General features: G+C 66.3%; 38 protein-coding genes, 2 pseudogenes and 2 riboswitches (1 of these 42 running past the window's edge). Of the genes and pseudogenes, 14 read left to right on the forward strand and 26 right to left on the reverse strand.

The annotated features are described in order from the left end of the window. Window positions 1-515: the beginning of an ABC transporter ATP-binding protein gene (locus tag AC5RUO_RS17370; RefSeq protein WP_494104159.1), read on the reverse strand. The gene continues 1,399 nt to the left of window position 1, outside the view; only the first 515 of its 1,914 coding nucleotides appear in the window; it begins with the start codon at window positions 513-515; its stop codon lies beyond the left edge, outside the window. 30 nt (window positions 516-545) lie between these two features. Beyond that, complete coding sequence (gene abc-f / locus AC5RUO_RS17375; RefSeq protein WP_494011694.1) at window positions 546-2,213, reverse strand: ribosomal protection-like ABC-F family protein; 1,668 nt, start codon at window positions 2,211-2,213, stop codon at window positions 546-548. A gap of 236 nt (window positions 2,214-2,449) precedes the next feature. Between abc-f and AC5RUO_RS17380 the strand changes: the two genes are divergently transcribed. Then, on the forward strand, window positions 2,450-3,187 hold the full coding sequence (locus AC5RUO_RS17380; RefSeq protein ID WP_494104160.1) for a hypothetical protein: 738 nt from the start codon (window positions 2,450-2,452) through the stop codon (window positions 3,185-3,187). Next, on the forward strand, window positions 3,184-3,921 hold the full coding sequence (locus tag AC5RUO_RS17385; RefSeq protein ID WP_494104161.1) for a hypothetical protein: 738 nt from the start codon (window positions 3,184-3,186) through the stop codon (window positions 3,919-3,921). Before AC5RUO_RS17380 ends, AC5RUO_RS17385 begins: the two co-directional genes overlap by 4 nt. A 192-nt stretch (window positions 3,922-4,113) precedes the next feature. Here AC5RUO_RS17385 and AC5RUO_RS17390 read toward each other — a convergent pair whose 3' ends face one another. The 10 genes from AC5RUO_RS17390 to AC5RUO_RS17435 all read right to left on the reverse strand — a co-directional run bounded on the left by AC5RUO_RS17390 (window position 4,114) and on the right by AC5RUO_RS17435 (window position 15,333). Next, window positions 4,114-7,146, reverse strand: coding sequence for an alpha-mannosidase (locus AC5RUO_RS17390; RefSeq protein WP_494011697.1), 3,033 nt, complete (start codon window positions 7,144-7,146; stop codon window positions 4,114-4,116). A gap of 118 nt (window positions 7,147-7,264) precedes the next feature. Beyond that, window positions 7,265-8,143, reverse strand: coding sequence for a formate dehydrogenase accessory sulfurtransferase FdhD (gene fdhD / locus AC5RUO_RS17395; RefSeq protein ID WP_494011698.1), 879 nt, complete (start codon window positions 8,141-8,143; stop codon window positions 7,265-7,267). A 114-nt stretch (window positions 8,144-8,257) separates the two neighbouring features. Further along, a complete protein-coding gene (locus tag AC5RUO_RS17400) occupies window positions 8,258-9,637 on the reverse strand; it encodes a molybdopterin molybdotransferase MoeA (RefSeq protein WP_494104162.1) in 1,380 nt (459 codons plus the stop codon). Beyond that, window positions 9,634-9,927, reverse strand: coding sequence for a DUF6457 domain-containing protein (locus AC5RUO_RS17405; protein ID WP_165976987.1), 294 nt, complete (start codon window positions 9,925-9,927; stop codon window positions 9,634-9,636). The genes AC5RUO_RS17400 and AC5RUO_RS17405 overlap by 4 nt, the downstream gene beginning before the upstream one ends. Before the next feature lie 15 nt (window positions 9,928-9,942). Further along, on the reverse strand, window positions 9,943-10,617 hold the full coding sequence (mobA, locus tag AC5RUO_RS17410; protein WP_494104163.1) for a molybdenum cofactor guanylyltransferase: 675 nt from the start codon (window positions 10,615-10,617) through the stop codon (window positions 9,943-9,945). 52 nt (window positions 10,618-10,669) lie between these two features. Continuing rightward, window positions 10,670-11,170, reverse strand: coding sequence for an HNH endonuclease (locus AC5RUO_RS17415; RefSeq protein WP_133352094.1), 501 nt, complete (start codon window positions 11,168-11,170; stop codon window positions 10,670-10,672). 290 nt (window positions 11,171-11,460) lie between these two features. Next, entirely contained in the window at window positions 11,461-12,234 is a 774-nt protein-coding gene (locus AC5RUO_RS17420; protein ID WP_494104164.1) for an NlpC/P60 family protein, read from the reverse strand. A gap of 160 nt (window positions 12,235-12,394) precedes the next feature. Next, window positions 12,395-13,078, reverse strand: coding sequence for a C40 family peptidase (locus AC5RUO_RS17425; RefSeq protein ID WP_494011729.1), 684 nt, complete (start codon window positions 13,076-13,078; stop codon window positions 12,395-12,397). 70 nt (window positions 13,079-13,148) lie between these two features. Beyond that, a riboswitch (cyclic di-AMP (ydaO/yuaA leader) is annotated at window positions 13,149-13,327 on the reverse strand. A gap of 128 nt (window positions 13,328-13,455) precedes the next feature. Continuing rightward, window positions 13,456-14,277, reverse strand: coding sequence for a M23 family metallopeptidase (locus AC5RUO_RS17430; RefSeq protein ID WP_494104178.1), 822 nt, complete (start codon window positions 14,275-14,277; stop codon window positions 13,456-13,458). 10 nt (window positions 14,278-14,287) lie between these two features. Next, a riboswitch (cyclic di-AMP (ydaO/yuaA leader) is annotated at window positions 14,288-14,507 on the reverse strand. 130 nt (window positions 14,508-14,637) lie between these two features. Continuing rightward, window positions 14,638-15,333 carry an iron-dependent transcriptional repressor DtxR gene (locus tag AC5RUO_RS17435; RefSeq protein ID WP_494052813.1) on the reverse strand — a complete coding sequence of 232 codons (696 nt, stop codon included), beginning with the start codon at window positions 15,331-15,333 and terminating at the stop codon, window positions 14,638-14,640. A 282-nt stretch (window positions 15,334-15,615) separates the two neighbouring features. Here AC5RUO_RS17435 and serC point away from each other — a divergent pair, with 282 nt between their 5' ends. Continuing rightward, window positions 15,616-16,746, forward strand: a complete 1,131-nt coding sequence (serC, locus tag AC5RUO_RS17440) for a phosphoserine transaminase (RefSeq protein ID WP_494011704.1) — start codon at window positions 15,616-15,618, stop codon at window positions 16,744-16,746. An 82-nt stretch (window positions 16,747-16,828) separates the two neighbouring features. Here serC and AC5RUO_RS17445 read toward each other — a convergent pair whose 3' ends face one another. Both AC5RUO_RS17445 and AC5RUO_RS17450 read right to left on the reverse strand, forming a co-directional pair. Beyond that, window positions 16,829-17,443 carry a DUF3027 domain-containing protein gene (locus AC5RUO_RS17445; RefSeq protein ID WP_494104165.1) on the reverse strand — a complete coding sequence of 205 codons (615 nt, stop codon included), beginning with the start codon at window positions 17,441-17,443 and terminating at the stop codon, window positions 16,829-16,831. A 6-nt stretch (window positions 17,444-17,449) separates the two neighbouring features. Further along, complete coding sequence (locus tag AC5RUO_RS17450; RefSeq protein ID WP_493976444.1) at window positions 17,450-17,833, reverse strand: cold-shock protein; 384 nt, start codon at window positions 17,831-17,833, stop codon at window positions 17,450-17,452. A 202-nt stretch (window positions 17,834-18,035) separates the two neighbouring features. On the opposite strand from AC5RUO_RS17450, the gene AC5RUO_RS17455 reads away from it, so the two are divergent. The 7 genes from AC5RUO_RS17455 (at window position 18,036) to AC5RUO_RS17485 (ending at window position 25,603) form a co-directional block, all read left to right on the forward strand. After that, window positions 18,036-18,269 (forward strand): hypothetical protein, encoded by a 234-nt coding sequence (locus tag AC5RUO_RS17455; RefSeq protein WP_494011706.1) that lies wholly within the window; start codon window positions 18,036-18,038, stop codon window positions 18,267-18,269. A gap of 11 nt (window positions 18,270-18,280) precedes the next feature. Next, a complete protein-coding gene (locus AC5RUO_RS17460) occupies window positions 18,281-20,764 on the forward strand; it encodes a helicase-associated domain-containing protein (protein ID WP_494104166.1) in 2,484 nt (827 codons plus the stop codon). A gap of 13 nt (window positions 20,765-20,777) precedes the next feature. Next, window positions 20,778-22,424, forward strand: coding sequence for a DNA repair helicase XPB (locus AC5RUO_RS17465; RefSeq protein WP_494011708.1), 1,647 nt, complete (start codon window positions 20,778-20,780; stop codon window positions 22,422-22,424). Window positions 22,425-22,467: 43 nt separating this feature from the next. After that, window positions 22,468-22,968, forward strand: a complete 501-nt coding sequence (locus AC5RUO_RS17470; protein ID WP_494104167.1) for a DUF427 domain-containing protein — start codon at window positions 22,468-22,470, stop codon at window positions 22,966-22,968. 55 nt (window positions 22,969-23,023) lie between these two features. Continuing rightward, the gene (locus AC5RUO_RS17475) at window positions 23,024-23,734 is read left to right on the forward strand and encodes a response regulator transcription factor (protein WP_009358145.1); all 711 of its coding nucleotides are present in this window, start codon (window positions 23,024-23,026) and stop codon (window positions 23,732-23,734) included. A 2-nt stretch (window positions 23,735-23,736) separates the two neighbouring features. Next, window positions 23,737-25,209 (forward strand): sensor histidine kinase, encoded by a 1,473-nt coding sequence (locus AC5RUO_RS17480; RefSeq protein WP_494104168.1) that lies wholly within the window; start codon window positions 23,737-23,739, stop codon window positions 25,207-25,209. Between the two features lie 106 nt (window positions 25,210-25,315). Beyond that, a complete protein-coding gene (locus AC5RUO_RS17485; protein WP_494011711.1) occupies window positions 25,316-25,603 on the forward strand; it encodes a WXG100 family type VII secretion target in 288 nt (95 codons plus the stop codon). Window positions 25,604-25,614: 11 nt separating this feature from the next. On the opposite strand, the gene AC5RUO_RS17490 is transcribed toward AC5RUO_RS17485, so the two are convergent. Next, entirely contained in the window at window positions 25,615-26,643 is a 1,029-nt protein-coding gene (locus AC5RUO_RS17490; protein ID WP_494011712.1) for an RNase H family protein, read from the reverse strand. Between the two features lie 215 nt (window positions 26,644-26,858). Between AC5RUO_RS17490 and AC5RUO_RS17495 the strand changes: the two genes are divergently transcribed. Beyond that, window positions 26,859-28,169, forward strand: a complete 1,311-nt coding sequence (locus tag AC5RUO_RS17495; protein ID WP_494104169.1) for an ABC transporter substrate-binding protein — start codon at window positions 26,859-26,861, stop codon at window positions 28,167-28,169. Window positions 28,170-28,268: 99 nt separating this feature from the next. On the opposite strand, the gene groL is transcribed toward AC5RUO_RS17495, so the two are convergent. The 5 genes from groL to AC5RUO_RS17520 all read right to left on the reverse strand — a co-directional run bounded on the left by groL (window position 28,269) and on the right by AC5RUO_RS17520 (window position 32,866). After that, a complete protein-coding gene (gene groL / locus AC5RUO_RS17500; RefSeq protein WP_138134342.1) occupies window positions 28,269-29,897 on the reverse strand; it encodes a chaperonin GroEL in 1,629 nt (542 codons plus the stop codon). Between the two features lie 298 nt (window positions 29,898-30,195). Further along, window positions 30,196-31,464 (reverse strand): ABC transporter substrate-binding protein, encoded by a 1,269-nt coding sequence (locus AC5RUO_RS17505; protein WP_494104170.1) that lies wholly within the window; start codon window positions 31,462-31,464, stop codon window positions 30,196-30,198. Then, complete coding sequence (locus AC5RUO_RS17510; RefSeq protein WP_494011715.1) at window positions 31,461-31,667, reverse strand: cold-shock protein; 207 nt, start codon at window positions 31,665-31,667, stop codon at window positions 31,461-31,463. The genes AC5RUO_RS17505 and AC5RUO_RS17510 overlap by 4 nt, the downstream gene beginning before the upstream one ends. 170 nt (window positions 31,668-31,837) lie before the next feature. After that, window positions 31,838-32,482 carry a LytR C-terminal domain-containing protein gene (locus tag AC5RUO_RS17515; protein ID WP_494104171.1) on the reverse strand — a complete coding sequence of 215 codons (645 nt, stop codon included), beginning with the start codon at window positions 32,480-32,482 and terminating at the stop codon, window positions 31,838-31,840. 42 nt (window positions 32,483-32,524) lie between these two features. Further along, a complete protein-coding gene (locus tag AC5RUO_RS17520; RefSeq protein WP_494011717.1) occupies window positions 32,525-32,866 on the reverse strand; it encodes a DUF3263 domain-containing protein in 342 nt (113 codons plus the stop codon). A 138-nt stretch (window positions 32,867-33,004) separates the two neighbouring features. Here AC5RUO_RS17520 and AC5RUO_RS17525 point away from each other — a divergent pair, with 138 nt between their 5' ends. Both AC5RUO_RS17525 and AC5RUO_RS17530 read left to right on the forward strand, forming a co-directional pair. Beyond that, window positions 33,005-33,775, forward strand: coding sequence for a uracil-DNA glycosylase (locus tag AC5RUO_RS17525; RefSeq protein ID WP_494104172.1), 771 nt, complete (start codon window positions 33,005-33,007; stop codon window positions 33,773-33,775). A 14-nt stretch (window positions 33,776-33,789) separates the two neighbouring features. Beyond that, a complete protein-coding gene (locus tag AC5RUO_RS17530; RefSeq protein ID WP_494011719.1) occupies window positions 33,790-34,629 on the forward strand; it encodes a siderophore-interacting protein in 840 nt (279 codons plus the stop codon). Window positions 34,630-34,667: 38 nt separating this feature from the next. Here AC5RUO_RS17530 and AC5RUO_RS17535 read toward each other — a convergent pair whose 3' ends face one another. The 3 genes from AC5RUO_RS17535 to AC5RUO_RS17545 form a co-directional block, all read right to left on the reverse strand. Next, window positions 34,668-36,275, reverse strand: a complete 1,608-nt coding sequence (locus tag AC5RUO_RS17535) for a threonine/serine exporter family protein (protein ID WP_494011720.1) — start codon at window positions 36,273-36,275, stop codon at window positions 34,668-34,670. A 51-nt stretch (window positions 36,276-36,326) separates the two neighbouring features. Continuing rightward, entirely contained in the window at window positions 36,327-37,643 is a 1,317-nt protein-coding gene (locus AC5RUO_RS17540; RefSeq protein WP_494011721.1) for a peptidoglycan bridge formation glycyltransferase FemA/FemB family protein, read from the reverse strand. A gap of 105 nt (window positions 37,644-37,748) precedes the next feature. Next, a complete protein-coding gene (locus AC5RUO_RS17545; RefSeq protein ID WP_494104173.1) occupies window positions 37,749-38,882 on the reverse strand; it encodes a lipid II:glycine glycyltransferase FemX in 1,134 nt (377 codons plus the stop codon). Between the two features lie 24 nt (window positions 38,883-38,906). Between AC5RUO_RS17545 and AC5RUO_RS17550 the strand changes: the two are divergent. Continuing rightward, window positions 38,907-39,146: pseudogene (locus tag AC5RUO_RS17550) on the forward strand (TspO/MBR family protein); the annotation flags it as partial. Between the two features lie 43 nt (window positions 39,147-39,189). On the opposite strand, the gene AC5RUO_RS17555 reads toward AC5RUO_RS17550, so the two are convergent. From AC5RUO_RS17555 to AC5RUO_RS17565, 3 genes and pseudogenes are all read right to left on the reverse strand, one after another. Continuing rightward, the gene (locus tag AC5RUO_RS17555; RefSeq protein ID WP_494104174.1) at window positions 39,190-40,650 is read right to left on the reverse strand and encodes an L-serine ammonia-lyase; all 1,461 of its coding nucleotides are present in this window, start codon (window positions 40,648-40,650) and stop codon (window positions 39,190-39,192) included. A gap of 146 nt (window positions 40,651-40,796) precedes the next feature. Then, entirely contained in the window at window positions 40,797-41,945 is a 1,149-nt protein-coding gene (gene gcvT, locus AC5RUO_RS17560; protein ID WP_494104175.1) for a glycine cleavage system aminomethyltransferase GcvT, read from the reverse strand. A gap of 10 nt (window positions 41,946-41,955) precedes the next feature. Next, window positions 41,956-42,713 (reverse strand): annotated as a pseudogene (locus tag AC5RUO_RS17565) (glycine dehydrogenase (aminomethyl-transferring)); the annotation flags it as partial.

Raw genomic sequence — 42,713 nt, forward strand, 5'->3', positions numbered from 1 at the left:
GTCAGGACCAGGGCCACCACGTTGCTGACCACGCCGGACAGGGTCCCGGCGAATGCCGACTGTGCTCCGATGACGTCATTGTTCAGGCGGCTGACCAGGGCGCCGGTCCGGGTGCGGGTGAAGAAGGCGATCGGCATTTTCTGCACATGGTCAAAGACGCGTGTGCGCAGGTCGAGGATCACGCCTTCGCCGATGGTGGACGACAGCCAGCGGTTGACCAGCCCCAGGCCCGCCTCGGCAACGGCGACGACGGCGATCAGCAGGGCCAGCCGGATGACCTCGCCCTCGCTGGCGCGCGCCACGATGGCGTCCACCACTTGGCCGGCCAGGACCGGGGTTGCCACGGCAAGGAAGGCCATCGCAACGGACATGGCAACGAAGGCCAGCAGTTTGCCGCGGTGCGGCCGGGCAAAAGCCAGGACCCGCTTGAGGGTTTCCTTGGAGAACGGCTTGGATCCGCTCTTGGCCCTGACGAGGTTGTAAAGGGAACCCCGGGCAACCTGTTCCATGCTCATCGATACTGCTCCGCGGTCAAAAGTTGTTCCCTAACTGTCGGTCCTCATGCTGCTTGAGATGTGCTGCTCGGTGACCGTGCCGTTGTCCAGTTCCCAACGTACATCCAGCCGCACGTTCTCGAGCAGCCTGCGGTCGTGGGTCACCAGGAGGAGGGCGCCGTCGTAGCTGTCCAGGGCCTCTTCGAGCTGCTCGATGGCGGGCAGGTCGAGGTGGTTGGTGGGTTCATCCAGGACCAGCAGGTTCACGCCGCGCGCCTGGAGCAGGGCCAGCGCGGCCCGGGTGCGTTCCCCGGGCGAGAGGGAATCAACGGGCCGCCCGGTGTGGTCGGCCTTCAGGCCGAACTTGGCCAGCAGGGTGCGGACCTCCGCCGGGGTCATGTCGCCAAGGACTTCCCCGACGGCGTCAGCGAGGGCCAGGTGCCCCTGCAGCAGCCCGCGTGCCTGGTCAATCTCGCCAATGGCAACGGAGGCGCCCATGGACGCGCTGCCTGCGTCGGGCTCAACGGCGCCGAGGAGGAGACGGAGCAGCGTGGACTTGCCTGCACCGTTGGGACCGGTGATGCCGATCCGCTCCCCCGCGTTCAGCTGCAGGTTGACCGGTCCCAAGGTAAACCCGCCCAGGCGGACCTCGGCCTCGCGGAGGGTGGCCACCACAGAACTTGACCGCGGGGCCTGGCCGATGGAGAACTGCAGCTGCCATTCCTTCCGCGGTTCCTCCACCGCATCCAGCCGCGCGATCCGGGATTCCATCTGCCGGACCTTCTGCGCCTGCTTTTCCGAGGACTCCGTGCTGGCCGCGCGGCGGATCTTGTCGTTGTCCGGGCTCTTCCGCATGGCGTTGCGGACGCCCTGGGAGCTCCACTCCCGCTGCGTCCGGGCACGGGACACCAGGTCCGCCTTCGTGGCGGCGAACTCCTCGTACTTCTCCCGGGCCTGGCGGCGCGCGACTGCACGTTCCTCCAGGTAGGCGTCATACCCGCCGTCGTACACGGAGACGGCGTTCTGTGCCTGGTCCAGCTCCACCACGGTGGTGACGCAGCGGGCCAGGAACTCGCGGTCGTGGCTGACCAGGACCACGCCGCCGCGCAGCCCCTTCACGAAGTCCTCCAGCCGTGCGAGCCCGGCCAGGTCCAGGTCGTTGGTGGGCTCGTCCAGGAGCACCACGTCGAACCGGCTCAGCAGCAGGGCAGCCAGCGCAACCCGGGCGGCCTGGCCGCCGGAAAGGCCGGTCATGGGGGCGTCTGCGCCCGCTTCCAGGCCAAGATCGGCAAGGACGGCCGGGATGCGGTCGTCTAGGTCGGCGGCGCCGGAGGCCATCCACCGGTCGAAAGCCCGGGCGTACGCATCGTCGGCGCCCGGTGCGCCGCTGCCTAATGCCTCTGCCGTGGATTCCATTTCGGCGGTGGCCTGCGCGCAGCCCGTACGGCGGGCGATGTAGCCGGCCACGGTCTCTCCCGGCACCCGCTCGTGCTCCTGGGGAAGCCAGCCCACAAACGCGTCCGCCGGAGCCAGGCTTACGGCCCCGGCCTGCGGCTGGTCCGCGCCGGCGAGGATCCGCAGCAGTGTTGTCTTGCCTGCCCCGTTGGCTCCAACCACTCCCACAACATCGCCGGGCGCGACGGTCAGGGAAAGTCCTGCGAAGAGCTGGCGGTGGTCATGCCCGCCCGCGATGTCCTTGGCAACGAGGGTTGCAGTCATTGGTCCATCCTTTCACCGGTACAGCCCGGTTTCCTGCCGGACCAGGCCGGCGCCGCCTGCGGAATACCTGGGATGCCGGACGCAGGGCATGAAAGAACCCGCTGGTCCGGACTTGGGGGGTGTACGGACCAACGGGCTCGACCATCAAGCATAGTCGAAACAGCATCGGCGGTAAAATCGGCCGGGTTCGCGGCACGCTAAAATTGATTCACCGTCCGTTCTGCAGAGAGCAGCCCATGACCCTTCCTGCCAAGGCGTTCCAGCGCTGGCTGCAAGGCATCGCCCCCGATGCCAGCACCGCAGACGTCTGCAGGGTCTCCGGGATCAAAAGGACAACGCTCGCCCAGCAGCTGGTCAGGGGCAAGGTCTCCGTGACAACCGTGGTCGGCATCGCCCGGGCCTTCAACGTCAATCCCGTCGCCGCATTGGCGTATTTCGAAGACTTCCGTGAACTGGCTGGCCCGCTCCCGCCGCCCACGCGCTGCGAGCTGATCAGCCAGATCTCCACCCCGGACCTGCTGCAGGCGGCGTTGGCGCGCCCCGCTATGGATCCCGCGGGAAACCCCAGACCGCAACCGCCGGCCCTTAGCCCCGCCCCGCACCCCACCTCGGTGAAGAACTGGGTTGACGCCATAGACGACGGCGAGGTGCGGCACCGCGTCTCGGCTGCCACCGGGGTGGCACCCCAGAACTACTCCGCCCAGCTGACTGCCAACCGGCTCTCCCCGGAACTTGCCCTTGCAACGTCGCGGGCGGCCGGAGTGGGACCCACAGGGGGCCTGGTGGCCACAGGGCTGGTGACGGAGGAAGAGGCAGGCTGGCCGCCGGGTGCGCGCCAGGCGGCCCTGGACAGCATGTCCGACGGCGACCTGACCACCCTTGCCGGTGACAGGCTCCAGGCGCTGGGCAAGGTGTTGCGGCGCCAGGAGCAGGACCAAGCACAGACAGAAAAGATCTGGGAGAACCTGGGATGATTGAAATCCTGCAATGGACCACGCTGGCCGTCTGCGGCCTTACCGCCATAGCGCGGATACCCAGCCTGCTGCGGGGTGAAAACCGGTCGCCCTTCTACATCTTCGCCTTGATGACCCTTGCCATCCTGCTGAGCATCGAGGCGCCCTATGTGGTTATCGACCAGGCACTGGGCGGGATCAACCTGGCCAACCTCCTGCTGCGGTTCGTCATCTTCGCCACCATCTTCTTCCTGGGCATCCGCGTCACCAAGGGATTTGGTGCCGAGGGCGCTTACCGGCTGATCACCGGAAGGGCCGGCATGATGGTGCTGCTGGTCATTTCCGTGGTGATGGTGGCCGTGTTCTTCCTCATGGATACCGCCGGATCGTCGGCAGGGCTCATGGGCCCGGCCCGGCGGGACGCCCGCAACGCTGTCCTGGTGGAGTACTACGGGGCGGCGGGCCGGGCTTACCCATCCTATGTTTCGCTGGTGCTGTTGCCCGCCATGGTCCGTGCCGTGCGCAGCCGCCTGCCCATCCTTATACGAATAGCGGCCGGGCTCCTGGCACTGGGCGGAGTTGCCATCGCCCTGTCACTGCTGTTCCCGTTCATCCCCCGCTCCTGGGACGCCGTGGAGTTCGTCGTGAACTACACGGCGGTGCTGTGCTTCGTGATCGGGCTCGCCCTGATTTGGGCCGCACGGGTGAAAAGCGGAAAGAGCATCGGCAGGCCAAGGACATCTACCGAAAAGTAACAAGGCAGCTTTCACAAATTCATTAGAATGTGAAACAATCATGAATGTGTGAAGGTGGGACCGAGCGGCGTTTACGAACGGGGATAAATTCTTGAACGCCTCCTGTCCCGGGGGCCTTTGCACACATTGGGGGGATGAGTGGTGGCGGCCGTTGGGGACCGCCCCCACTCAGCCTATTTAAGGCCTGTTCCCTTACCCGCGGGCGAACCTCAGCGTGACCAGCTGGAACGGGCGGAGCTGCAGGGCAGCAACGCCGGCCCCGGCCTCCACTCCCGGCGCCTGGGCATCGCGCTCCAGCAGGTCCACGGCGCGGACAGACGCTGCCGCGAAATTGGCAGTGACGCGCCCGGCGGAGCGCTGCCCCAACGATTCGTACAGCCTGACGATCACATCGCCGGAGCCATCCTCGGCAAGCTTGACGGCTTCGATCACCAGGGCCGGGTTGGTCACAGAAAACAACGGCTCAACCGGCGCGGCCCCATGGACTATCCGGGGTGCGAGGTTGGTGCGGTAGCCCTCCTGGACAGCCTCGGCAATGCCGGCGCCGGGCCGGATGGTGACGGTCAGGTCGTGAAGCCCGCGGTCCGACTCCGGGTCCGGGAACTTGGGCGCCCGCAGCAGGGACAGGCGCACGGTGGTGGTGGTGCCGCCGTCGGACTCCCGGATGTTCCGGGCCACGTCATGGCCGTAGGTGGACGCGTTGGAGACCGCCACCCCGTAGCCGGGTTCGGCAACGTGGATCCACCGGTGCGCGCAGATCTCGAATTTCGCTGCTTCCCAGGACGTGTTGGTGTGGGTGGGCCGGAAAACGTGCCCGAACTGCGTCTCGGCAGCCGAGCGGTCTGCCCGGACGTCCAGGGCGAACCCCAGCTTCAGCAGCTTCTCCCGTTCCTGCCAGTCCACGGAGGTGGTGATGGACAGCGAGGGGCTGCCCGGCTCGAGCGCTATCCGCTGGGTGATCGCAGAGGCTCCAGCCAGCCGTTCCACCACCACGACGGCGGTTCCGCCCTCTCTTTCCAACCGGACCGATTCCGCGCTGGTCAGTGCAGTGACGTTGCGCCGGTAGAACTCGTCGATGTCCCAGGCATCCCACTCATTGGGGGTATCCCGGTGCAGCTCCAGCAGGTTGCCGTACTGGTCCGGGGCAATGGCTTCCCGGCCGCTGGCATAATCCCGCAGGGACGTCAGGAGGCCATTGCCGTCCAGCACCGCGCGGATAACCCCGTTGTCCAGGACGTATCCGCCCCCTTCGGCCGTTGCGCTGACGGCTTCGGAATGAATGTCCGGCTCTGCCGCCGCCAGGGCGGGCACGCCGTCCCTGGCATGCGGGGCGGCATTGAGGAGGAACTTCCGTTCCCCCGTACCCAGCACCGCGGAAGCGGCCTGGCCGATCAGTGCTTCCAGCCCGGCTTCGATCGCCTGGTAGTTGCGCTCCGCATCCTGGTGGACCCAGGCGATGGAGCTGCCGGGAAGGATGTCGTGGAACTGCTGCAGCAGCACCAGCCGCCACAGGCGCTTGAGCTCAGCTGCCGGGTAGGCACAGGCGCCGTCCGTCCGGACCGCAGCCGTGGCGCACCACAGTTCGGCCTCCCGCAACAGGTGCTCGCTGCGCCGGTTGCCCTTCTTGGTCCGGGCCTGGCTGGTGTACGTTCCGCGATGCAGCTCAAGGTACATCTCACCCACCCAGACGGGCAGCGCGGTGTAGTCCTGTTCGGCCTGCCGGAAGAAACTCTCCGCAGACCCGATCCGCACCTTCGGCGAGCCCTCGAGGTCGGCGGTGCGGGCCGCCGCAGCAAGCATCTCCCGGGTAGGTCCGCCGCCGCCGTCGCCAAAGCCGAACGGCACCAGGGACACTGTTCCCCTGCCGTGGTCCCGATAGTTCCGTTCGGCGTGGGCCAGTTCCCGCCCGCTGAGTTCGGAGTTGTAGGTGTCCACCGGCGGGAAGTGGGTGAAGAGCCGGGTGCCGTCGATGCCCTCCCAGTTGAAGGTGTGGTGCGGCATCCGGTTGGTCTGGTTCCAGGAGATCTTCTGGGTCAGGAACCAGCGGCTCCCTGCGGACTTCACGATCTGGGGAAGTGCTGCAGAGTACCCGAACGAATCCGGCAGCCATGCTTCCCGGCATTCGATGCCGAACTCCGACAGGAAGAAGCTCTTGCCCTCCACGAACTGGCGGGCCATGGCCTCGCCGCCGGGCATGTTGGTGTCCGATTCCACCCACATGCCGCCCACGGGCACGAACTGGCCGGAACGGACCTTTTCGCGGATCCTGCTGAAGAGTTCAGGGTAGAACTCCTTGATCCACGCCAGCTGCTGCGCGGATGAGCAGGAGAAGACGAAGCCCGGGTTGTCGTCCATCAGGGACACAACATTGGAAAAGGTCCGCGCGCATTTGCGCATGGTTTCCCTGACCGGCCACAGCCAGGCGGAATCGATGTGGGCATGGCCGGTGGCAACCAGCTGGTGGGCGGATGCGTAGGCGGGCCTGGCCAGGACGCCGGCGAGAGCTTCGCGGCCGGCCGCCGCCGTTCCGGCAACATCATCCGGGTCCATGACGTCCATCATGCGTTCAAGGGCGCGGAGGATTTCGTGCCGGCGGGGAAGCTCCAGCGGCAGTTGCTCCATCAGTCCCGCGAGGGTCCAGACGTCCTGCTGGAGCTCCCACACAGTCTGGTTCAGTTCAGCGATCGCAATGGTCCCCAACCGGTACTGCGGCGCCGTTCCGGCAGTGGACTTGTCCCCGTAGGGTGTTGCGGCAAAGGACCAGCCCTGGGCAACGTCAGGATTGGCGGCGGCTTCCACATAGAAGTCCACTGCCATGCCGCCACCCAGCAGCTTCAACGGGATGTACTGGTTGCGCGGGGAGACGGCCTTGATGATGGTTCCGTCCGGCCGCCAGGCAATGCCCTCGCACTGGAAACCAGGCGTCTCGATGGTGAAGCCCAAGTCCACCACCACTTCCACCGTGGTGTCCGGCTCGGTGCCCCATGACTCAGGGACCTCACCCTGGAGTCGAAGCCACTTGGTGCCCCACGGTTTGCCCCAGGCAGCACCATGCTCCTGCGGGAGGAATTCCTGCCGCATGGCCTCCAGCGCAGGGACCGGCTCATCCGGCACATCCCAGCTGCTCAAGGCAAGGGGAAGGCTCCGGCCGTAGACGGAAGGGGTGATGCGCTCACGCACGAACCTCTCGAGGCGGACTTCCGTTATCCGGCGGTCGTCATGCAATGTGTGCCTTCTTTAGAGTTTGGAAGTGGACCATGGTGTCCATTCGATGGACAAATCTACCCGCTAGTAGCCTCTTATCCAACCCCTCCAGAATGATCCGTGGCCATCTGCAGCCGCCTCAGGACGCAGGCACTTCCGCCGCCGGCCTGAGCACCCGGGCATCGCCGGCGTATACGTTGAGGCTGGTTCCCCGGCTGAAGCCGGCCAGCGTCAGGCCGCTCGCCTCGGCAAGTTCCACCGCCAGGCTGGATGGCGCGCTGACCGCGGAGAGTACAGGGATTCCCGCCAGGGCAGCTTTCTGCACCAGTTCAAAGGATGCCCGGCCGGAGACCTGCAGCACTGTGCCGCGCAGTGGAAGGAGGCCTTCGCGCAGGGCCCAGCCCACCACCTTGTCCACGGCGTTATGCCGCCCCACGTCCTCACGGAGGCACAGAAGCTGGACCCCGCCGTCGTCCGCAATCCTGAAAAGCCCGGCCGCGTGCACTCCCCCGGTTTCCTCAAAGACGCGCTGGGATTCCCGCAGCAGCGCCGGCAGCGACGCAAGCACGTGGGCGTCCACGGTGACCGGATCGTCCTGGGGGCTGTAGTGCGAGGATTTCCGGACCGAGTCGATGGAGTCCGTACCGCAGATACCGCAGGAACTGGAGGTGTAGACGTTGCGTCCCGTGTCCGGGAGGGGGACGTCGGGCCGCAGCTGGGCTTCCACCACGTTGAAGGTCTGCATGCCGTTTTCGTCCTCGCCGGCGCAGAACCGGAGGGACACCAGTTGGTCGGCACTCCAGATGACGCCCTCGGACACCAGGAATCCCGCCACCAGGTCAAAGTCGTCGCCGGGAGTACGCATGGTGACGGAGAAGGACATCCGTCCCAGCCGGATTTCCAGCGGTTCCTCCACCGCCAGGACGTCTTCCCGGTGCCGTACCGGAAACTCGAGGGCCTTTGGCGAGCCGTCCAGCAGATACTTGTGCACCTTCCGGCGCTGGGTTACGCGTCCCATGCTTCCTGCCTGTTCATAACTCAATCATTGCAACCGCAGTGCCCCCGCTCAACTGGAGCGCGGGTTTGCCCTAAACGTCCTGCGGGGACTCTTTCCGGTCGGGGGGAATACTGCCTAGCCAAGCAGGGCGCTCCAGTCCACCGGGCCGGCAGGACCCGGCTTACCCGCGGCCCGGCCGGCCCGGCTGCTCTTCGGCTTCGCTTTGGCGGGGGTGTCCGCCGGCTCGGGAATGGGCGGACCCCACGGCAGCGCAAAAGCCGGCACGGGCTCCCCCAACTGCACCCCATGCGGCGGCACCACCATCACGCCGTCAGCCGAAGCCAGTCCCCGCATCATCCCCGGACCCGCGTGCTGGGCCGGCGACGCCATGCCGTACAGGAGGCGGAAGGGCATCAGCCGCGTGCGCCCGGGATCGGGTTCGATCACTGTGCCGGAGGGAACCTGCTGCACGGCCGGCATGGTTCCGTGGCCCAGCGCAGCGAGCAGTGGAGCACCCACCGTGCACAGCGCCATCATCGCGGCCAGCGGATTGCCCGGCAGCCCCAGCACGAACCGGCCGTCCGGCAGCTCAGCCAGCACGGCGGGATGCCCGGGCCGCATGGCCACGCCATCCACCAGGAGCCGCCCGCCCAGTTCGGCCACCGCCCTGCGCAGGTGGTCAGTACCGGAGCGGCCGGTCCCGCCTGTGGTAATCACGACGTCGGCGGGCAGGTCCGGCACGCCTGGCACCTCCGGGACCACATCCTCCAGGGCGGCGAGCCATTCCTGGTAGGAGTCACCGATCTTTTGCTGGCCGCCGGCGAGGCCGCCCAGCATCGTGACCACCGCAGGAAGCTGCGGACCGAACGTGTCCCGCACCTTGCCCGGAACGGGAAGTCCCTGCGCCACCACCTCGGAGCCCGTCAGCAGGAGCCGCACCAGCGGTTTGCCCTGCACACGCAGCTCGTCATACCCCGCGAGGGCAGCGAGGGCCAGATGGGCCGGATTCAGCTCCACTCCGGCAGCGACCAGGAGGTCACCCTCCATGGCTTCCTCGCCCGCCTTCCGGATATGCTGCCCCATCCGGGGCTCGCCGGGGCGGGCATTGCCGCCCGTCGTCAGGATCGGCAGACCGTCGTCGTCTTTGCCCAGCACGGCATTCTCGCTGCGAAGGACGGCCTTGCCTCCGGGGGGTATCAGGCCGCCTGTCACGATCGGGCTGGCCTGGTGCGGCGCCAGCCTTGTCCCCGGCTCCGCCGGAATCCAAGGCCCTGTCCCGTTGACTACCCACCCGTCCATCGCGGAGGACGCATAGTGGGGCATATCCTGCAGTGCCACAATGTCCTGGTCCAGCCTGCGTCCAAGGGCCAAGCCGAGCGCTACGGGCCCGGCAGGGATCGGCGTGGCGGCATCAAAAGCGGCCTGCCGGGCTTCTTCCCAGGTGTGGGCGAGATGGTGATGCGCGTCCTGCCCTTCGGCTTCGCCGGCTTCTGAAGAAGGGGCCTCCTCCGTCATTCGCCGGGGGTCCCGGCGGCTTCAGCATCGTAGTCGGCGGCCAGGGAGCGGGCCACGGCGAGGGCCGAGTCCATGGAGGCGGCGTCTGTTGCCCGGCCTGCCCCTGAGGCGAGGCCGGCGGCGTAGCCTGCAATGAAAGTGGTCAGCGGGGCGGCCGGGCGCACCACGGAGTGGGCAGCCACTCCGGCGAGCGAGAGAATGGCATTGACATCCACCTGGACGTCTTCGAGTTCATAGGCCTGGAGCAGTGACCTGCACCATTCCTCCAGCGTCTCTTCCTGGCTTTTCATGAACTGCCTCCCAAGTTAACTGCGGCTGCGCCGGCCCTGGTCATCGTCCTGGTGGCCGGCGGAAATCCCTAGCGCGGCAGCATCGTCCCACGTATCCACATCAGCTGTTGAGGCGGCGGATACGGTGACAAGCTGCACGTCCAGACTAGCAAGGAGGGAGCGGACAGAGCCGTTGATTAAGGCTCCCCTGGCGGCAAGCTCGTGCACGGCTTTTTTTAGCCCAGCCGTGCGGTAAAAACCCGCCAGCGGCTGGGCCCTGCCTTGGGGAGTGCCATCGTCAGATGCGGCCATAACCACGTCGGGCCTGCCGGCACCGCCGCCAGCCAGGTCCGCTGCCAGCGCAGAGGAGAGGCGGGCCACGGCGTCCGACACCAACGGCATGTCGCAGGCCAGCACCAGCGTGTACTCCGCTTCGCTGCCAGCCCTTGACAGCACCTCCAGCCCCGCAGCAATGGCGGCGGCGGGGCCTGCAAACTCTGGCTGCTCCCGGCAGGACAAAACGCCCTCCGGCAGGCGCCCCGGATCCGGACCGACCACCACAGTCCGGCGGGCACCGGACGCCGCATCAAGGGATCGTTCCAGCAAGGTGGCACCGCGGAAAAGCAGGTGCTGTTTCGGTACTCCGCCCAGCCGGGAGGACCGGCCTCCGGCGAGGATCAAGGCATCGAAATGCGGCATTGGCTCTTGCACCGTTCCAGCCTAGCCAGCGGCAGGCAGGGACGCACAAACAGGGAAGGACCGGTCAGGCAGCGCGCTCGGGCAGCAGGAAGGGGTCCCACGCGGGGGTGGGCTTCTCCAGCTCCTTGATCTGCCAGATGGTGCCGCGCGGAGGCTCCGGAACGAAGCGCAGCTTCCAGCCCATTTCCGCGGGCGTATGGTCACCCTTGGCGTTGTTGCAGCGGAGGCAGGCAGCCACCAGGTTTTCCCAGGAGTCGGCTCCGCCGCGTGATTTTGGGTGGACATGGTCGATCGTGTGCGCAGCCTTGCCGCAGTAGGCACACTTGTGCCCGTCCCGTCTCAGCACACCCCGCCGGCTGACGGCGGTGGCCTGGTTGTAGCGCGGGCGGATGTAGCGGTTGAGGAGGATCACCGAGGGACGGCCCAGTATTTCCTGTGGACCTACCACGGGGTCGTCCCCTTCGGCCACCACGCTCGCCTTGCCCGTGAGCACAAGCACCAGCGCCCGGCGGAAAGTGACAACCGCCAGCGGTTCATATCCAGCATTCAGAACGAGAGTGCGCATGCACGTACCTCTTCACGGCCGCACCCGTCAGGGGCACGAGGGCCGGCTGCCCTCGGCATGTCCGGGCTATGGATCGACACCACAAGAGTAAACACAGAAGCGCACTATCAGCTAATCGCCCTCGGGAAGGCATTTGATCCGTCCGCTGGCAGGCCATCTCCTGGAGCCCTCCGCACGGACCGGCCGCAGGCCCCGCCTGCTTCCCTTAAAAGGGAAAGGACCCCTGCTTTGTGGGCAGGGGTCCTTCCTCCATCGCCGGCCGTCGGGGGCGCCGGCCGGGGACGCGGGGACTAGTTGACGCGGATGAAAACCGGGCCGGAGCCAACGTTGGCGCTGAAGACCACCGTCTGGTTGCCGTTGTAGCCGCCGTGGACCGCCTGGCCGTTGCCTGCGTAGACAGCAATGTGCGCCATGCCGGCGCCGCCATCAGCGTAGTAGATCAGGTCGCCGGGCTGGGCTTCGGCAGCGCTCACCGTGCGGCCCAGTGACAGGTAGCCTGCAGGCCAGTCGTGGAAGTTGATGCCAACGGCCGCCAGGGAGTTGGTCACCAGCATGGTGCAGTCCTGCATGACACCCAGCTGGGCGTAGGCGGCGGACAGGATGGCTGCAGCCTTGCCGCTGGCGGAAGCCGGCGCGGCAGGAGCAGACGCAGCAGAAACCTTGGCGGTGACCTTCGGAGCGGGAGCGGTCTGGGCAACCGGGGCAGGGGCCGCCGGCGCGGCTTCCTCTACCACAACCTCGGGCTCTTCCACGACCACGGGCGCCGGCGTGGTGGTCACGGCAGGCTTCTCGTAGGTGATGGCGATGGTGGAAGCAGCGGAGATGGGAGCTTCGATGGCCGATTCAACTTCCAGGGCGGACGCCGGAGCGGAGTCACGCTGGATATTGGCGTCGGCGGCGTTGGCGGCGACGCCGCTGGTCAGCACCAGGCCGGAGGCCGCAGCGATCACGGCGGCCTGGCGACCTACGCCGCCGGCGTTGTCGCCCACAGCCTTGGCAATGACGGCGATCGAGCTGGTTTTGGTGACCTCGGCACGGTGCCGTGCGGTAGCACGAGTAGTCATCAGTTCTCTCTTTCGATTACCTCGGGGCCTGTGGGCAACCCGAGAGTTTTGGACGCGCCGGCATCTTGGGGGTACGTCGGCGCGCCCCGAACGGGGATGGTGGTTTAGCGAAAAAGTGCGGGCAAAGAAATAGTTCCCGGGGCCGAAGCCCCAAGAACTATTAGCCTGCGAGGGTGTAGAAGGAGGAGGTGCCGGTGGCGGCGACGGAGTGCAGCAGAGTGCCCTGGGAGGGGTTGAGTGCGCTGATCATCATGCCGTTGCCGACGTAGATGCCGACGTGTGCACCGCCGTTCTGCATCACCAGGTCACCCGGCTGGGGGGTGGAGGTGGGGGTCATGGCGGTCCATGCGTTCACGCGCGGGATGCTGATGCCGGCCTGGGCGTAAACCCACTGGGTGAAGCCCGAGCAATCCCAACCGGAGGTGGGGCTGGTGCCACCCCAGACGTAGGGGCTGCCAATGCCCGTGTAGGCGATGGCGGCGAGTCCGGTGGTGGCCGCAGAAGCGGCGGTCGCAACAACCTTTTCTGCCGCGGTTGACGCCGTTGACTCGGCGGAAGTGGCGGTCTCGTCCTCGTCGTCGGAGGTTGACTGCACGGTCACGCGTTCAACAACGGGAGCGGCGACGGTGGTGACCACCGGGCGCTCGAAGGAAACGGTGGCGGTAGGTGCTGCGGTGACTGCAAGTGCTGTCTGCGCGGAACCCGACTCGGTGGAAGCGGAGACACCGGCGGTGGTGTCCGCGGTGGCCGGCAGCCCCATGGCAAGGACAAGGCCGGAAGCGGCTGCAACAACAGCAGCCTGGCGACCCACTGTCCCGGCGTTGGCACTAACAGCCTTGGACACGGCGTCCAAAGGGTTGGTACGGACCGGTTGCGCACGGTGGCGCGCAGAATTATGGCGTGAAGACACGAAGGTAGCCTCTCCCAATGCCTGCGAGGTGAGCTGTCGGATTCGGATGGGAGTCACCCGGCCGCGCCGCTTCAAGGAAGCTTTGCGACTTAACCCCAAGGCCTTCCGTGAAGAAGGCCAAAATTGGTTCCCCCGCCCCTGCCAGACGATGAAATGCGAACGGACCTTGAGCGGTGGCAGAGTTAGGCAATCCGCACAAGAGCGTCAACTTCGGAAAAGTTGACGCGAGTTAGACGGTACAGGAGTTTTGACTGAATGTCACATTAAGGTCACGGCTGGTCACGGCAATTCGAGAGTCGGCAATCATTTGACTAGAGCCAGCCCGTCGGATCCACTACTTCGCCGTTGACCTGCACCTCAAAGTGCAGGTGGCATCCGGTGGAGGCTCCGGTGGTTCCGCTCAGTGCCACAACCTCGCCGCGCGAGACCGTCTGGCCCTCAGTCACATTGAAGGACGAGAGGTGGTTGTACGTGGTCTCCAGGCCGTTTCCGTGGTCGATCACCACGCGGTTGCCGCCGCCGAACTGGTGCCAGCCGACGAACGTCACGGTGCCGGTGGCAGCCGCGAGAACCGAGGTCCCGCACTGGGCAACGTAGTCCTGCCCGCGGTGGAAGTCGCCGGATCCACCCGTGATGGGGCTGACGCGGTAACCGAAGGGCGAGGCTGTGGTCAGCGACGCCAGCGGGGCGCCCAGGCTTCCGGTGGATGCGGCGCGGGAAACAGCGCCGGCGGACTGGGCGCTCAGGAGCTGCTTGAGCTTGCCGTCTGGATCCGCCTGGGTCACTACGGCCGAGCGGCTGAAGTCGATCTGCGCTCCGGCTTCGGCGGAGATAGCGGGCTGCGGGGTGACGGCGGCGGCCGCAACAGGCGCAATGCCCGTCTCGCCGGTGGCCATGACTGGGCTGGTGGCCGGAACAGTAACGGTGAGCACCAGGCCGGTGGCGGCGAGTGCCATGCCGGCCTTCTGGCCGATGCCGCTCGCCGAGGCGAACTCGGTGATCTGCCGGAACGGACCCCGACGGCGCCGCGCATCACGGTGGAGATCGCGGGGGCGCTCCGTGTGGATGACTTCGGCGACGCGCGGCGCCGAAGCGGGGCCAGCGGCGCGGCGGCGCCCCCTGGAGGTCTGCATGGACAAGAAGGATTCCTCTCTGGAAAGCCTGCGAAGTTAGCTGTCGGATTCGGGTCAGAGAGTGCAAAGACCCGGTCCGCCGTAAGCAAGCTTCGGCACAGAGATATCCGCTGAGGGATTCCTTCACTGGAAGAGGCTTGCTGCTGACGGACTTCACCCCAAGGCAGTCCCCCGCTGCCGCTTGTGGTTCCCCCGCCTCTGCCAGTTAGTGACTCGTGCTCCTGATCCGCTGGCAGAGCTCGGCTCCGGATCAGGTAACGCTTTTGTATCAACGCTTGGTTCAACTATAGGGGCTTAAGGCCCTAGGTAACAATTCCGTTATCTTGGCGTTACCGGCGTCACACCGGGCGGTCGGCCTTCCTAGCGAACGTGAACGAACACGTGCGCGGCAACCTCCGGCGGGAGTTCCAGAGCGCCTTCAATGCCGGGCACGCGGACCGAGATGTAGTCGCCCACACGTTCAAGAGTTACCGCGGCGCCTGGGCGGATGCCTCCCTCATCGAGCTGGGACAGCAGTTCCGGCTCCACCTGGATGGGCTCTGCCAGCCGGCTGACCGTGACCTCCGACGCAGGCCCGTAGGACTTCATGGCTTCCAGGAGGCTCGTCACCGTATCGCTGGAGGCAAGTGCGGGCTGGCCACCAAGTGCGGCAAGGCCCGGAATCGGATTGCCGTACGGCGATTCGGTGGGATGGTCCAGCATCTCGTAGATGCGCCGCTCCACCCGCTCGCTCATCACGTGCTCCCAGCGGCAGGCTTCGTCGTGCACATAAGCCCAGTCCAGCCCGATCACGTCGGCCAGGAGCCGCTCGGCCAGGCGATGCTTGCGCATGACCTCGGTGGCGCGCTTGCGGCCGACTTCAGTGAGCTCCAGGTGCCGGTCGCCGGAGACCACAACCAGGCCGTCGCGCTCCATCCTGCCGATGGTCTGGGACACCGTGGGACCCGAGTGGCGCAGGCGTTCCGCGATACGGGCCCGCAGGGCAACGATGTTCTCTTCTTCCAGTTCCAGAATGGTCCGAAGGTACATCTCCGTAGTGTCGATCAGATCCGTCATCCAGCTCAGCTCCTCGAGCGCAGTACCTTGCGTTGTCCCACCGTATCGCTGTTCACCGCGACGTAGTCCGTTGGCTAGCTTAGCCTATTTTGACTTAGTCCGAATAGTTGGAAGCCGCCCGGCAACCCGTCTCAGTGGCTGGACTATGACGGTCCCGGTTCCCGCCGAATCAGCTGTTCAGGCAGAATGGGAAAGGCCTTCGATGCAGTCATTGCCGACTGCGCGCCAGCGACCATCCACCCGTCCGGACCTAAGCGCGTCCACGCCGAAATTGGAGCCCCCGTGAGCGAACCAAGCATCACTATTCCTGCCGATCTCCTCCCCAAGGACGGGCGGTTCGGCGCCGGACCTTCAAAAGTCCGCCAGGAGCAGATTGATGCGCTGTCCGCCGCATCGAAGAACGTCCTGGGCACCTCGCACCGGCAGGCTCCGGTCAAGAACCTCGTCGGTTCAGTCCGCGAGGGCCTCAGCCAGTTCTTCCGCGCCCCGGAAGGATATGAAGTTGTCCTGGGCGTGGGCGGTTCCACGGCGTTCTGGGATGTTGCCAGCTTCGGCCTGGTGGAGCAGAAGGCCCAGCATTTGTCCTTCGGTGAGTTCGGTTCCAAGTTTGCGGCCGCCACCAACAAGGCACCGTTCCTGGACGCCTCCTCCATCATCAAGTCCGAGCCCGGCACCCGGCCGGTGGCGCAGGCAGAGGCCGGCGTGGACGTGTATGCCTGGCCGCAGAATGAGACCTCCACGGGCGTGTCCGCACCGGTCAAGCGGGTGGCAGGTGCGGATGAGGATGCACTGGTGCTGGTGGATGCCACCTCTGCAGCCGGCGGCCTGGACGTCGATGTGGCTGAGAGCGACGTCTACTACTTTGCACCGCAGAAGAACTTTGCCTCCGACGGCGGGCTGTGGCTTGGCCTGTTCTCCCCTGCTGCGCTGGAACGCGCCGCACGGGTCAAGGCAAGCGGCCGCTGGATTCCCGATTTCCTGGACCTGCAGACCGCCATTGACAACTCACGCCTCAACCAGACGTACAACACCCCGTCCCTGTCCACCCTGGTGACATTGGACGCCCAGGTGCAGTGGCTGAACTCAAACGGCGGGCTGGACTTCGCCGCGGCCCGGACAGCCGACTCGGCAGGGCGCATCTACAGCTGGGCCGACGCCGCCGAGTTCGCCACCCCCTTTGTCGCCAACCCGGATGAGCGCTCGAACGTCATTGCCACCATTGACTTCGACGAATCAGTGGATGCCGCCGTCGTAGCCAAGGTCCTGCGCGCCAACGGCATCGTGGACACGGAGCCGTACCGGAAGCTGGGCCGCAACCAGCTCCGGATTGCCACGTTCGTTGCCATCGAGCCTGACGACGTCTCCGCGCTGCTGGCCAGCATCGACTACGTGGTGGGCGAGCTCCGCAAGTAGCCTTTCCTTAAGTACGACGGCGCCGCCCGGGTTTCGCCCGGACGGCGCCGTTTGTGTATCCCAGCCGGGGAACGTTCAGCAGTTACTCTCTGCCGGCGTCGTTCGCCGTCGGCTGCGTGGCGGGATCATCCGTGAAATCGGCATCGGCGGCGTCGGATTCCGTGAAACCGGCATCGGCGTCAGGTTCGGCAACAGCCGCGGCGGAAACTGCCGGTGCGGCTTCTTCAGATTCGGAGGCTTCCCGTTCCTGCTGCTGCTCGTCCTCCGGACGGACGCGCTCAGCCCACGGCACCCATTCAGGAGCGAGGATCGAATCCTCGGACGGCAGCAGGCCCAGCTCGCTGACGGTGACCACCTTGGAGCGGGAGTTACGGGTTACCACCGCATACCATTGCCAGCCGACGTAGCCGGCGAGCTTCGACTCGAACAGGTGCGTGACCAAACGGTCGCCTTCGCTCTTGGCTGCGAGGTGCCGTCCGATGTCCCCGGCGGCCGTGATGCCCTCCAGCGCGGTGCGGGCCGTGTCGACGGCACCGGCAAGAAAGGCGTCGGGCTTGCCGGTCCGCCATACCGGCACGCCTGCCCGGCGCTTTGGCGCGTTCCTGGCTACCGCCGGGGCTGTTCCCGCTGCAGGAGCCGTCGCGGCACCTGCAGCGTCGTGCACCTGCGTCTGCGGCTGTTCAGCTTCCGGACTCATCGGATGCTAAACGTCCAGCTCGTCGGCAACCTTACGCAGGGCAGCCGCGATTGCCTTGCCCTTGTTGCCTTCCGGGTATTTGCCTTTGGAAAGCGTGCCGGACAGATTGTCCAGCACGCTCACCAGGTCCTGGACCAGCGGTGCGAGGTCCCGGGCGGCGGGCCGCTTGGCCTTGGCGATGGACGGCGTCTTATCCAGGACCCGCAGGCCCAGGGCCTGGGCGCCCTTGCGGCCGTCGGCCACGCCGAATTCCACGCGGGTGCCGGCCTTGAGCTCCGTCACGCCCTCGGGCAGCGACGATTTGGGCAGGAAAACCTCCTGGCCGTCCTCGCCTGCCAGGAACCCGAAGCCCTTGTCCTTGTCATACCACTTGACCTTGCCGGTAGGCACGTAATCAACCTTCTTCTGCTGTCATGAGACACGGCCAGCCGCCACCGCATCCGCATTGTTGTGCGGGTTCAAGGTATGGCTGCTCTAAACCGTGTTGGTCTGTATCCTTCAAGGTTATCCTGCCCGGTGCCCTATCCACGCTTCAGCAGGGCCAGGCAACAGCGTTCACGCCGGGTGCCCGCAGCGCTGTAGCGTTACACTCATGACACCCTCGCGCTACCGGCGGCCCATCATGATCGCGGCCGCAGTCATTGCAGTGCTTTCCCTGGTGGCCGTGGGAGCAGTGATGGCCCTCGCTTTTGCCGGGTCGGTGGCGCCGTCATGGGTAACGTACGCGGCCCTGTATGGCCTGCCGGTAGCGTTTCTCCTCATGCTCTTCCTCGTCCTGGACAGTGTTGCCGGGCGGCGCCGGGCAGGAAAGCCGGACCAGCGGTAACGTTGGGACTGATGTCCCTCATACGCGCGCTCGGCAAGGATCTGGAGTCACGCAGCGACGACTCGTTGCGTGCGCTGTTCGCCGCGCGGCCGGACCTGATCTCCCCTGCTGTTCCCGATTTCTCCGCCCTCGCTGCCCGCGCCAGTTCCCGGGTCAGCGTCCAGCGGGCCCTTGAACGGCTCAACCGGCCACAGATGCAGGTGCTGGAAACCCTTCACCTGTGCACCAATACGGATACCGAGCACAGTGCTTCGGCCGCGGGGTTGCGCAAGATGATCTCCGGTGCCACCGTGGCCACCGTCGAGCAGATCCTGGCCGGATTGCAGGAACTGGCCCTGGTACACCGGGCGGCCCCGCCGCACGGGACGCCCGCCGCAGGCACCAGGCAGCACTACTACCTGCCGGTCGGGTGCCTCAAGGATGTTGTGGGACTCTACCCGGCCGGCCTTGGCCGGAGCTACACGGAACTGGTGCGCCTCCAGCCGGCGTTTGCCCAGCGCGTGGTCCAGCTGGTCTCCGAGCTGCACCACAGCGGCGCCGCCATCCAGGATGCAACCACCCCCATGGAGGCCGCCCTCGCCCTGCAGCACTGGACGTCCTCCCCCGAGGCGCTGAAGGGCATCCTCGCCGGCGCGCCGGAACGCACGACGGCGTTGCTCGGCAGGTTCCGCAACTGGGCCATGGGTGCCGTCCCCCAGGCGCAACGCAAGGCTTCGGTCACGACGGAAGGCTCCGACGTCGGGCCGATTGACTGGCTCCTGGCCCGCGGACTGCTGGTACCGCTCGATGCGGCACACGTGGAACTGCCGCACAGCGTGGGACTGTCCCTGCGCGGCGGCGTGATCATCGACGACTTCGCCCTCACACCGCCCGTTCCGGAGCTGGGGCGGACCACTGCCATGCTGCGGAGGAACGCGGCGATGAGCGCCATCTCCGAGACGCTGCGGCTGGTGGGCGAACTTCTGCACGCCGTACGGGAACAGCCCCTGATGACGTTGCGCAGCGGCGGGGTGGGGGTACGGGAAACCCGCCGGCTCGCCGATCTGCTCCGCGTTGAGCAGACGCGGGTTGGGTTGCTGCTGGAACTGTGCGGGCTCGCGGGCCTGATACGTCTGGATGTGGACTCGTCGTCGTGGGTCCAGCCGCCGGAGCTCGAGTGGCTTGGACTGCCCCGGCAGGAGCAATGGCTGTGGCTGGTGAACGCCTGGCTGGCCAGCGAGCGGGTCCCGTCCCTGGTGGGCCAGCCCGTCAATGGCGCCCAGGGGCTGCCGGCGGCACACCGTACCGCCTCCGGCAGCACCATCGTGCCGCTGTCCGCCGAGCCCCAGCGCCCCGACGCCCCGGTGATCCGCAAGCGCATCCTGGAGATACTGCACGAACTCACCACCGAAGCCTCGGCGCAGGACGGAGCGGCTCCCGTGCTGGACGCCGCCGCCGTCCTCCAGCGCGCCGAGTGGGCCCAGCCCCGGATGGCGCGGCGGTTCAGCTCGCTGATCCGCGGCGTCCTGGCGGAGGCCGAACTGCTTGGACTGGTGGGGTCCGGGGCGCTGACGCAATTGGGCAGCGCCTTCGCGGAGGACCGACCGGACGCGGCCCTGTCGATCCTGGGAGAACACCTTCCGGCTGCCTTGAACCATGTGCTCCTGCAGGCGGACCTCACCGCCGTTGCACCCGGATACCTCGCCCCTGAACTGACCGAAAAGCTCCTGGTCATGGCCGACGCCGAGGGCCAGGGGCCGGCCACCATCTACAGGTTCACGGACAGTTCCATCCGCCGCGCGCTCGATTCCGGCTATGACGCGCCGGGGCTGCTGGAGTTCCTGCGGGAGCACTCCGCTACCGCGGTACCCCAGCCGCTCCAGTACCTGGTGGAGGACACCGCCTCACGCCACGGCCGCGTGCGGGTGGGGCAGGCGGCCAGCTTTATCCAGAGCGAGGACGAGGCGGCATTGCTCGAGCTCCTGTCCGGGCCCAAGGCGGCCGGGCTGGGGCTGGTCAGGATTGCGCCCACGGTCCTCATCTCCACGGCACCGCCGCGGCAGGCAGCCCAGGTTCTGCGGAGCCTGGGGCTGTCCCCTGCCCTGGAAGGAGCTGAGGATCCTGCCATCCGCCTCCGGAGGAACCCCGTTCCGCAGGAAGGCCTCCGGCCCGTCTATACGCCGCCCCGCTCGGCTCCTGCTGATGAAGACGTGGATGCCCAACTGGCGGTACTCCGCCAGTCGGGTGCCGCCGTCGTACGCCATCCCGGTGGTGACCAGGCCGGTGAAGTGGCCACGCAGCTGGGGCTGGAGGTACTGCAGCGGGCCATTCGGCTGAAGCAGCGGATCAGCATGAACGTGGTGGACAGCCTGGGGAATGCCAACCTTGAAGTTGTTGTTCCCCTATCCGTAAGCGGCGGACGCGTCCGGGTCTTTGACCCCGCAAAGGAGACAGAGCGCGTCCTGTCCATCCACCGGATCATCGATGTTGAGGCCGCAGAGGAACTGCGCCAGTGAAGGACTCCCCCGCGTGAACGACGGACCCCTGATCGTCCAAAGCGATAAAACCATCCTCCTTGAGGTGGACCACGAGCTGGCCACCGAGGCGCGGCATGCCATCGCCCCGTTCGCCGAGCTGGAACGGGCACCCGAGCACATGCACAGCTACCGGCTCACGCCGCTGGGCCTGTGGAACGCCCGGGCCGCGGGACTGGACGCGGAAAAGGTGCTGGACACCCTGCTGAAGTACTCCCGGTTCCCCGTGCCGCATTCGCTGCTGATCGATATCGAGGAGACGATGTCCAGGTACGGCCGGCTCCGCCTGGAAAAGGATCCCCAGCACGGCCTGGTGATGCGGACGGACGACTACCCGGTCCTGGAGGAAGTAATCAGGGCCAAGAAGATCCAGCCCCTGCTGGGGCCCCGGATCGACGGCGAAACGGTGGTGGTGCACGCGTCCCAGCGAGGCCAGCTCAAGCAGCTCCTGCTCAAGATCGGCTGGCCCGCGGAGGACCTGGCGGGTTATGTGGACGGCACACCGCACCTGATCGCACTGAACGAGGACGGCTGGCAGCTGCGGCCCTACCAGCGGCTGGCCAGCGAGAATTTCTGGGCCGGCGGCAGCGGCGTGGTGGTGCTGCCCTGCGGTGCCGGCAAGACCCTGGTGGGGGCGGCAGCCATGGCCACCGGTTCCACCACCACCCTGATCCTGGTCACCAACACCGTTGCGGCACGGCAGTGGAAGGACGAGCTCCTGAAGCGCACGTCCCTGACCGACGACGAGATTGGTGAATACTCCGGCTCCGTCAAGGAAGTCCGTCCGGTCACCATCGCCACCTACCAGGTCCTGACAACCCGGCGCGGAGGCCTGTATCCGCACTTGGAACTGGTGGACGGGCACGACTGGGGCCTGATCATCTACGACGAAGTCCACCTGCTGCCGGCCCCGATCTTCCGGATGACGGCGGACCTGCAGGCGCGCCGCCGGCTCGGGCTGACCGCCACCCTGGTTCGGGAGGACGGCCGGGAAGGCGAGGTGTTCAGCCTGATTGGGCCCAAACGCTACGACGCACCCTGGAAGGACATCGAGTCCCAGGGCTACATCGCCCCTGCCGATTGCGTGGAGGTCCGCGTGGACCTGCCCAAGGATGAGCGGGTGGCGTACGCCATGGCGGACGACGCCGATAAGTACCGGCTGTGTTCCACCTCCGAGTCCAAGACACAGGTGGTGGAGGAGCTGGTGGCCCGGCATGCCGGGGAACAGCTGCTGGTGATCGGGCAGTACATCGACCAGCTGGATGACCTTGGCGGGCGCCTGGGAGCGCCGGTCATTAAGGGCGACACCTCCGTGAAGGTCCGCCAGCGGCTTTTCGATGAATTCCGTGCTGGAGACATCCAGACGCTGGTGGTGTCCAAGGTTGCCAACTTCTCCATCGACCTGCCCGAGGCCTCCGTGGCCATCCAGGTGTCCGGCTCCTTCGGGTCCCGGCAGGAGGAGGCCCAGCGGCTGGGGAGGCTGCTGCGGCCCAAGAAGGACGGCCGGGCAGCCCGCTTCTATTCGCTGGTGGCGCGGGACACGCTAGATCAGGATTTCGCAGCGAAGCGCCAGCGGTTCCTGGCCGAACAGGGTTACGCGTATCGGATCATGGACGCCAAGGACGTCGGCCAGCCCGGCTAGGGCTAGCCGTGCAGGGCGGCGGTGCCGGGTGCACACTGGAGTAATGCACGCCAGCAAAACCCCTGAGGTTCCCCTTCCCGGCCAGGAATCGGTGTGGGACTATCCGCGGCCGCCCAGAGTGGAACCAAGCAACGAGCGGATCCGGATCGTCCTGGGCGGGGAACTGGTCCTGGACACCACAAACTCGCTCCGGGTGCTTGAAACGAGCCACCCGCCCGTCTACTACTTTCGCCGGCAAGACTTCCGGCCAGGATCCCTCATCCCTGCAGAGGGCAGCAGCTTCTGTGAGTTCAAGGGCACGGCCAGCTACCTGAGCGTCCACGGCGGCGGCATAGCTGCGGAAAGGGCCGCGTGGTTCTATCCGGAGCCCATGGACGGCTACGCGGAGCTCGCGGAACGGGTGGCCGTTTATCCCGGGAAGATGGACTACTGCGAGGTGGACGGCGAGCGCGTGCGTCCGCAGGCCGGCGGTTTTTACGGTGGTTGGATCACCAGCCGGGTGGTTGGCCCGTTCAAGGGCGGACCGGGAACGATGGGGTGGTAGGCAGTTTTCAGTAAACGTCCAGACAACTCCCAGTGACTGGGAGCATGATGGGAGCATGAACAAGACCGGTCCCGAAGCCAAGCTCCTCGTCGTCGACGACGAACCGAACATCCGCGAGCTGCTCTCCACCTCGCTGCGTTTCGCCGGGTTCGAGGTTGTCTCCGCCGCCAACGGCCGGGACGCGCTGGCCGCCGCGGATACGCACGCCCCTGACCTGGCCGTGCTGGACGTCATGCTTCCGGACATGGACGGGTTCACGGTGACCCGGAAGCTCCGCGCCTCCGGCAAGCACTTCCCCGTCCTCTTCCTGACGGCCAAGGACGACACCGAGGACAAGGTCACCGGACTGACGGTGGGCGGCGACGACTACGTCACCAAGCCGTTCAGCCTGGACGAGGTGGTGGCCCGGATCCGCGCCGTGCTGCGCCGCACCCAGCCGCTGCTGGACGACGACGCCGTCATCCGCGTGGGAGACCTCGAGCTCGACGACGACGCCCACGAGGTGCGCCGCGGCGGCACCGTAATCGAGCTCTCCCCCACCGAGTTCAAACTGCTCCGCTACCTCATGCTCAATCCCAACCGCGTGCTGTCCAAGTCACAGATCCTGGACCACGTGTGGGAGTACGACTTCAACGGCGATGCATCCATCGTTGAGTCCTACATCTCCTACCTCCGCCGGAAGGTGGACATCGATCCCGAGGCGCCGGCCCTGATCCAGACAAAGCGCGGTGTGGGCTACGTGCTCCGGACGGCAGAAAAGCGCTGACCTTGCTGGAACGGTGGAAGTCCTCCTCCCTGAGGACGCAGCTGGTGGCCATGATCATGGCCCTGCTGATCGTGGCGCTGACGGTGACCGGGGCCGGCACCCTCGCACTGCTGCACAGCTACCTGCAGGGCCAGGTGGACGAGAAGCTGAACGCGGCTGTCGGGGTGGCGCGGAAACAGGGCTCCTTCAGCCAGCTGCAGGCACCCAATCCGGTGCCCACGGATTACTCCCTGATCCTGTTTGCCCCCGGCGAGGAACCCATTCCGTTTGGCGGTGACCCCGATATCCATCCCGACATCAAGTCCATGTCGGTGGTGGCGGCGCAGGCACGGGGCGTGGTGCCGTACCAGGTCCGCGGCACGGACGGCGAGAACTGGCGGGTTGTCGCCGTTCCGGTCCAGACCAACCAGGGCGCCGGAGTGGTGGTCATTGGCCTGCCGCTGCAGAGCGTGGATGACGTCCTCAAACACGCCAGCCTGGTGGTGACGGGCGTTGGTCTGCTCACCCTGCTGCTGGCCTCCCTGATAGCCTCCTGGACGGTGTCCCGGTCCTTCCGGCCCCTGGCCAGGGTGGAAAAGACGGCGGCAGCCATTGCCGCCGGTGACCTGTCCCGGCGCGTGGAGGTGGAAAATCCAGCCACGGAACTCGGCAGGCTCAGCAGTTCGCTGAATGCCATGCTTGCGCACATCGAAACGGCGTTTGCGGCCCGCACCGCCTCGGAAGCGAGGATGCGGCGGTTTGCCGCCGACGCTTCCCACGAACTGCGCACGCCGTTGGTGACCATCCGTGGTTTTTCAGAGCTGTACCGGCATGGTGCCCTGGCAACCGACGAGGATGTGGCCACCGCCATGGGCCGGATCGAAAGCGAAGCCAAGCGCATGGGCTCCATGGTGGAGGACCTGCTGCTGCTGGCCCGGCTTGATGAGCAGCGGCCGCTGCAGCAAAAGCCGGTGGACCTGCAGCTGATTGCGCACGACGCCGTGGTGGACACCCAGGCCAGCGACCGCTCGCGCGTCATTTCACTGACCGGGCTCGACGGCGGCCCCGCCTCCCCGGCTCCAGTACTCGGCGACGAAGCCAAGCTTCGCCAGGTGGTGGGCAACCTCGTGGGCAATGCCCTCCGGTACACCCCGGAGGGCAGCCCCATCGAACTGGCCGTGGGTGTCCGGAGCACCAACAACGAAGCCTTTTCCGTCATCGAGGTCCGCGACCACGGGCCCGGGATATCGGACGAGGACGCCTCCAAGGTGTTTGAACGGTTTTACCGGGCGGACACCTCGCGTACCCGCGAGACAGGAGGCAGCGGACTGGGCCTGGCAATTGTGGCCGCGATCGTGGGCTCCCACGGCGGTTCAGTCCGGGTGGCCCAGACCGACGGCGGCGGGGCCACCCTGGTGGTCAGCCTGCCCTGCGGTGAGGACAATCCTCAGCAAGCCGATGCCACCGGCAGCGACGGCGAGGTTATCCACATATAGCGTTCGCCCTTGGCGCGGGACGCACCCGCGTTCCTAGGCTCGTTGCAGCACCCGGAAAGGCCGGGCGGGGAAGCTTCTGCTGCCCACCATCGCGAAAGGCACTGCCATGAGCATCATTTCCGTCGATACCGAGCTGCTGCAGCTGAAGTCCGCCAACGTGCAGGCCACCGTGGACAGGATCAGCGCTGATGTCCAGGCCATGAAGCACGGACTGGACGAACTCCAAGGCTCCTGGCGCGGCTCTGCCGCAACCAACTTCCAGGCCCTGATAGCCGAGTGGACTTTGACTCAGGGCAGGGTCGAGGCCGCCCTGGCTTCCATCAACGCAGCCCTGGCCTCCGCTGCCGCCACCTATGCCCAGGCGGAACAGGGCAACACCCAGCGTTTCAGCTAGCCGTGCGCGTTTTACGCCTCCGGTGTTCCCTGGTGGAACCGCAGGCGCCAGCGGTCTCCGTCCAGGACCCACAGCGAACTCCGAAGGACGGTTCCCGAGCGGGCGAAGCTCCGGTAGGTCAGGAGGACTGCACCCGTACCAATCCGGTCTGCGCCCAGGATCTCGATGTCGGTCCGCTCCCCCGGGTCCTCCTCAAGTGCCATCATCATCGCGTCGCGCGTCCACACCCGTCCTGAACTGCCGATCTCCATGAAATCAGGGTGCAGCAGGACGGCCGTGCGGCCGATGTCACCGCGCACCAATGGCCCCAGCAGCTCGCGCTCCAGCTCCTCCACGAGGGCTTCGGGCGGAGAGGCATGCCGCTTGGCTTCAGCGACGTCGAAAGCGTCGTTTTCGAGCTGGCTGAACAGATCCGGTTCGTCCAGGCTCCCCGGGGGCAGGGAGCCTTGTGTTCTTGTGGATTCGGCAGCACCCTGGGGGGTCACTGCCGGCTGTGTCCCTTTGCCCTGCCGCGCCTCCGTGGTTGCCTTCGCGGCCCGCGAGGCCGTGGCACCTGCAGAAATGGGGTGGTGCCCGCCCGGGAAACCCGGGCCCGAGCGCGCGGCGACGCCTTGCTGATAGGCCGTGGCCGCAGCGCGGGCGCGTTCATCCGCCGCCTCATTCAGGTCGTGCCCGGCATGGCCCTTGACCCACTCGAATGTGTACTTTCGGCCTGCAAGCTCCCGGTCCAGCTCCTTCAGAAGCTCGACGTTCAGGACGGGCTTGCCGTCGGCCTTGCGCCAGCCTTTGCGCTTCCATCCCGGCATCCACTTGGTGATGGAGTTGATGACGTATTGGCTATCGCAGAGGATGCGCAGGTCCTCCTCCGGGAGGTGGGCTGTGGCGCGCAGGAGGTCAAGCACCGCCATCAATTCACCCTGGTTGTTGGTCCCGTGGGGCCACCCGCCTGCGCGCCAGCAGTCGTCATTCACGTACCAGGCCCAGCCGGCCGGGCCGGGATTTCCCAAGGCCGAACCGTCAGCCGCTGCAGTAATCGTCACCGGTCCATCCTCCCAGACCGGCACGACAATGATGGCACTTACCGGTTTGCCCGTCGCCGGGCAAAGCGGCAACGGTTGAGAAAACGTTTACCGAAAGTTCTTGACGCGCGGGAACCATTCGGGAAACAATCGCAGTACTACTCGAGAAAACGTTTTCCTGATCCTGGTCCAAGAATGCTTTAGGAGGGGAAGGCGGCATTCAGGAAGGCACATCAATGACGATTCGGACTGTCAGCCGACGGAAATTCCAACTCGGCGCAGCGGCCCTGGCCCTTTCCATCCTCGCCACCGGATGCGGAGCCCCAGGCGGCTCCGGCGGCGACGGGCAGGTCACCCTCCGCTTCGCGTGGTGGGGCAATGAGTACCTCAATTCCCAGACCGAAAAGGTCATCGCCGCTTTCGAGGCGGAACACCCCAACATCAACATCGAATCAGAACCGGGCGAGTGGTCCAGCTACTGGGACAAGCTCGCCACCAAGACTGCAGCGAATGACGCGCCGGACGTCATCCAAATGGACCAGAAATACATCGCCGAGTACGGCGGGCGGGGCGCCCTCCTGGACCTCGGAAAACAGGACGGGATCGACACTTCAAAGCTGGATAAGGAAGCCCTGGCGTCGGGCCAGCACGACGGTGCGCAGTACGGTTTGAGCACCGGTCAGAATGCCTATGTCATCATGGCCAACACCAAGGTTTTCGAGGCCGCGGGCGTGCCCCTCCCGGACGACACCACCTGGACCTGGGACGACTTCATGGACACGGCGTCGAAGATCAGCGCAGCCGGCGACGGAAAGAACTACGGTGCCGCATACGGCAGCAACGAAGCGGACCTGATCATTTGGCTGCGGCAGCACGGCGAAAACCTGTACTCCGCTGACGGCAAGCTGGACTTCGACACGGCGACGGCTGCATCCTTCTGGGAACGCCTGAAGGAGCAACGCGACTCCAAGGCAAGCCCTCCGGCAACGGTGGCCACCGAGGACTCGGGCGCCGGCCTCGAGGAAAGCCTGTTCGGCACCAACAGGGTGGGCATGGCCTGGTGGTGGACCAACCAGCTCGGTTCACTGGAATCCACCACGGGCAGCAGCATCAAGATGCTCCGCGCCCCCAGCATTGACGGATCCGCCGCAGACAACGGGATGTACTACAAGCCCACCATGTTCTGGTCGGCTTCGTCCCGCTCCAAGCATCCCGAGGAGACCGCCACCTTCATCAACTACCTGACCAACAGTCCCGAGGCCGGCGCCATCCTGATGACGGACCGGGGCGTGCCCACCAACCCGGAGATTGTCGAAAGCATCACCCCCGACCTGAAGCCGGCAGACACCACGGTGGTGTCCTTCCTCAAGGACATTGCCCCGGACATGAAGGAAGCACCCCCGGTCCCGCCGGTGGGGGCTGGCAGCGTGCAGAACGTCATCAAGCGGTACACGGACGAAGTGCTCTACGACCGCCTCACTCCCCAGGCTGCCGCCGAAGCCTTCAAGAAGGAAGTCGAAGGGATGCTCTCCAGCGCACGGAAGTAGCGGCGCCCCGGTCCTCGAAAAATCCAGCCAAGAAAAAATGCGGCCCCTCGAAAAGAGGGGCCGCATTTTTTGTAGCTGCGGGACTGGCCCGGCAGGAGGCTAGAAGCCGCCCATGCCGCCCATCTCGTCGCCGCCGCCAACGGGAGCGGGGTTCTTCTCCGGCTTGTCGGCCACGACTGCTTCAGTGGTGAGGAACAGGCCGGCGATGGAGGCCGCGTTCTGCAGGGCAGAGCGGGTCACCTTGACGGGGTCGTTCACGCCGGCAGCCAGCAGGTCGGTGTATTCACCGGTTGCGGCGTTCAGGCCGTGGCCTGCGGGGAGGCCGCGGACCTTGTCCACCACCACGCCGGGCTCCATGCCTGCGTTGAAGGCAATCTGCTTCAGCGGGGCGTCGATGGCAACACGGACGATGTTGGCGCCGGTTGCTTCGTCGCCGGAGAGCTGCAGGTTGGCGAATGCCTTTGCGCCGGCCTGGATGAGGGCTACGCCGCCACCGGCGACGATGCCTTCTTCAACGGCAGCCTTTGCGTTGCGCACGGCGTCCTCGATGCGGTGCTTGCGCTCCTTGAGCTCAACCTCGGTTGCGGCACCCGCCTTGATGACTGCGACACCGCCGGCCAGCTTGGCCAGGCGCTCCTGCAGCTTCTCGCGGTCGTAGTCGGAGTCGGAGTTTTCGATCTCGGCGCGGATCTGGGAAACGCGGCCGGCGATCTGGTCGGCGTCGCCTGCACCCTCGACGATGGTGGTCTCGTCCTTGGTCACAACAACCTTGCGGGCCTTGCCCAGCAGCTCCAGGCCGGCGTTCTCCAGCTTCAGGCCGACTTCCTCGGAGATGACCTGGCCGCCGGTGAGCACGGCGATGTCGGCGAGCTGTGCCTTGCGGCGGTCACCGAAGCCCGGGGCCTTGACGGCGACGGACTTGAAGGTGCCGCGGATCTTGTTGACGATCAGGGTGGCCAGGGCCTCGCCCTCGATGTCTTCGGCGATGATCAGCAGCGGCTTGTTGGACTGCATGACCTTTTCGAGGACAGCAACCAGTTCCTTGACGTTGGAGATCTTGGAGTTGACGATCAGGATGTACGGGTCCTCGAGGACCGTTTCCTGGCGCTCTGCGTCCGTGACGAAGTAAGCGGAGATGTAGCCCTTGTCGAAGCGCATGCCTTCGGTGAGTTCGAGCTCCAGGCCAAAGGTGTTGGATTCCTCGACCGTGATGACGCCTTCCTTGCCAACCTTGTCCAGGGCTTCGGCAATAAGCGCACCGATTTCGTCGTCGCCGGCGGAGATCGAGGCCGTGGCGGCGATCTCTTCCTTGGTTTCGATTTCCTTGGCGGAGTTCAGCAGTTCGGCGGTGACAGCGTCAACAGCCTTTTCGATGCCGCGCTTCAGGGACAGCGGGTCGGCGCCGGCGGCAACGTTGCGCAGGCCCTCCTTGACCAGGGCCTGGGCCAGCACGGTAGCGGTGGTGGTGCCGTCGCCTGCGACGTCATCCGTCTTCTTGGCAACTTCCTTGACCAGCTCGGCGCCGATCTTCTCGTAGGGATCGTCCAGCTCGATCTCCTTGGCGATGGAAACACCATCGTTGGTGATCGTGGGGGCGCCCCACTTCTTTTCGAGGACGACGTTGCGTCCACGCGGGCCGAGGGTGACCTTAACGGCGTCGGCGAGGGTGTTCAGGCCCCGCTCAAGGCCGCGGCGTGCCTCTTCATCAAATGCAATGATCTTGGCCATAACGGCAGTGGTCCTTTCGGGACGGTCGTTAAGAATGAACCTTCGCTGCAGTGCCCGCGACGGACGGTCCTTTGCCGGCGGCCTCTGTATGCCTCCGGGTGCGGACCTCACTCCAGTTAGGTGTTTCTTGGCTCCTAGCCCGATGCCGCGCAGCGCCTGGTTGAAACAGGCCTTGCGTTAGCAGTCGGTACGTCAGAGTGCTAAGTCAATAATTAGCACTCCCTACGTGAGAGTGCAAGCGAAAGTCGATTGAAGCAGCGGGCCGGCCAGGGAGAATTCGCTGACGGCGATCAGCGCGTCAGTTTCCGCTGCGCCCCGCTGTTTCGCTGCCGCTGGGTGCCGGCAGGTTGTCGGCACCATACGTGAAGACCCTGAAGTTCGCGGTGGTGATGTCTCCGTTGGCGTCGAACGCGACGGGGCCCGATTCGCCGTCGTAATTGATCTCATCACCCGCCGCCAGCCCCGTGACGCAGTCCTTGTAGGTGGAGCAGGCGGGAGCCTCGGCGGAACCGCCGACAGTGCCGCCGGACACGTTGATGAGGTTGGCGGCGATGGAACGGCCGGCGTCGTCCTGTGCCCGGGCCGCGGCCAGCGCCGCCAGGGTGACGGCATCGTAGGTCTCGGCGGCGAAGGAAAGATCCTTCAATTGCCCGTCGACGGCGAGCAGCCGTTCCTGGAATCCGGCGGAGGGAAGCTGTCCGGGGACCACGGCACGGGCGCCCTCCAGTGCCTTGGCGCCCAGCTTGGACCCGTAACGGGCGAAGGCTCCATCGCTGAGGATGATGCGAGAGCCGGCAATCCCGGCATTGTCCAGTTCCGTGAGTGCGCCCTGGGCGCCTTCGCGGGCCACCAGGATCACGGCATCGGCACCGGCCTCCCCTGCCGCGCCGGCGGCCCGCCCCGCCTCCCCCGGAGGGAACCCCTCGGTTGCCGCAACGTCCAGTCCGGCCTGGCCCGCTGCTTTGGAAATGGCATCGGCGACGTCCTTGCCGTAGGCGCCTTCCTGGTACACCACGGAAACGGAGGCAGCACCGGCATTCTTCGCAAGCTTCACCAGAACGGGTGCCTGAGCGACGTCCGCGGCGGCCGTGCGGAAGTAGTAACCGCCGGAGTCCGTGCCGGTAAGTCCTGCAGCCGTGTTGGCCGGCGAGATCAGCGGTGTCCGGGCCCGGGAGAGAACATCAATGACAGCGGGTGCGTGGCTCGAATCGGTGGGCCCTATGACAACGTCTGCCTTGCCGGCCACCAGTGCATGCGCCTGTGCCGCGGCATCCTGGCCCGACTCGACCGGCAGGAGTTCCACCGCCCTGCCCTTGTGGCCGCCGGTCGCGTTGATCTCCCTGACCGCGAGCCTGGCCGCGGCAAGCTGGGAGTCATTGAGGAAACTGCTGTCACCGGTGTTGTCCAGGACCAGGCCAACCCGCAGGATGCCGTCGCCTGACGCCTCGACTGACTCTACGCGGACGTTGCCGGTGACTCCGGAACAGGCAGTGGCAGCCAGGACGGCACACGTGGAGAGGGCGAGCGCCGGACGGATACGGACGGCGGAAACGGGGAAATGCTTCACTCGGCCGGCCGGACGCTTTCGGCCTGCGGGCCCTTCTCGCCTTCGCCGACTTCAAGCTCAACGCGCTGCCCCTCATCCAGCGCGCGGTAGCCCTCACCCAGAATGGCGGACCAGTGGACAAAGATGTCGTCGCCGGATCCGTCAACGGTGATGAAGCCGTAGCCCTTTTCCGCGTTGAACCATTTCACGGTTCCCAGTGCCATGCTGACCAACTCTTTCCGTTGAGACCGGGGACTCAGGAGCCCGAATGATGCTTGCCTGCCCCGGACCGGACCCTGGACTTCACTTTAGCCAATGCCTGCCTGGCGCTGCAGGTGTCCGGAAGTGGAGCCGGGAATAGTTATTTACGCGTGACCGGCCGGACGGGGGATGCTCACCGGTAACCGGGTCCCAGTACCACAACCAGGGGAACCTGGAAGTCCGTGCTGCTGACCAGCGTGGGGACGCCCAGCAGCCGCGCGAGGGCCTGGGCGTTAGCCAGCTGTTCAGGTCCGGCGTAGAAGATGGTGGAACCCTGCTGCGGCGCTCCGGCCCAGTTGCCAACCTGCCCCAGGGTCCAGCCGTCCGCCTGGACGGTTCCGCCCACCCGGCCCGCCAGGCCTGCCGCTCCGGTGGCGTTGTAGACGGCAACGGGCTGGGTCCGGTCAAGGAAGACCTGCGCCTGCGCCGCGGTGGTGGCTTCGGGAACAGCCTCGGCACTGGGCGATGGCCCGGTCGACGCCGATGGCGTGGCTTCCGCAGTAGGTTCCGGGGTGCTTTCAGGGCTGGCCGAAGGCGTTGTCCCCGTTTCCGCCAGCGGGGCAGCTTCCTGGCTGGAAGATACCTGGGCCCCCGTGCCGCTGAAGCCAAGTTTCGGAAGGATCAGGAAAGACACCAGCCCGATGGCCAGCGCCACCACCCCTACTGCCAGGATGGGCCAGAGACGTACCCGCGAGGGCGCACAAGCAGTGCGGTGGACGCCTTGCCGCTGGGGGTTTTCCGGGACCTTGTCGAATTCGTCGCGGGCGTATCTGGTCATGGCTGACTTCCTTGGAATTGCTGCTGGGGGCCGCGGATGGTCCTAGGTGTCGGAGCCCAGGCGCCGGGCGGTCCGGGCACGGTGGCGGGACGTACGTAGTCTACGCAGTCTTTTGACCAGCATGGGATCGTGGGCGAGTGCATCCTCGCGGTCGATCAGGGCGTTCAGCAGCTGGTAGTAGTGGGTGGCAGAGAGGTCGAAGAGCTCCCGGATGGCCTGTTCCTTGGCCCCGGCGTACTTCCACCACTGACGCTCAAGCGCCAGCATCTGCTGCTCGCGTTCATTGAGCGGGGACTCGCGCAGCGTGAAGTCCGCCAGCAGGGTGTTACGTGGTTCCTGCTCCGGCAATTCCTCGGGCAGATGTTCCCGGGCCGGTTCCGCCACGGCACACTCCTTCGAGGTCTAGGGGAAAATGTCTTACCCCCATGCTACGGACGAATAACAGCCTTGTCATTTGCGTAGGCGGCGGCCTGGACTCTCATCCGAGCCTAAGTGCCGCCGCTCGCCTGCAAGAATGGGACGGTGCCTGAATCAGACGCCTTGTTCGAATTGGAGCAGGACCCCGCCGGAATGGAAGAGTTCGCCGAACTCGCGCGGCGCCCGCTGACGGACCTCGTGGCTCCGGACTGGGCCGAGGCGCTGGCGGGGGTGGAACCAGAGCTTCGCGCCGTCCTCGGCTTCCTGGCAGACGAGGTGGCGGCCGGGCACCAGGTGCTGCCGTCGCCGTCGAACGTCCTGCGCGCGTTCCGCCAGCCCCTTGCCGGCGTGAAGGTCCTGGTGGTGGGCCAGGACCCCTACCCGACGCCGGGTCACGCCGTCGGCCTTTCATTCTCCGTTGACAGGCGCACGCGGCCCATCCCCCGCAGCCTCGCGAACATCTACCGCGAACTGGAGGCGGACCTTGGCATCCCCGCCCGGGTGCACGGCGACCTTTCCGCCTGGGCGGAGCAGGGTGTGCTGCTGCTGAACCGGGTGATGACGGTGCGTGCCGGTTCCGCCGGTTCCCACCGCGGCAAGGGCTGGGAGAAAATTACGACGGCGGCCGTCGCCGCGGTCGCCGCCCGGCAGTCCCCGGACGGCGCACCGTTGCCGCTGGTGGCCCTGTTGTGGGGCAAGGAAGCCGAATCAGTCCTTCCGCTGCTGCGTGATACCCCGGTGGTGTCCAGCGCCCATCCGAGCCCGCTGTCGGCGTCCCGCGGCTTCTTCGGCTCCCGGCCCTTCAGCCAAGTCAACCGGCTCCTCCGGGAGCAGGGCGCCCGGGACGTAACCTGGGAGCTTCCGCCAGTTCCTTAGCTTAGGCTTGCCTTATGAGCATTGTTCCTGCCGCCACCAGCGCCACCAAGAAGAGCCGCCCCCAGATCAATCTGGAGGTGCTCCGCCGGGAACAGCTCTCGCCGCACATGGTCCGCATCGTGGCTGGTGGCCCGGGCTTTGCTGACTTTGTCAACAACGGCTTCGTGGACCGGTACGTGAAGATTGTCTTTCCGCAGCCCGGCGTCGAGTACCCGTCTCCCCTGGACCTATGGAGCATCCGGGAAACCATGCCGCGCGAGCAGTGGCCCTATACGCGCACGTACACCCTGCGCTGGGTTGATCCGGCCGCCCGGGAACTTGCCATCGACTTTGTGGTGCACGGCGACGACGGGCTGGCCGGCCCTTGGGCGGCCAAGGCACAGCCCGGCGATCCCATCACCTTCACCGGGCCGGGCGGTGCCTACAATCCCAACCCGGAGGCCGGCTGGTACCTTTTTGCCGGCGACGAGGCAGCGCTGCCCGCCATCGCCGCGTGCCTCGAGGCACTGCCTCCGGAGGCGACAGGCCTGGCCTTCCTTGAAGTGGATTCCGACGCCGACGTGCAGCCGCTCACCGCACCGGCAGGCGTGGAAATCACCTGGCTGTTCCGTAACGGCGTACCGGCCGGGTCCAGCGACCAGCTGGTCAGCGCTGTCGCCGGCGCCGAATGGCCTGCCGGCACGGTGGACGTTTTCGCGCACGGCGAGCGGGGCTACATGAAGGCCCTCCGGGAAGTCTTCTTTACCCAGCGCGGCCTGGAACGCAGGCAGGTTTCGCTATCCGGCTACTGGGCGCAGGGACGCGTGGAGGACGTGTTCCAGGCCGAAAAGAAGCTTCCGGTCGGCCAGATCTGACCTTCGGCACCGTCAGCCGGAACCTGCCGCGTGCCGGGTCAGCGCCGGCGGGCGCGGCGCCGCTCGTTGCTTGCCAGGCTCCGGGTCAGCGGCCGCGCCAGGGTGTCGCCCAGGACGATTCCCCCGGCCGTTCCCAGCACAATCGCGCCCGCGCTGAGCATTCCCCCCGCGCCCAGCAGGATCTCGGCTTCCTCGATGGTGAGTACGTACATGGAGCGGAAAATGGTGAGGCCCGGGAGCAGGATCAGCGCCGCGGGGACTGCCACCACCAGCTGCGGCGCGCCCAGGCGGAGGGCGACCACGCGTGCCAGCAGGCCGATCACCACGGCGGCAAGGGCCGGCGAAAAGCGGTCCCCGATGCCGAGCAGCCCGCCGCCAAGCAGGACGAAGTAGCCTGCGACGCCCACAGCCGCGGTGGGCAGCAGGAGCTGCCAGCTGGTCTGTTCCGTGATGCAGATGGCCATCACAGCCACCGCCACGAAGATGACCAGGACCCACAGATCGTAGGCCGGCGGGAACGTCTGCGTGACGTCGATACGCGGCATCCCCGTCAGTTCACCCACCACAAACGCGACGGCGATGCCGGCCACGATGGCACCGAAGGTCAGCAGTGTTGAGAGGAACCGTCCGGCCGCCGTGACGGGGAACCCGTTGATGGCGTCCTGCACCGACGAGACCAGGCGACCTGTCGGGAGCAGCAGGAGGATGCCGCCCACCACCACGATCGCCGGCGAGTTGGTCAGGCCGAACTGCCAGAGCAGGAGGGCCAGCTGGGTCACCACGAAGGAGCAGCTGGCGGTAATGAAGAAGTCCGGCACCCGCCAGCGTCCCAGCTGGCGCGCCAGCAGGCTGATGCCGATATTGGCAACGAACGCGATGGCCGAGGCTACCGGGCCGCCGCCCAGCACGCCCACGAACGCCGCCGCGAAAATACCGAAGGCCACCGTGACCATCCAGCGCGGAAAGGGCTTGGGGCTGGTGATCGCCTCATTCAGCCTGCGGATGGCCTCATCCCGGCCCACTCCCCCGGCCACTATGTCCGTCACCAGCTGGTGCACTTTGGCCAGGCCGGCATAGTTGTTGGTCCAGGACCGCACCACGCGCAGCAGCGCTATGGGCGTCTGGTCCTTGGGCGCGTAATTGATGCCCACGGACTGGTTGGTGATGTCCACCTCGATGTTCTTCAGCCCCAGCGCCGCGGTGACCGCGATGATGCTGGTTTCCACCTCCAACGCGCCGGCACCGTACCGGAACATGGTTTCAGCCAGGTGCAGGGCGAAGTCAAGCGTCTTGCGCGCGGAGGTGTCCACGCCGCCCACCTGGATGGTGGGGTTTGCATAAGGACTGCCAGCCAGCCGGTCCACGATGCTCAACGGCGCCGTCGGCGGGTTTTCACCCTGGACCAGGCGGCGCAGCATCTTCTTGGCCGCAGCGTCCTGCCGCAGTTCGGCAGCGGTCAGCGCCTGCGTCTTTGGCAGGCCGTCGGTGTGAGGCCGAACCCCGGAAGACTGGGCACCGGAAGGCTGGGCCCCGGAACGTCCGGCTCCGGCCCGCTCCGGCCCTGTGGCGGCGGGTTCAGGCTTTGCAGGGTCAGGTTTTGCCCGTTGCGGGCGGCCTGCCGCCGGGCTCCCGGGTCGGTCAGTCAAGGGTCCCTCCTCCCTGTGCGGTGTGGACTGTGCTGTGGTGTGGACTGTCCGTCAGGATGTGCGCCTGCCGGGCAACCTGCGCTGTACCGTGCGGGCCGCCGCGACGGCCGCCCGCGCAAGCCGGTTGGCGTGGAACACGGCAGGCCTGACGGGCATCGCGAAGTCACCCACCAGTTGGACCACCTCGCCGCCGAAGCCCTTCTTGAACTCGTAGCCGCCGTGGCCTTCCTGGTCCTGGCCGGAGATGCCAAATGTTCCGTAGAAGTTGTAGCGCGGATAGCCCTTTTCCAGGGCGTGCAGCATCATGCCCCAATACAGCGACGTGGCGCCGTTGAAGTAGATGTAATCCTGGACGGTGCCGCCGATAACGCAGACCACCTCGTCGCCGTAGCAGACGAAGTGGATGGCGGCCACCGTGGCAACGCCCACGGAGTCCGGGAACCGCTCAATGTCCTTGAGGCTGCGCTCATAACTGTCCACCAGGTCCTGGACCACCTTGAGCCGGTTGGCTTTCTTCTTGCTGCCAGTCTCTTCCACTTCGCGGCGGAGGTCGGCGGCAGTGGCGGACTCACTGGCCAGGCGGTCGCTGATGGACTTGCGGTAGGCCGGGATGTCGATCTTGGCCATCATGAGCTTGGTGAACTCAGGGGACGTGGTGCGGAGCAGGTGCTCGTAGTAGGCCCGCTCGCGGTAGACGAACCCCTTTTCGTCCCCGGCCCGGCTGAGGGCGGCGTAGAAGTCGTCCAGCGTTTCCAGCGTGGCCTGCTCGAGGAACACGCCGTTCTTCTCTGCCTTCCGGATTGCCTTCCGGGTGCGGTAACTGGTGCTCATGATCAGCTCTTCTGCGTCCTGGATGCCCTGGAGGCTCTTGATGAACATCCAGTTGACGTTCACGAAGTCCATGTCCAGTCCCTGGTGCCGGAATCCCAGCCCTTCCAGCTGAGCCACGAGCGGACGGTTGTCCAGCACCTCGGGGTGTTCTGCGCCATCCTCGTCCCGGGCGATGTAGTGGATGTTTGGGGAGATGCGCAGCTCGGCAGCTTTGCGTTCGCCGGCACGCTTCCGCAGGAGTCCGACGACGGCGGTCACCAGTTCCCGGTCCGCGTAGTCCATCAGGGGCCCCTTGGCGCATTCGCACACGGTGTAGCCCAGGCGGGTGGTGGTGTAGTTCAGCTTTCCGGCCGCCACGAGTTCGCCGTCCCTGCGTACCCCGAAGAGTTCCACCTCCTGGCCGCGGGCTCGCTGGAACCGGGCAAAGTCGACGGATTGCAGGAAGCTGTTCTGCGGATGCTTCAGGGCGAATGCCTCGAACTCGGCATCGCTGAGGACTGCGGGCTCGAGGCCGGTGGCGGTGGGAACTGGATTCAAGGGGCTTACCTTCTTCGGTGTTCTCGCGGCGTGGCAGGGGCCGCGGTGCGGGAGGGGCTTGAGGCGGCGCACTGCTGGCGCTGGCGGCCGCGGGACGGGTGGGGGTCAGTAGAACTGCTGGCCGGTCCGCGCCGTTTCGATCCGGCGGAACACCCTTTCTGCGCCCTTGACCCAGAGACGGTGCCGCAGTGGCGAGAGCACGTAGTCGTGGCAGCCCACAAAGTCCGTGACCGTCTTGGTGAAGCTGGTTTTGAACATGCCCATGCCGTAGAGGTTGTGGCTCTTGTCCTTGATGCGGGAGGACGGTGGTGTGCCGCAGAAGTCGTATTCGGTGCAGCCGAGTTCCTGCATGCGCCGGATTGCTGTCCACTGGACCAGGTGCGAGTCGCCGTACTGTTTGCGGTTCTGGGTGGAGCCGCCGTCTTTGTAGGTCGCTTTGGCGCCGTAGTTGATCACGAAGGCGCCCACGCTGGGCTTGCCGTCCTCGTAGGCAAAGAAGAAGTTCCCCTGGCCCCGGTTGCAGAATTCGTCCCAGAAGGCGGCGTAGTACTCGTAGCTGCGCAGGGGCATCGACCCCTTGGCCTTGATCGTGTCCGCCATGAGGTCGTACAGGGCGCGGTACGTTTCCGGCCCCTGTTCCTTGCGCACAACTTCGCAGCCTTCCCGCTCGGCCCGCCGGATGGCGTTGCGGGCGCGGGAAGAGATGTTCTTAAGGACTGTTTCCTCGGATCGGGAGATATCCAGCAGGGCGGTGGAGTCGTTGGACTGGATGTTCGGCGCCTTGGCCAGTCCGGCGGCGGCCAGCTGCGCCTGGGCATCAGCAGAGTCAATGATGTCCGGTTCGATCTTGATGGTGAAGACGTTGAGCTTCCGCCCGCGGGCAAGTGCGGCACAGGCTTCCAAGGCGGCCTTTAGATCTTCCGGCGCGGCGAGGTCCGGGCCTTTGATGAGATACCACAGCCGGCCGAGCATGGGGAACTTCTTTTCCAGTACCAGGTTGTAGCTGGCTGTTTCCCGGCTTTCCAGCACCAGGAAGCGGACCTTCCAGCCGCTGCCGTTTTTCACCGTGGCGTAGGCGGCCGACTGCAGCATGTTGCCGCCGTTCGGGTTGGCCGTGACGTGCTTGTCCCAGTTTTCAATTTCCTCGGCGGTGGCAAAACGTGCGGTGAATTCTCGCAAGGGGGCCGTGTCCAATCGGGTTGATGCGCGGTTTCGGTACTCGTGGATGTGTGCGGACATGCAGCCTCAAGTCTAAAGCCTGCAGCAGGCCCGAACTTCTTGTTAGGGCCGGTATGGACTGTGCTGTACACGGCCATGGCTGTTGCAGCGTGGCTTGTCTGGCGGAAGCGGACGGCGAACACCAGGCCAGCGCTGACCGCTTACGCCGTCCAGCTTGTTCTCAACCTTGCCTGGACTCCGGTGTTCTTCGCCCTGTACCCATGCTGGGTTCTGCGGCGTTATGGCTGGCACTGGCCATCATCCCTGGCACTGATAGCCGCCATCCATAACTAGCTGCGGCCGGCCGTCCGCATCGAGACACCGCAGGTCAGCATTCGACGACGTTGACAGCGAGGCCGCCCATGGCGGTTTCTTTGTATTTGTCGCTCATGTCCTTGCCGGTTTCGCGCATGGTGATGATGACTTCGTCCAGGGAGACGCGGTGCGTGCCGTCGCCCCAGAGCGCCATTTTCGCGGCGTTGATCGCTTTCGCGGCCGCGATCGCGTTCCGTTCGATGCAGGGCACCTGGACCAGCCCGCCGATCGGGTCACAGGTCAGGCCCAGGTTGTGTTCCATCGCGATCTCCGCCGCGTTCTCCACCTGCGCCGGGGACCCGCCCATCACCTCCGCCAAACCGGCGGCGGCCATCGATGATGCCGACCCGACCTCGCCCTGGCAGCCGACCTCCGCCCCGGAGATCGAGGCCTGCTCCTTGTACAGCACCCCCACCGCCCCCGCGGCGAGCAGGAACCGAACCACGACGTCGTCGCGGTCCGCCTGGGTGGCGGTGTCCATGCCCGGGGCGAAGTGCAGCGCGTAGAACAGCACCGCCGGGATGATCCCGGCCGCCCCGTTCGTCGGCGCCGTGACCACCCTGCCGCCGGAGGCGTTCTCCTCGTTCACCGCCAGCGCCACCAGGTTCACCCACTCCTGCCAGTACCTGGGGTCGAACGGGCCCGCGTCCCACGCAGCGTCCTGGTCCTGGTCGTGGCGGGTGTCGGGGTGTGCGGTTTCCTTCTGCAGCCGTTCGTACCAGTCCGGGGCGCGGCGGCGCACGTTCAACCCGCCCGGCAGCACCCCGGCCCGCTTCAAACTCGTCGCGACGCAGTTCTCCATCACGGACCAGATCTGCAGCAGCCCGGCCCGGATCTCCTCCTCGTCCCGGGAGGCTTTCTCATTGAGCAGCATCACATCGGCGATGCCCAGCCCGGTGTCCCGGCAATGCGCCAAAAGTTCCGCCGCGGTCCGGAACGGCAACGGCAGCTCCTGCTTGGAGGCCTCCAGTTCCTGCTGCGCCGCGTCCTCTTCGCCCTCCCGGACGATGAACCCGCCACCGACCGAGAAGAACGTCGCCGCATGCAGCACCTCCCCGGCCGCGTCCGTGACCGTGAACGTCATCCCGTTCGTGTGCCGGGGCAGCACCGTCAACGGCCGCAGCACCATATCGCCCACCCCGTACGGCAACGGCACGCCCTCCCCACCGGCACCGGCAAGGTTCAGGATCCCGGTCTCCGCGATCGAGGCAAGCCGTTCCTCCACCTCCCCGGGCAGGATCAGCTCCGGATGGAACCCCTCCAACCCCAACAGCACCGCGGTCATCGTCCCGTGCCCGTGCCCGGTCGCCGCCAACGACCCGTACAAATCCACCCGCAACGAAGCCACATCCGTCAGCCTGCCCGAAGCCTTCAGCTCCTCAGCGAACACAGCAGCAGCCCGCATCGGCCCCACAGTATGGGACGACGACGGGCCAATACCAATAGAGAAAAGATCAAAAACGCCAACAGCCATGATGGGTCTTCCTAACTAACAAGTACAAAGTTTTTGTCCAGATATGGCGACCTAACGAGCCCAAAAGCCGCCATATCTGGACAAAAACTGAGGGGTGAGAGGAGTCCGCACCCGACGGGAAAAGTGACCACGCCCGGCACTGAAACCTACTTGGCGCGCTTGTAGAAGGGGAGCTCGACGACCTCGAACGGCTCTGCTTTACCGCGGAGGTCGATGTCCAGGGCGGTGCCGGGGGCAATGTGTTCGACGTCGACGTAGGCCATGGCCACGGGGTAGCCGAGGGTGGGTGAGGGCTGGCCGGAGGTGACCTCGCCGACGGGAGCGCCGTCCAAAAGGACCGGGTAGTGGGCGCGGCCGGCGCGGCGGCCGAGTCCCTTCAGTCCGACGAGGCGGCGGCCGGAGGTAGTGCCGGCGCCGGCTTCCTTCTTGGCGGCCAGTGCGGCCTTGCCCACAAAGTCGCCCTCCTTGGACAGTGCGACGACGGGTCCCAAACCGGCGGCGAACGGGTCTCCCTGCAGGGAGAGTTCGTTGCCGTAAAGGGGCATGCCGGCTTCGAGGCGGAGTGAGTCGCGGGATGCCAGGCCGGCCGGCGTAAGTTCCCCTTCGTCGGCGATGGCTATGAGGGCCTGCCACAGGGCGGGTGCGGCGTCGTTGGACACGAAAATCTCGAACCCGTCCTCCCCGGTGTAGCCGGTGCGGGCCAGGAGGAGCTCCTGCCCTGCACCGCCCACCAGGAACGGGACCTCCACAGCGGCGTAGTACAACAGGCCCGTGACGTCGTCGTGCCTGCCGGCGGGAACCAGGCGGAGCAGCAGGTCCTGGGCTTTGGGCCCCTGCACGGCGATCAGCGAGGTTTCCGCTGATGCGTCCCGCACCTGGACGTCGAAGGATGCTGCGCGTTCGGTCAACGCCTCGGCGACCACCGCGGCGTTGCCGGCGTTGGGGACCACCAGGAAGACGTCGGTCCCGTCCTCGGCAGCGGGCCGCCGGTAGGTGATGAGGTCGTCGATGATGCCGCCGTCATCGTTGCAGATGAGTGAATATTTGGCTTTGCCTACCGGCATGGCCGAAATCCTGCCCACCAGGGCATAGTCCAGGAAGGCTGCCGCCTCGGGGCCGGTGACCCAGACTTCGCCCATGTGGGAGAGATCGAACAGGCCGGCTGCGTTGCGGACGGCGTGGTGTTCGGCCAGTTCGGAGTTGTATTTGAGGGGCATCTGCCACCCGCCGAAGTCCGTGAAGGACGCGCCCAGTTTTTTGTGCTCGTCATAGAGAGCTGTGTATTTCTCAGTCATGGGCTTGTCCTTAGTTTTCGAAGTCTTCGAGGGGCGGGCAGGAGCAGACGAGGTTGCGGTCCCCGGCGGCGCCGTCGATCCGGCCCACGGGCGGGAAGTACTTGTCCTGCCGGAGCGAGGCCACGGGGAAGGCGGCCTGTTCCCGGGGGTAGGCGCGGTCCCAGTTCGAGGACACGACGGCGGATGCCGTGTGCGGTGCCCGGCGCAGCGGTGAATCGGCCACCGTGAAGTCCCCGGCGGCGACCTGGTCGATTTCCTTGCGGATGGTGATCATCGCTTCGATGAACCGGTCGATCTCGGCCAGGTCCTCGGACTCGGTGGGCTCCACCATCAGCGTCCCGGCCACCGGGAAGGACAGGGTGGGGGCGTGGAAACCGAAGTCGATCAGCCGCTTGGCCACATCCTCGGCCGTGACCCCGGTCTTCGCGGTCAAGTCGCGCAGGTCCAGGATGCACTCGTGCGCCACCAACCCGCCCTCACCGGTGTAGAGCACCGGGAAGTACTCGTTCAGCCGGGAGGCGACATAGTTCGCGGCCAGCAGCGCGGACTTGGTGGCCTCGGTCAGGCCTTCGCCGCCCATCAGCTTCACATACGCCCACGAGATGGGCAGCACCCCGGCGGAACCGAACCGCGAGGCGGAGATCGGGACATCGTTGCCCTCGGTCCAGGACGTGGCGTCCCCGGGCATGAAGGGTGCCAGGTGGGCTTTGGCCGCGACGGGTCCGACGCCGGGTCCGCCGCCGCCGTGCGGGATGCAGAAGGTCTTGT

The sequence above is a fragment of the Arthrobacter sp. Y3221087 genome (assembly GCF_059089905.1).

Bases quoted from the DNA above. Each gene is read 5' to 3' on its own strand.
- abc-f (WP_494011694.1), bottom strand. From the start codon at position 2,213: ATGACTGCAACCCTCGTTGCCAAGGACATCGCGGGCGGGCATGACCAC.
- AC5RUO_RS17380 (WP_494104160.1), top strand. From the start codon at position 2,450: ATGACCCTTCCTGCCAAGGCGTTCCAGCGCTGGCTGCAAGGCATCGCC.
- AC5RUO_RS17385 (WP_494104161.1), top strand. From the start codon at position 3,184: ATGATTGAAATCCTGCAATGGACCACGCTGGCCGTCTGCGGCCTTACC.
- fdhD (WP_494011698.1), bottom strand. From the start codon at position 8,143: ATGGGACGCGTAACCCAGCGCCGGAAGGTGCACAAGTATCTGCTGGAC.
- AC5RUO_RS17400 (WP_494104162.1), bottom strand. From the start codon at position 9,637: ATGACGGAGGAGGCCCCTTCTTCAGAAGCCGGCGAAGCCGAAGGGCAG.
- AC5RUO_RS17405 (WP_165976987.1), bottom strand. From the start codon at position 9,927: ATGAAAAGCCAGGAAGAGACGCTGGAGGAATGGTGCAGGTCACTGCTC.
- AC5RUO_RS17415 (WP_133352094.1), bottom strand. From the start codon at position 11,170: ATGCGCACTCTCGTTCTGAATGCTGGATATGAACCGCTGGCGGTTGTC.
- AC5RUO_RS17420 (WP_494104164.1), bottom strand. From the start codon at position 12,234: ATGACTACTCGTGCTACCGCACGGCACCGTGCCGAGGTCACCAAAACC.
- AC5RUO_RS17430 (WP_494104178.1), bottom strand. From the start codon at position 14,277: ATGCAGACCTCCAGGGGGCGCCGCCGCGCCGCTGGCCCCGCTTCGGCG.
- AC5RUO_RS17435 (WP_494052813.1), bottom strand. From the start codon at position 15,333: ATGACGGATCTGATCGACACTACGGAGATGTACCTTCGGACCATTCTG.
- AC5RUO_RS17445 (WP_494104165.1), bottom strand. From the start codon at position 17,443: ATGAGTCCGGAAGCTGAACAGCCGCAGACGCAGGTGCACGACGCTGCA.
- AC5RUO_RS17455 (WP_494011706.1), top strand. From the start codon at position 18,036: ATGACACCCTCGCGCTACCGGCGGCCCATCATGATCGCGGCCGCAGTC.
- AC5RUO_RS17460 (WP_494104166.1), top strand. From the start codon at position 18,281: ATGTCCCTCATACGCGCGCTCGGCAAGGATCTGGAGTCACGCAGCGAC.
- AC5RUO_RS17470 (WP_494104167.1), top strand. From the start codon at position 22,468: ATGCACGCCAGCAAAACCCCTGAGGTTCCCCTTCCCGGCCAGGAATCG.
- AC5RUO_RS17475 (WP_009358145.1), top strand. From the start codon at position 23,024: ATGAACAAGACCGGTCCCGAAGCCAAGCTCCTCGTCGTCGACGACGAA.
- AC5RUO_RS17485 (WP_494011711.1), top strand. From the start codon at position 25,316: ATGAGCATCATTTCCGTCGATACCGAGCTGCTGCAGCTGAAGTCCGCC.
- AC5RUO_RS17495 (WP_494104169.1), top strand. From the start codon at position 26,859: ATGACGATTCGGACTGTCAGCCGACGGAAATTCCAACTCGGCGCAGCG.
- groL (WP_138134342.1), bottom strand. From the start codon at position 29,897: ATGGCCAAGATCATTGCATTTGATGAAGAGGCACGCCGCGGCCTTGAG.
- AC5RUO_RS17510 (WP_494011715.1), bottom strand. From the start codon at position 31,667: ATGGCACTGGGAACCGTGAAATGGTTCAACGCGGAAAAGGGCTACGGC.
- AC5RUO_RS17515 (WP_494104171.1), bottom strand. From the start codon at position 32,482: ATGACCAGATACGCCCGCGACGAATTCGACAAGGTCCCGGAAAACCCC.
- AC5RUO_RS17530 (WP_494011719.1), top strand. From the start codon at position 33,790: ATGAGCATTGTTCCTGCCGCCACCAGCGCCACCAAGAAGAGCCGCCCC.
- AC5RUO_RS17545 (WP_494104173.1), bottom strand. From the start codon at position 38,882: ATGTCCGCACACATCCACGAGTACCGAAACCGCGCATCAACCCGATTG.
- AC5RUO_RS17555 (WP_494104174.1), bottom strand. From the start codon at position 40,650: ATGGCTGTTGGCGTTTTTGATCTTTTCTCTATTGGTATTGGCCCGTCG.
- gcvT (WP_494104175.1), bottom strand. From the start codon at position 41,945: ATGACTGAGAAATACACAGCTCTCTATGACGAGCACAAAAAACTGGGC.